35 protein-coding genes and 1 pseudogene are annotated in these 41,459 nt (G+C 36.5%); 22 read left to right on the top strand and 14 right to left on the bottom strand.

The window, feature by feature from the left end; genetic code table 11:
• The 7 genes from J3U37_RS11895 to miaB all read right to left on the bottom strand — a co-directional run.
• Positions 1 to 202, bottom strand: a 202-nt coding sequence (locus J3U37_RS11895; protein ID WP_267375072.1) for a hypothetical protein, incomplete at its 3' end; no start/stop codon positions are given.
• A gap of 614 nt (positions 203 to 816) precedes the next feature.
• Complete coding sequence (locus J3U37_RS11890) at positions 817 to 1,992, bottom strand: serine hydrolase (RefSeq protein ID WP_267328839.1); 1,176 nt, start codon at positions 1,990 to 1,992, stop codon at positions 817 to 819.
• Positions 1,993 to 2,006: 14 nt separating this feature from the next.
• Positions 2,007 to 3,113: a peptidoglycan glycosyltransferase MrdB gene (gene mrdB / locus J3U37_RS11885; RefSeq protein ID WP_220218474.1), complete on the bottom strand. Its 1,107-nt coding sequence runs from the start codon at positions 3,111 to 3,113 to the stop codon at positions 2,007 to 2,009.
• Positions 3,114 to 3,115: 2 nt separating this feature from the next.
• The gene (mrdA, locus tag J3U37_RS11880) at positions 3,116 to 5,059 is read right to left on the bottom strand and encodes a penicillin-binding protein 2 (RefSeq protein ID WP_366915718.1); all 1,944 of its coding nucleotides are present in this window, start codon (positions 5,057 to 5,059) and stop codon (positions 3,116 to 3,118) included.
• 18 nt (positions 5,060 to 5,077) lie between these two features.
• On the bottom strand, positions 5,078 to 6,109 hold the full coding sequence (locus J3U37_RS11875) for a PhoH family protein (protein ID WP_267375070.1): 1,032 nt from the start codon (positions 6,107 to 6,109) through the stop codon (positions 5,078 to 5,080).
• A gap of 23 nt (positions 6,110 to 6,132) precedes the next feature.
• On the bottom strand, positions 6,133 to 6,612 hold the full coding sequence (locus J3U37_RS11870; protein WP_220218477.1) for a zinc ribbon domain-containing protein: 480 nt from the start codon (positions 6,610 to 6,612) through the stop codon (positions 6,133 to 6,135).
• A gap of 57 nt (positions 6,613 to 6,669) precedes the next feature.
• On the bottom strand, positions 6,670 to 8,097 hold the full coding sequence (gene miaB / locus J3U37_RS11865) for a tRNA (N6-isopentenyl adenosine(37)-C2)-methylthiotransferase MiaB (RefSeq protein WP_267375068.1): 1,428 nt from the start codon (positions 8,095 to 8,097) through the stop codon (positions 6,670 to 6,672).
• A gap of 513 nt (positions 8,098 to 8,610) precedes the next feature.
• Between miaB and J3U37_RS11860 the strand changes: the two genes are divergently transcribed.
• Positions 8,611 to 9,846, top strand: a complete 1,236-nt coding sequence (locus J3U37_RS11860) for an N-acetylmuramoyl-L-alanine amidase (RefSeq protein WP_267375066.1) — start codon at positions 8,611 to 8,613, stop codon at positions 9,844 to 9,846.
• A 44-nt stretch (positions 9,847 to 9,890) separates the two neighbouring features.
• Here J3U37_RS11860 and rsmG read toward each other — a convergent pair whose 3' ends face one another.
• Positions 9,891 to 10,490, bottom strand: coding sequence for a 16S rRNA (guanine(527)-N(7))-methyltransferase RsmG (gene rsmG / locus J3U37_RS11855; RefSeq protein WP_267328836.1), 600 nt, complete (start codon positions 10,488 to 10,490; stop codon positions 9,891 to 9,893).
• Positions 10,468 to 12,360: a tRNA uridine-5-carboxymethylaminomethyl(34) synthesis enzyme MnmG gene (mnmG, locus tag J3U37_RS11850; RefSeq protein WP_267336454.1), complete on the bottom strand. Its 1,893-nt coding sequence runs from the start codon at positions 12,358 to 12,360 to the stop codon at positions 10,468 to 10,470. Before mnmG ends, rsmG begins: the two co-directional genes overlap by 23 nt.
• A gap of 876 nt (positions 12,361 to 13,236) precedes the next feature.
• On the opposite strand from mnmG, the gene J3U37_RS11845 reads away from it, so the two are divergent.
• The 3 genes from J3U37_RS11845 to J3U37_RS11835 all read left to right on the top strand — a co-directional run bounded on the left by J3U37_RS11845 (position 13,237) and on the right by J3U37_RS11835 (position 15,135).
• Positions 13,237 to 13,458 carry an EexN family lipoprotein gene (locus J3U37_RS11845; RefSeq protein ID WP_267375064.1) on the top strand — a complete coding sequence of 74 codons (222 nt, stop codon included), beginning with the start codon at positions 13,237 to 13,239 and terminating at the stop codon, positions 13,456 to 13,458.
• 212 nt (positions 13,459 to 13,670) lie between these two features.
• Complete coding sequence (gene hda / locus J3U37_RS11840) at positions 13,671 to 14,354, top strand: DnaA inactivator Hda (protein WP_220219598.1); 684 nt, start codon at positions 13,671 to 13,673, stop codon at positions 14,352 to 14,354.
• Between the two features lies 1 nt (position 14,355).
• On the top strand, positions 14,356 to 15,135 hold the full coding sequence (locus tag J3U37_RS11835) for a Cof-type HAD-IIB family hydrolase (protein WP_220218483.1): 780 nt from the start codon (positions 14,356 to 14,358) through the stop codon (positions 15,133 to 15,135).
• Between the two features lie 69 nt (positions 15,136 to 15,204).
• On the opposite strand, the gene J3U37_RS11830 is transcribed toward J3U37_RS11835, so the two are convergent.
• Positions 15,205 to 16,707: an MFS transporter gene (locus J3U37_RS11830; protein ID WP_220218484.1), complete on the bottom strand. Its 1,503-nt coding sequence runs from the start codon at positions 16,705 to 16,707 to the stop codon at positions 15,205 to 15,207.
• Positions 16,708 to 17,003: 296 nt separating this feature from the next.
• Here J3U37_RS11830 and J3U37_RS11825 point away from each other — a divergent pair, with 296 nt between their 5' ends.
• Genes J3U37_RS11825 through J3U37_RS11810 form a run of 4 tightly spaced genes read left to right on the top strand, consistent with a single transcriptional unit; the run spans position 17,004 to position 23,641 of the window.
• The gene (locus tag J3U37_RS11825; protein ID WP_267375062.1) at positions 17,004 to 18,572 is read left to right on the top strand and encodes an oligogalacturonate-specific porin KdgM family protein; all 1,569 of its coding nucleotides are present in this window, start codon (positions 17,004 to 17,006) and stop codon (positions 18,570 to 18,572) included.
• A gap of 51 nt (positions 18,573 to 18,623) precedes the next feature.
• On the top strand, positions 18,624 to 20,186 hold the full coding sequence (locus tag J3U37_RS11820) for a GDSL-type esterase/lipase family protein (protein WP_267375060.1): 1,563 nt from the start codon (positions 18,624 to 18,626) through the stop codon (positions 20,184 to 20,186).
• 18 nt (positions 20,187 to 20,204) lie between these two features.
• Complete coding sequence (locus J3U37_RS11815; RefSeq protein ID WP_220218487.1) at positions 20,205 to 21,371, top strand: pectate lyase family protein; 1,167 nt, start codon at positions 20,205 to 20,207, stop codon at positions 21,369 to 21,371.
• A gap of 32 nt (positions 21,372 to 21,403) precedes the next feature.
• Positions 21,404 to 23,641, top strand: a complete 2,238-nt coding sequence (locus J3U37_RS11810) for a right-handed parallel beta-helix repeat-containing protein (protein WP_267328831.1) — start codon at positions 21,404 to 21,406, stop codon at positions 23,639 to 23,641.
• A 250-nt stretch (positions 23,642 to 23,891) separates the two neighbouring features.
• Here the strand turns inward: J3U37_RS11810 and J3U37_RS11805 are convergent, their stop codons facing one another.
• On the bottom strand, positions 23,892 to 24,527 hold the full coding sequence (locus J3U37_RS11805) for an RpiB/LacA/LacB family sugar-phosphate isomerase (protein ID WP_220218489.1): 636 nt from the start codon (positions 24,525 to 24,527) through the stop codon (positions 23,892 to 23,894).
• 259 nt (positions 24,528 to 24,786) lie between these two features.
• On the opposite strand from J3U37_RS11805, the gene J3U37_RS11800 reads away from it, so the two are divergent.
• The 4 genes from J3U37_RS11800 to kdgR all read left to right on the top strand — a co-directional run bounded on the left by J3U37_RS11800 (position 24,787) and on the right by kdgR (position 28,127).
• On the top strand, positions 24,787 to 25,959 hold the full coding sequence (locus J3U37_RS11800) for an oligogalacturonate lyase family protein (protein ID WP_267328829.1): 1,173 nt from the start codon (positions 24,787 to 24,789) through the stop codon (positions 25,957 to 25,959).
• 50 nt (positions 25,960 to 26,009) lie between these two features.
• Positions 26,010 to 26,804: a gluconate 5-dehydrogenase gene (locus J3U37_RS11795; RefSeq protein WP_366915719.1), complete on the top strand. Its 795-nt coding sequence runs from the start codon at positions 26,010 to 26,012 to the stop codon at positions 26,802 to 26,804.
• Positions 26,805 to 26,895: 91 nt separating this feature from the next.
• On the top strand, positions 26,896 to 27,216 hold the full coding sequence (locus J3U37_RS11790; protein ID WP_220218492.1) for a cupin domain-containing protein: 321 nt from the start codon (positions 26,896 to 26,898) through the stop codon (positions 27,214 to 27,216).
• 116 nt (positions 27,217 to 27,332) lie between these two features.
• Positions 27,333 to 28,127: a DNA-binding transcriptional regulator KdgR gene (kdgR, locus tag J3U37_RS11785; RefSeq protein ID WP_267375058.1), complete on the top strand. Its 795-nt coding sequence runs from the start codon at positions 27,333 to 27,335 to the stop codon at positions 28,125 to 28,127.
• Between the two features lie 9 nt (positions 28,128 to 28,136).
• On the opposite strand, the gene J3U37_RS11780 is transcribed toward kdgR, so the two are convergent.
• From J3U37_RS11780 to tusB, 3 genes are all read right to left on the bottom strand, one after another.
• A complete protein-coding gene (locus J3U37_RS11780; protein ID WP_267375056.1) occupies positions 28,137 to 29,243 on the bottom strand; it encodes an anhydro-N-acetylmuramic acid kinase in 1,107 nt (368 codons plus the stop codon).
• 3 nt (positions 29,244 to 29,246) lie between these two features.
• Positions 29,247 to 29,810 (bottom strand): Sua5/YciO/YrdC/YwlC family protein, encoded by a 564-nt coding sequence (locus J3U37_RS11775; RefSeq protein WP_267328826.1) that lies wholly within the window; start codon positions 29,808 to 29,810, stop codon positions 29,247 to 29,249.
• A 165-nt stretch (positions 29,811 to 29,975) separates the two neighbouring features.
• The gene (gene tusB, locus J3U37_RS11770; RefSeq protein WP_220218496.1) at positions 29,976 to 30,257 is read right to left on the bottom strand and encodes a sulfurtransferase complex subunit TusB; all 282 of its coding nucleotides are present in this window, start codon (positions 30,255 to 30,257) and stop codon (positions 29,976 to 29,978) included.
• 135 nt (positions 30,258 to 30,392) lie between these two features.
• Here tusB and tsaE point away from each other — a divergent pair, with 135 nt between their 5' ends.
• The 10 genes and pseudogenes from tsaE to purT all read left to right on the top strand — a co-directional run bounded on the left by tsaE (position 30,393) and on the right by purT (position 41,105).
• Complete coding sequence (gene tsaE, locus J3U37_RS11765; RefSeq protein WP_220218497.1) at positions 30,393 to 30,887, top strand: tRNA (adenosine(37)-N6)-threonylcarbamoyltransferase complex ATPase subunit type 1 TsaE; 495 nt, start codon at positions 30,393 to 30,395, stop codon at positions 30,885 to 30,887.
• A 56-nt stretch (positions 30,888 to 30,943) separates the two neighbouring features.
• A pseudogene (locus J3U37_RS11760) lies at positions 30,944 to 31,630 on the top strand (N-acetylmuramoyl-L-alanine amidase); the annotation flags it as partial.
• Positions 31,631 to 31,650: 20 nt separating this feature from the next.
• Positions 31,651 to 33,504, top strand: a complete 1,854-nt coding sequence (gene mutL, locus J3U37_RS11755; RefSeq protein ID WP_267375052.1) for a DNA mismatch repair endonuclease MutL — start codon at positions 31,651 to 31,653, stop codon at positions 33,502 to 33,504.
• On the top strand, positions 33,501 to 34,412 hold the full coding sequence (gene miaA / locus J3U37_RS11750) for a tRNA (adenosine(37)-N6)-dimethylallyltransferase MiaA (RefSeq protein ID WP_267336462.1): 912 nt from the start codon (positions 33,501 to 33,503) through the stop codon (positions 34,410 to 34,412). The genes mutL and miaA overlap by 4 nt, the downstream gene beginning before the upstream one ends.
• 327 nt (positions 34,413 to 34,739) lie before the next feature.
• Positions 34,740 to 34,985, top strand: a complete 246-nt coding sequence (hfq, locus tag J3U37_RS11745; protein WP_220218501.1) for an RNA chaperone Hfq — start codon at positions 34,740 to 34,742, stop codon at positions 34,983 to 34,985.
• A gap of 22 nt (positions 34,986 to 35,007) precedes the next feature.
• Positions 35,008 to 36,303 carry a ribosome rescue GTPase HflX gene (gene hflX, locus J3U37_RS11740; RefSeq protein ID WP_220218502.1) on the top strand — a complete coding sequence of 432 codons (1,296 nt, stop codon included), beginning with the start codon at positions 35,008 to 35,010 and terminating at the stop codon, positions 36,301 to 36,303.
• Between the two features lie 28 nt (positions 36,304 to 36,331).
• Positions 36,332 to 37,543: an FtsH protease activity modulator HflK gene (gene hflK / locus J3U37_RS11735; RefSeq protein ID WP_267336463.1), complete on the top strand. Its 1,212-nt coding sequence runs from the start codon at positions 36,332 to 36,334 to the stop codon at positions 37,541 to 37,543.
• Positions 37,544 to 37,555: 12 nt separating this feature from the next.
• Positions 37,556 to 38,518 carry a protease modulator HflC gene (gene hflC, locus J3U37_RS11730; protein WP_220218504.1) on the top strand — a complete coding sequence of 321 codons (963 nt, stop codon included), beginning with the start codon at positions 37,556 to 37,558 and terminating at the stop codon, positions 38,516 to 38,518.
• 19 nt (positions 38,519 to 38,537) lie between these two features.
• Complete coding sequence (locus J3U37_RS11725; RefSeq protein WP_220218505.1) at positions 38,538 to 39,836, top strand: adenylosuccinate synthase; 1,299 nt, start codon at positions 38,538 to 38,540, stop codon at positions 39,834 to 39,836.
• Positions 39,837 to 39,923: 87 nt separating this feature from the next.
• On the top strand, positions 39,924 to 41,105 hold the full coding sequence (gene purT / locus J3U37_RS11720) for a formate-dependent phosphoribosylglycinamide formyltransferase (protein ID WP_267375050.1): 1,182 nt from the start codon (positions 39,924 to 39,926) through the stop codon (positions 41,103 to 41,105).
• The last annotated feature ends 354 nt before the right edge of the window (positions 41,106 to 41,459 follow it).

Below are 41,459 nucleotides of genomic sequence, written 5' to 3'. Positions count from 1 at the left end.
GCCACGGCTGGTTTAACTGCTCTTCACCATTAACCTTTAATACTGAAACAGGTGCATTTAACCCGTCAACCGTTAAGGTATAACGGTTATGACTGACAGCTAAGCCTGTCAGTTCATGGAGTCCATGGAGTAACTGTTTACCAAATTGCTGTACCTGTTTGACGGGGTCGTTTGGAATCTGGTTGGCTGGGTCCTTTGCCATGATGTGTCCTTTTTATTATTTTTTAATCCATATATTTTTATAATATTAATAAGTCATTACGCTTTTAATCGTTTAAATCTATTCATTTTCCTGACGGTTATCAGAAATTAACAAGTGATAGTTTGATAATAACAAACCGAAAAACGTTATCGGTTGTGAATAGATATTACAGTGTGTTTAAAGGAAGGCGTGTAATGTTTAAGTCGTATCAAAATTCGATTATAAATAGGTTTTCTACATGTCCATTTGTCGAAAACTACGATCACCCAACTGCGCTTTAACTTCCTTGATCGCTATCCTAATTGAATCACGTTTTTAAATTAACGATATTAGTTATCGGTATAGATTAAATAACATAATATAAAAATTACATGATATTATGATTTTTTGCAAGTTTTTTGAAACAAATCAAATAAAATCAATAAATTAATTTTAAAAAGTAAATTTATTGAAACTGATAGAATACCAACCAATTAGTATTAAAGTCGTTTAAAATTTATCGAAGATTAAAATGAAATAAGTAATGTTAGATAAACAAAGATGTGATCTAAATGATTGCAACCGGAAAAAAATCGTTCTGCAAGCTTAACTTGCAGAACGCTAATGAGACAATCTTAATTAAATAATTTATGCCCCTGTAAGCAAATCCAATCCCACATACTGCCAAAGAATCCTGTTTCTTCAACATTTTGTAATGCAACTAATGGTTGCTCATTGATGACTTTACCATCTAATAAAAATTGCATTTTGCCTACAGCTGTTCCTTTTTTAATTGGCGCATAAATATAATCGTCAATTTTGTATTGAACTTGAACATCTGCAGCACGGCCTTTTGGTACAGTTATAAATGCACCATTAATAGCCCCTAGTTGAATTTTGTTCTCATCACCATACCATATTGATTCAGTGGTAAGTGGTGTACCTTCCTTGACTGGATTTGCGGTTTCGAAGAAGCGAAAGCCCCAAACCAGTAGTTTTTTACTCTCTTGTTCACGACCTTTAAAAGTGCGCCCACCTAATACAACTGAAATTAATCGGGTATTTCCGTCGACAGCGGAAGCAACTAAATTATAACCCGCAGCATTGGTATGACCTGTTTTAATACCGTCAACATTTAACGTCGTATCCCAAAGTAAACCATTTCGGTTCATTTGTGGTTTTGATAATGTATAAGTAAACTCTTTTTCTTTATAAATAGCGTATTCTTGCGGCAAGTCACGGATAAGTGCTTGACCGAGTAATGCCATATCTTTAGCGGTAGTATATTGCCCCGGTGCATCTAATCCATGCACAGTTTCGAAGTGAGTATGGGTTAAACCAATTTTTTGCGCATAATCATTCATTAAGTTTACAAATGCACCTTGGCTTCCAGCAACATGTTCAGCCATTGCAATACAGGCATCATTACCTGATTGGATGATAATACCTTTGTTGAGATCGGAAACCGAAACGGTTTTACCCACTTCGAGAAACATGAGTGATGAGCCTTTTAATATGGGATTTCCGGTTGCCCAGGCATCTTTACTAACCACAACCATGTCATCATTTTTAATTCGACCAGAATGCAACGCTTGACCAACGACATAACTGGTCATCATTTTGGTTAAGCTAGCCGGATCGCGCTGTTGTTCAGCATTATGTTGCGCAAGAATTTCGCCTGATTTGGCGTCAATTAAAATATAAGCTTCAGCATCTAATTCGGGAATAGCTGGAATAGGGATATCAGCTGATGCTGAAGTACAAATAGCAAGTGCTAACCAAGCAAAAGATAATTTAAATTTCTTTTTCATGTAATTAAATTCCGTTAAATATTTTTAGATAACATATATCGATGTGTATGAATAGACATCATAATGCCAAAACTTGCCATTAAAACGACTAAAGATGAGCCACCATAACTTATTAGTGGTAATGGTACACCAACTACTGGTAAGATTCCACTGACCATACCAATATTAATAAACACATAAACAAAGAAGACTAAAATTAAACCACCTGATAATATTCTGCCAAAAGTGGTTTGTGCTTGTGCAGAAATAACAAGTCCACGTATAATTAAACACAAAAATAGCACTAATAAAACCACAGTTCCGATAAAACCAAACTCTTCAGCAATCACCGAAAAAATAAAGTCAGTATGTCTTTCTGGCAGGAACTCTAATTGCGATTGAGTGCCATGAAGCCAACCTTTACCCCATATACCACCTGATCCAATAGCGGTTTTAGATTGAATTATATGATAGCCAGTACCATTTGGATCGCGTTCAGGATTAAACAGGGTTAATACCCGTTCTCGCTGATAGTCATGCATTAAGAAAAACCACATAATCGGTAAAAATGCCGCAATTAAAATCAACGCAACAAGAATAAATCGCCAGTCAATGCCTGCCAAAAAAATAATGAAGATACCCGACATGACAATTAAAATTGCGGTACCTAAATCCGGTTGCATAGCAACTAATAATGTTGGTACACCAATGATTGCAAGGGTTTGCAACGTTGTTTTAAGTGGTGGAGGGCAACCATCTCGATGAATAAATTTAGCCACCATTAATGGTACGGCAATTTTAGCAATCTCAGAGGGCTGAAAACGTATTACGCCTAAATCTAACCAACGTTGTGCGCCTTTACTGGTGTAACCAAATATATCAACTAACAAAAGAACAATAATACAAACTACATATAAATATGGTGCCCATTTTTCATAGGATCTCGGTGAAAATTGCGCAAAGAAAATCATAACAATAAAACCAAGTAGTATTTGTATTACACGCTTTTCCATCATATCGATGCTTTGACCACTAGCACTCCAAAGAATATAAAGACTGTATGCAAGTAATAAACTAATAAATAGAAAAAAAAGTGGATCTATGTGTATCTTTTGCCAAAAAGATTTTTTGATATTATTCATAGTTAATCTTCATTTCCTTGTCCTGAATTTGATGAAGCATCATCTGACTCGCTAGAATTATCACCAAGCAGATAATAATCAAGTATTTTTCGAGCCACGGCGCCGCCGTTAGAGCTACCGCCTCCGCCATTTTCCAGCACAATTGCTAGAGCTATTTTTGGCTTATCATACGGAGCATAAGCGACAAATAAAGCATGATCTCGTAAATGTTCGGGTATTCTATGGGCATTATAAGTTTCGTTTTCTTTCAAACCATAAACTTGCGCTGTACCTGATTTACCTGCAGCTTGATACTGTGCCCCGGCATAAACTTTGCGGGCTGTACCATGCGAGCCAAACATTACTCTATGCATACCTTCTTTGGCTAGTTGCCAATAGTTAGCTTTCACATCAATTAAATCATTAGGTTGCTCAAATGATTGCGGATCTATATCTGGCTTGTTTTCGTTTGAATTGATAATGTCACTTTTTTTATATAATAAAAAGTGAGGAGTATAAGTTTTACCATTATTAATCAAAATGGTTAAGGCTTTTGCCATTTGCATTGGGGTAGCAGTCCAATACCCTTGCCCGATACCAACCGGAATGGTATCACCTTGCAGCCAAGATTTTTTGTGGCGTTTTATTTTCCATTCACGACTTGGCATAACAGCACGAGTTTCTTCATTTGAAGAGATATCTATGCCTGTGCGTTCGCCATAACCAAATTTAGTCATCCAGTCGTTTAAACGATCAATGCCCAAATCATAAGCAACTTGATAAAAATAAGTATCTACTGACTCTTCAATCGCTTTTAACACATCAACACGGCCATGTCCCCATTTTAACCAATCTCGATAACGTTTTTCTGTTCCGGGTAATTGCCACCAACCGGGATCGTTAACCACCGTTTTTGGTGTAACAACACCTTCGCTTAGCGCAGCAATAGAGATAAAAGGCTTCACTGTGGAAGCTGGTGGATAAGCACCTAATAAAGCACGATTAAATAATGGTTTATTCGGATCATTAAGTAAGTCATTATATTTAGCGCTTGATATGCCACCGACAAAATCATTTGAATCATAACTAGGACTAGACACCATAGCCAATACTTCACCATTATTAGGATCGATAGCCACAACGGCCGCTTTACGCCCAGCTAGGATCTGTTCAATAAAGAGTTGTAACTTAAGATTGATCGATAAATAGATATCTTCACCTGCTTGTGGTGGATGTTGTTCAAGCATACGGACAATACGTCCCCGACTATTTACTTCGACTTTTTCATAACCTGCCGTGCCATGCAATACATCTTCATAGTAACGTTCAATCCCCATTTTTCCGATATTGAGGGTAGCGACATAATTACTGGTTTTATTCTCCTCTTCAAGACGTTTTTTATCTTGGCTATTGATTTTCGAAATATAACCGAGAATATGCGTAAGTGAAGCGCCATATGGATAATACCGATGTTGTATTTTCACTATTGAAACAAATGGAAAACGATGCTGATCAACAACAAAACGAGCGATTTGATCGTTAGTCAGATTCTCTTTTAGAGGCACTGGCCGATGTGCTCGATAGTTACGACGCTCTTTATAGAAGTTTTCAATGTCTTCATCGGTTAAATCAACAATTTTTTTTAATTGCTCAAACTGCTCTTTTAAATTTTTGGTTTTATCAGGAATAATATTAAGTTGATAAGTAATATTATTGATAGCTAATGGAGTACCATTACGGTCGTAAATCATGCCACGGCTTGGTGGAATAGGAATGATTTCGATACGATTATTATTCGATTTGGTACTGTAATAACTAAAATTTGAAATCTGCAAATCAGCTAAATTGCCAAGTAAAACAGACAACAATAAAATAATTACAACAAATGCAAATAGCGCCCTACGCAAAAATAAATTAGTTTCTGCCGAATGATCACGAATATTGCCTTTCTTTTTTTTACTTGAGATAGAGATAATATTGCTCCTCTATATACTATTGTCTTGTGGATGTTGCTTTTTATTATGGTGTTGTTCTTCCCATTTATCGTAAGCATTCACTATTTTAGCCACCACCGGATGACGCACGACATCTTCGCTATTAAAGAAGTTAAAACTGATTTCATCAACTTGGCTTAACACTTCTATTGCATGTCGTAAGCCGGATTTTTGATGACGGGGTAAATCGATTTGGGTAATATCGCCAGTGATGACCGCTTTAGAATTAAAACCAATGCGTGTTAAAAACATTTTCATCTGTTCAATGGTGGTATTTTGGCTTTCATCTAAAATAATAAAAGCGTCGTTAAGTGTACGCCCACGCATATAAGCCAATGGTGCAACTTCAATCACACTTTTTTCAATTAGTTTTTCAACCTTTTCAAAGCCCAGCATTTCAAATAAAGCATCATAAAGCGGGCGTAAGTAAGGATCCACTTTTTGGCTTAAGTCACCGGGTAAAAAGCCCAGTTTTTCGCCCGCTTCTACCGCAGGGCGAGTTAACACAATTCGACGAATTTGTTGTTTTTCAAGCGCATCAACCGCAGCAGCTACCGCCAAATAAGTTTTACCCGTTCCGGCCGGACCAATACCAAAGGAAATATCATAATCTAAAACATGCGCAATATACTGTGCTTGATTTGCCGTTCTCGGTTTAATCACACCACGCTTAGTTTTGATCATGACTAATTTGCCACCATGTTGATCGATATAGGCAGGTAAATGTTCACTAACTTTGTTAAGCGCGCCTGATTCTTTAATCGCTAGATGAATTTGCTCTGGTTCAATATTAACAACTTTAGTTTTTAATTTAGTTTGTTTATAAAGAGACTGCAAAATGTCATTGGCAGCCTCAACACAAATTTTATCGCCTGTGATTGAAAACAAGTTACCACGATGATTAATTTCAATACCAAGTCGACGTTCAAGTTGTTTAACGTTATCATCATGAGGGCCACAAAGACTATTTAACCTTTGATTATCATCTGGTTCAAGCACGGTTTGATGTGTAATAATTTTCAATAATAAGCCCTCTAATTATTATGTTAATTGCTAAGTTTTCCTTCACATAAAGAGCATTTTTCAACGCCTTTTAAAAATTCCATTTTACAATGCTGGCAAGTCACAATATTTCCCGACACAACCTGATCAACCAACCTGGTCGCCTGTTGTTGATCTAAACCTTGCGTTTTTAGTTTATTGATCATCATTGAGATGGGTGTACCGCTTTTTAATTCTTGCTCAACATCATTGCCTATTTCTTCTTCTAAGCTAGGCGGTACATAGTTTAAAACATTTTCATTATATTCTGAATGACAATGATTACATCTAATGTATCTTCCTAATGTTTGAAAACTGAATATTGGAATAAAAAACAACGTAAAATATCTTGCCATTTTAACTTGCGTATATTTTTGTTGTTTTTCATCTGATTTGATGTTTTGCACTGTACAACAATTAGGGCAATTAAATTGCCCTGTTTCTTCATCTACTTCACGACCTCGAGAACCAAATATAATGAACATTTTCTTTCCTTTCCGTTATGAAATAATATTATTTTTATAATTAAATACGTTATTTAATTATGGATGATAAATACCAACGCCTAGATCGTTTTCTTTGCGAGTTCTTGAAATCACAGACATAGGTGATTGACTCACCCTCAGATCCATTTCATCCTCGGTACGCACGACTTTACCTCTTAATGAATTTGGATAAACATCGGTAATTTCAACATCAACAAATTTACCAATCATATTTGGATGACCTTCGAAGTTAACAATACGGTTATTTTCAGTTCTGCCCGTTAATTCCATGAGATCTTTTTTGGATGGTCCTTCGACTAAAATACGTTGCACTGTATTTAGCATACGACGGCTAAATTGCATTGCTTGCTGATTGATCCGTTCTTGCAGGATATAAAGACGTTGTTTTTTCTCTTCCTCAGAAACATTATCTTCCATTTCAGCTGCGGGTGTGCCAGGGCGTGATGAATAAACAAAGCTATAGCTTAAGTCAAAATTGACATCGGCAATTAGTTTCATGGTTTGTTCAAAATCTTCCTGTGTTTCGCCCGGAAAACCGACAATAAAATCGGAACTGATTTGAATATCAGGACGAACTTTACGTAATTTTCGAATAATCGATTTATACTCAATCGCTGTATGAGTTCGTTTCATTAAATTTAAAACACGGTCAGATCCACTTTGCACTGGTAAATGCAAAAAGTTAACCAGTTCCGGCGTGTCACGATAAACATCGATAATATCATCAGTGAATTCAATAGGATGACTGGTCGTGAAGCGAATTCGATCAATACCGTCAATGGCAGCAACTAAACGAAGTAGTTCGGCAAACGAACAAATATCGCCATCAAAAGTAGGACCACGATATGCATTCACATTTTGCCCAAGCAAATTAACTTCACGCACACCTTGTTCTGCTAACTGTGCTATTTCGTAAATTACATCATCACAAGGCCTACTGACCTCTTCGCCACGGGTATAAGGTACAACACAATAAGTACAATATTTATTACACCCTTCCATAATTGACACAAAAGCCGTTGGGCCTTCGCTACGTGGTTCTGGTAAGCGATCAAATTTCTCAATTTCAGGAAAGCTAACATCCACAACATGGTTACCTTTACCACTACGAATTTGCTCAATCATCTCTGGCAAACGGTGAAAAGTTTGTGGCCCAAAAATAATATCGACAAACGGGGCACGTTTACGTATATGGGCACCTTCTTGAGAGGCCACACATCCCCCCACACCGATAATAATATCAGGGTTATGTTGTTTTAAGTTTTTCCAGCGTCCCAATTGGTGAAAAACTTTTTCTTGTGCTTTTTCTCGAATAGAGCAGGTATTTAATAATAAAATATCCGCTTCTTCTGCATTGTCTGTTAATGTTAAACCGTGGGTGGATTCAAGGAGATCGGCCATTTTAGTTGAATCATATTCATTCATCTGGCAGCCCCAAGTTTTGATATGTAATTTTTTGCTCATCAATAACTCAGCTATATTTAATTGTTAAAATGAAAACGGGTTTAAATCCGCGATTTTAGCGTGCTATATTGTAATCCTTTGTGAATGTAGGGTCTATATAAAGATGAGCTTAAATTAGTCTTTTTATCATTGATAAGTAAAAAAATATTTTTTAATTCATTCTAACTAATAATTTCATAGAAGTTTATAGTTAATGAGTAATAAATAAACAAATTGAAACCGTTTTCATTGCGATTTTTTATCACCAATAAATTCCAGCTAAAATCGACCTAAAAACCTAGATTAAAAAAGTCTAAATCGTCTTAATCGTTATTTTAAACGCATAACACCCGGTGATATATGTTTTATTATTGGCATTAATAATATAAAAATGATTATCGACAAAACCTTTTATAACTGAGCAGACTAAATTTTTAATTAAACAACCGATTATGATAATCATTCTTCTTAACATGTTTTTATTTTATGTTATTATCTGCGACTAATTTACCTAACAGATGAAAGTAAGAAGATATGTCAAAAACATTTAGTCCAACAAAACGCCTTTTAGTTAAGGGCATTATTGCGACTTGTTTATTGTCAGTTTCTCGTGTTGGCTTTGCTGCGACAAAGGCACAGATTGTTGCTGTTCGTGTTTGGCCTTCTTCAACTTATACTCGCATCACGTTAGAATCAAATATCAAACTTAACTATAAACGTTCTGCACTACGTAACCCCGACAGAATGGTGATAGACATAGATAAAGTGGATTTAAATACTACACTAAAAAGTATTTCATCAAAAGTTTTAAACCACGATCCTTATATAAAATCAATCAGAGTTTTACAACTTGATCCTAAAACGGTCAGAATAATGATTGTATTAAAGCAAGGTGTAGAGCCAAATACATTCACGTTACCGCCTATTGAAACGTTTAAACATCGTTTAGTGATGGATCTTTATCCGTCTAAATCTGCTTCACCAGAAGATGACGATCCGTTACTGGCATTGCTCGAAGAGTACACCAAAGGCGACTTGACCCAAAAACAATCACAGATCAAAACAACAACGAATAAAAATAAAAATGCCCCAGTTGTTGTTGTGCTAGATCCAGGCCATGGCGGTGAAGATCCCGGCGCTATAGGATATAAAAAGACCCGAGAAAAAGATATTGTTTTACAAATTGCTCGCCGGACTTACAACCTGCTAAAAAAAGAGCCAAATATAAAAGTCTACATGACGCGCAACGAAGATGTCTTTATCCCTTTAAATGTGCGAGTTGCAAAAGCTCGCTCGTTGCATGCAGATCTGTTTATCTCAATCCATGCTGATGCCTTTACCAACCGATCGGTAAAAGGATCGACAGTTTTTGCCTTATCAACCAAAGGTGCCAGTAGTTCAGCAGCTAGCTATTTAGCGCAAACTCAAAATAAAGCTGACCAAATCGGTGGCGTTAGCCGTAGTGGTGATAAGTACTTGGATAATACAATTTTAGACCTGGTACAAAAAACCACACTAAGTAATGGTGTGTTATTGGGTAATGCCATTTTAAATCGTATGAAAGTGGTCAATCAATTACACAAACCATCAATTGAAAAAGCAGGTTTTGCGGTATTAAAAGCCCCCGATATCCCTTCTGTTTTGGTTGAAACAGCTTTTATCAGTAATATAAATGAAGAGAAAAAGCTAAAAACGGCTTCATTCCAAAATCAGATATCAAAAGCCATTTTAAATGGTATTAAAGATTACTTAAAAAAACGTAAGAATTAGTTTTGTCAAAAACTTTCAGAAAATACCTACGTTTTAGTATAAAACTATTGAATGATAACTAAACGCCGTTCAGCATCTAACTCAGGAATCGTTAATTTAATATCTTGTTTCAAAGTAAAACCGGCAGGAATAGCATCGATTTCACTTCCTTTCAGCGCATAAAAAGATCCTTGTTGATTCGGTAGATGTTTACACCAATTAAGCATATCTTGCAAAGAGGCAAAAGCCCGACTAATTACACCGTCAAACTGTTTATCGCAATAGGCTTCAATTCGGCTCTGAACGGGATTAATATTAGCCAGTTTTAGTTCAAATTGTACCTGCTTTAAAAAGCGAATACGCTTGCCTAAACTATCAACTAAATCAAATTGTTTATCAGGATTGATAATGGCCAACGGAATGCCCGGTAAGCCCGGTCCGGTGCCAACATCAATAAAACTGTTACCAACTAAATAAGGTGAAACGACAACGCTGTCCATGATGTGTTTTATCAACATTTCATTAGGATCACGCACAGCGGTTAAATTATAAGCTTTGTTCCACTTATTAAGCATTTGAACATAATCAATTAACTGATCTATTTGCTGATCTGTGATCAAAAGATCCGTTTGATCAATTAGATTAATGAGTTTCTTTTTTAACATAATTTTTCTTTTTTAAATAAACCAATAGCATCGAAATAGCCGCAGGTGTAATACCTGAAATGCGTGAAGCTTGACCAATTGAAACTGGCTTGTGTTGTTTCAACTTAGCCACCACTTCATTCGATAACCCCGATATTTCGGCATAATCGATATGCGCCGGAATTAATGTCTCTTCGTTGCGTTTTTGCCGCTCGATTTCTTCAATTTGCAGCTTAATATAACCATCATATTTAACTTGAATTTCAACTTGTTCAGCCGCTTGCGCATCATTCAGACCTGGTGCAAACAATGACAATGATTTTAATGTTTGATAACTCATTTCAGGACGTTTGAGTAACTCTTCACCATTAGCTTCTTTGGTTAAATTGGCGCTTAATACCGCATTAACTTCATCAATAGTTTCAATATGCGGATGCACCCAAATGTCACGTAATCGAGCTCTTTCTTGCTCAATGGCTTCAAATTTTTCATTAAATCGCTGCCAACGATAATCATCAACCATGCCTAACTTGCGGCCGATCTCGGTTAGACGAATATCAGCATTATCTTCCCGAAGCATTAAACGATATTCAGCTCGTGAAGTAAACATACGATAAGGTTCATTTGTTCCTAAAGTACAAAGATCGTCAACCAGTACCCCTAAATAAGCTTGATCACGAGTTGGATACCATTGATCTTGATCATAAACAAATCTGGCAGCATTTAATCCCGCTAACATCCCTTGCGCCGCAGCCTCTTCATAACCGGTCGTTCCATTGATTTGACCGGCTAAAAATAGCCCTTTGATCACTTTACTTTCAAGTGTAGGCTTAAGATCCCGTGGATCAAAATAATCATATTCGATCGCATAACCCGGTCTGACAATATTGGCATTTTCAAGCCCTTTCATACTACGCACAAAAGCAAGTTGCGTATCAAATGGTAAACTTGTTGAGATCCCATTTGGATAGATCTCGTTGCTGTCTAATCCTTCCGGCTCTAGATAGATCTGATGCGAATTACGATCAGCAAAACGCATTATTTTATCTTCAATAGAAGGACAATATCTTGGACCAACCCCTTCAATAACACCTGTATACATTGGGCTACGATCTAAACTGTTACGAATGATCTCGTGGGTTGTTTCATTGGTACTTGTTATATAACAAGGGATCTGTTTTGGATGCTCACTTGCATTGCCTAAAAATGAAAAAACCGGAACAGGATCATCACCATACTGTGTACCTAATTTTGAAAAATCAATGGTTCTGGCATCAATTCTTGGTGGCGTTCCTGTTTTTAAGCGCCCCATTCTAAAAGGGTATTGGTGTAATGATTTAGATAAGCCGATCGCTGCAGGATCCCCTGTTCGTCCACCACTGTAATTATCTAAGCCAATATGGATCTTACCGTCTAAAAACGTTCCAGTTGTGAGTACAACCGCTTTAGCTTTAAAGCTGACACCCATTTGGGTTTTTACACCGACGATCTGATCGTTTTCGATGATCACATCTTCAACCGATTGTTGGAATAACATTAGGTTTTCTTGGTTTTCAAGGGTTGTGCGGATCACTTTACGGTAAAGCGATCGATCTGCTTGAGCACGTGTTGCCCTAACCGCTGGACCTTTACTGCTGTTTAAGATCCTGAACTGGATCCCAGCTAAATCGATAGCATGTGCCATTAACCCACCCATTGCATCGATCTCTTTAACCAAATGTCCTTTGCCTATTCCGCCGATAGCTGGATTACAGGACATTTGACCTAATGTATTGATATTATGGGTTAAAAGAAGTGTTTTGCGGCCCATTCTTGCTGATGCCATGGCAGCTTCTGTTCCTGCATGACCGCCACCAACAATGATGACATCAAAAAGATCCGGATAAAACATATAAAGCCTCGTTGTTATTTATCTATCGGTGATCGTATTTTTTTGATCGGGTGATCTGATTTAATTTAGCGTTAGGAATTGTACTCATCTTTTCAGTTACGTCAAATGATCTATTTTGATCGCGCTTTAAATTAAATAAGATCTTTTATGTGATCTTTTTTATTTTTACTACTATTAGCGTGGATCCTTTTTGTGGATAACCACGTTTTATTGTAATTTCATAGGATCTTATCGATCGTGAAATTCTGTTAATTGATCGGATCTTTTTCTAGTTAAAGCTGTTGATAATTGTTTTAGTTATCCACAGAAGATTTATTTTTTTAGGTTATTAATACCCTCATCACAGCTTATTAGGGGAATTTGTCACAGAGTTATCCACAAAAATTAAGTTTGATCGCTTGTTTTTTGTCCGGTTTTCTTGCAATTTTTCTTCTTGAATAAGAACAATAATAAATAACATAACTCTATTTGATAGCATTACATATTATAAATGCGTGTATAAAATAAGTTAGTCTGATGGTAAAAGTTTAATTGAAACAGATAATGAAAAAGCAGTGATCAAATCTTCATTTACTCAATAGACGCTTTTCAAAACACCATTAAGATCTCAAGCAATATACAATCAAGCAGATAAATTAGCAGATCCTTTTTGGGGTGGCGTTATGGAAGTAATCTAAATCTAAAATAATGCGAAAAATTCTGTGTGAAATTGATCAAAGCCGATAGGAATCATTACAAGATATTGCAATAAAGAATAAATATGCTAAGTAGCCTATAAAGACAATATCAGATTTACTTTAAGTCGCTGTAAATGATTATCTTTAATAAAGCACAGTAGATGTTAATAAGATTAACTCACAAGTGTAAGGAATTTATATGAAAAAGATACTAATATTAATTACTGCCATGTTTTTATTCGGATGTAATGAGAAGACCTATACTGTAGAAGACTTCAAAAATAACAAAGAACTACTCGATCAATACCGTAAAGAATGTATCAACGGTGAAATTTATGGTGATAGCTTAAATTGTCAAAACTCGCACAAAGCCTTAATTTTACTCAACAGACCAACTAATACCGGAAAATGGACTGATTAATTTAAGATTATGACATTTAAGCGCATAAAAATCACGCATGTGGCTTTTAAAGTTCTATCTGTGATAAGTTTATAGCGTTAATTTGCTCTTTATTTATTATAAACTTATCATCTTGTATTATAATTCTCTCTCCTTTTTATATGAAAGTGATTGATTTTTATAAAAGCAAATTTATACTTATCATGTATGTATTTTTATTGTGAGGTTACTTTATTACTCTTTCACAGTTACCTTTACCTTTTTCATCACCTAATAATGAAACCTTTGATAGTTTTTATGTAGGTGATAATCAATTATTGCTTGAATCATTACAAACCTTATTTGATAAGGAAGGTTTTAGTGTCTTTTATTTATGGTCGGCTAGCGCTGCTGGTCGGACGCATTTATTACATGCAGCAAGTCAAAATAAATTAGCGAGTTATATTCCTTTAAAACAGTATTATCACCTTGTTCCCGAAATTTTACAGGGGTTAGATAATTATGATTTAGTCTGTCTAGATGATATTGATGCTATTGCCGGACATCGTCATTGGGAAGAGGCTATTTTCGATCTATTTAATCGTTTAACCGAAAAAAATATTAGTAAGTTGTTAATTACCGCCAGTGCACCACCAAGACAGATCGCTTTTACGCTACCGGATTTAGTTTCCAGATTGACATGGGGGCAAGTTTATCAATTAAAACAACTTAGTGATGATGATAAACTTAAAGCACTGCAATTAAGAGCACAGTTAAGTGGTTTTGAATTATCAACCGAAGTGGGTTTATTCTTATTAAAACGTGTTAATCGTGATATGCGAACACTATTTTCTTTACTGGAAAAGTTTGAGGTAGCAACGTTAGCTCAACAACGTAAATTAACCATTCCTTTTATTAAACATATTTTGGATTTGTAAAATGAGTAAAAAACCTGAAGCTATCGTTTTTTTTGATTTAGATGGCACATTATTTAACAGTCAAGTTGATGTATTACCTAGCTCTTATCAAGCCATAGAAAAGTTAAAGCAAAATAATATTATACCAATGCTGGCTACGGGCCGTACTCCTTGTGAGGTGGCTAATTTAATGCGAACAACGCATATCAATTCGATTGTTGGTATGAATGGGCAAGTTGTGGTCTATCAAGGGGAAGTTGTTTACACCAATAACATAGATAAAAATGTTATAACCCGTATTTATGAATTTTCACAGCAGCAAATGAATATTCCTTTAGCATTTTATAACTATAAAACGATGAGGGTTTCGGAAAATAGCCAGCCTGCGAACACTTTTTATCACTATTTAAAACAAGAAGTGCCACCAGTTGATGATCAGATCTATTTAAAAGAACCTATTCAAATGCTATTGCTACTTTGTGAGCAGGGCGAAGCTAATTATCGTGATGTTTTCCCGGAGTTAACCTTTATTCGTAATACCCCTTATTGTGTCGATGTCTTTAATCACGGTGGCTCAAAAGGAAATGGTATTAATGAGCTGTTAAAAACTAAAGGATTTACTGATGTGCCGACCTACGCTTTTGGTGATGGTATGAATGACTTTGAAATGTTTTTAACTGTTGATCATCCTATTGCAATGGGTAATGCGGTCGATGATTTGAAAGCGCAAGCTGAATATATTACCGATACCAATGATAATGATGGCATTGCTAAAGCGTTGCAAAAATTTGGGTTAATCTAATCAATAGCTATAAAAAAATCATCTAATATAAACAATTAGATGATTTTTTAGTTGCGTTTTTATTTGTGTTTAATGATGTTTGAAACCAACATTATTATTACCAAAACAGTTGTCGTAATCATATCCGGTTAACTCTTTGACTAATTGTCTTATTTCCGGTGTAGCATCTTGTTTTTTACCACCATTTTTAAGTCTATCAAGTTCTTGAATAATCTGGGCGTGGGTGCCTTTATCCAATTTCATTCGATAAGTGAAGATAATACCTAAAATTGCCATGCCGCATACCCCAAATATCATCACCATATTAATAGCGGTAACGGCGCTTTCTGGTTGTACGGTGTTGACGCCTGAGACAAATCCGGAAAACTTCAAAACAAGCCCAAGAATAAAGACAATGGTTGCACGCATTAATTTACCGGCCATTGTCATCGCCCCTGCATAAATACCTTCACGACGTCTTCCGGTAAGGACTTCGTCGATATCAGCTAAAAACGTATACACACTCCAAGGAATATAGTAAACACCGCCGGTACCTAATCCAAACCAAATTGTAATGCCAATGACGATCCAAGTTACATGTGGCATATTTAGATAATAGATACCAATATAACCAATTACCGATGAGATAACGATCAATATGGCGATAACAAACGGTCTTTTAAATCCACGTTTTACGCACCATGCCATAAAAAATGCGGTTGAAATTAATTGACAGATACTACTTAGACTATTCATTTCTGATACAAATGTTTTCGGTTGTCCTAAGTTAAAAACCACAAAGTAGGTAAATGTTGCAGCAAATAGCCATTCAGCGCCAAAACCAAATAAATACATACCTAAATGATTTCGGAAGGTTTTTAAACGGAATGTTGAAAACACATCAGAAAATAATTTTACAATACTTTCCCAAAGACCGGATGTGGTTTCATCTTCAATTTCATCGGCTGGTTTTTCCCAACTATTGGCATAAAGCATAATAAGCGCAATAGCCATGATAGTTGCATAAGTGATACCGGTAAGTAAGAATGGTAATGGTGAATCTTTGCCTTTAAATAGATAGAAAAAGACCCCCGGGATTGCCGCAGCTAAGAAGTTAGCAACTTTACCAAACATCGCTTTAGAACCTGCCAGATAAGTTCTTTGATCGAAGTTTTTAGTCATCTCTACCGGTAAGGTATTATATGGAATCATAATCATGGTATAGATGAATTCAAATAGAATATAGGTGGTTAAGTAGTACCAAAAATTCATGCCATCAATCCATAATAATGGATAAATAATCATGCAAGGAATGGCTAACAAAATAAAAAATCGACGGCGACCAAAGCGACGTCCTAATTTAGTATGATTAAAATTATCCGTGATAAATCCCATTAAAGGATTTAAGATAACATCTAAATAGGTCGCTATTGAAAATATTAACGTTGCTTGAAAAGCCGAAAGGCCACAGAAGGTTGTATAAAAGTAAAGTAGCCAAGCCGCACTAATCGCCAGCGCTCCACTTCCTATCAAGTTACCACTCCCATACGAAAATCGAGTTAGTGTGGTTATCTTTTTTTGATTGTCAGCCATAAATCTCTTTCCTTTAATAATGAAATGCTGTTTTAAAAATATTATCTAAAGAATACTAAATTTATTGAAATTTACTTTAAATTTTTTTAAGAAATGTGATATGGGTAACAATTTATTTGTTTTTTAAAGATTAATTTATCGTGACAAGTAAAAATAAAATGATAACTATCATATAGTTGAAAAAAATTTATCACTGTTTATCTAAACTGTGATCTTATTAACAGAAAAATAGATCAAAAACATAAAAAATATAAAACAGTATTTCAAAAATAAGAATTAGGGATAAGGTGACAGTGATGCGTCATATAAAATTAAAAAAAATTTCTTTAATGGTGTTTATTTCGACATTTTCGGCATATGCATTTGCCGGCTCAGGCCAAACGACTTTTCAATATGAGCATAATTGGAAATCGATGGATCGAATTCATGCTGATACTTTGAAGTTAATTCATAAAACAGATGATAATTGGCAATTTGAATTTAAGTTTGGTGTAACCGAAGGTGGCGGAAATAAACGCGATACTTTATATGATGATATGTATGGTGGATCTGGTGGGGTCGTTATTCAAAAAGCATTTAATCTTCCTAATGGCTTTGGATCGTTAATTCCGGCATTAGAATTAGGCTTTGGTAAAGATTTAACGCTTTATCAACCAGGTTTAAAGTACAGTTATAAATTTAATAGTGACTGGTCAAGTAGCTTACGTTATCGCTATGAATGGAAAAAAATATCCCAATCAGAGCGCTATAAAACGGCCAAAATTGCCGGTAATCGGATCAAATATCTTGCAAGCAGCAATACCGGAAGGCACCGTTTAGATTGGGCGTTAAACTATTCTGGATTAAAACGACTTAATCTTGCCTATACCTTTAATTATTATATCGGTGATTTTACCAATGACTCTTATAAAGTGGTAAATAACAAGCTGGTTAAAAATAAATATAAAGCTTATAACAACAAAAAAACTGATTATGAGCAAGAATTTAAAATAACGTATAACTACTCAAAACTATTTCGCCCCTATTTTTCGATTTCCGATGTTTCTAAAAATAAAACAACAGATACCAGACAGGCTAAATTCAAAGTTGGCTTCAACTACAATTTTGGGCAATCAAATAGCGCTGCGCCTAATTTTGCTTATAAAACCTTTTTCAAATATATGCATAATTATGGGCTAAATTCCCACTACCATAGCGATAATTTTGGCTTGCATCTCGACTTTGCTAACAAAGGTTATTTAGGCATTGGAATTAGTACTTATAATCAAATGAAAAACAAAATGTTTTTCGAAAATTTAGTCTCCAGTCATTATCAAATGTATGGCGGTTACCATTTCTACCTTGCTGATAATTGGGTGTTGACCCCGAATATGGAAGTAAGATTCTATTCAGGCGGTGGCTATAAAGCGAAAAATAAAGAAAATATTCCACATTATCAATTAGGTGATGTGAGTGACTCACAACGTCCGGGAATGCGATATACACCAGCATTGAAACTAACTTGGTTAGCAACTGACGATCTTTCATTGTATGGTCAGTATCGATTTGAATATCGCAAGGTTTCGCGTAGTAAGCGTGAAGATAGTGTTCAAGGCTATGTTAATAACCGTTCGCGTAATCGTTTTGATATTGGCGCCAATTATGCCTTATCAACTGATTGGAATATTGGATACCGATTTGCTTATTTTAGGGCTAACTATGTATTACAAAATGATAAAAAGCATGACTACCAACAAGAAATAGATATCAATTGGCAAGCCACAAAAGATTGGCAAATTAATTTTGCAGCAGAAGATGTTGCGAAAAAAGTTCACTCTGATGCAAGGGAAACCAAATTGGGATTGGGATTAAGTTACCTATTTTAATTTTGCTTTGAGCGATCCAAATCATAGTAAAACTTATTTTGGGGTGAAAATATGATAAAAAAATCAATTTTAGGCTTTTCAATGCTGGCTTTGCTGGCCGCTGAGACCAATGCCAGCACCTTATTACAAGGTCATGTTTATGTGAATAAACCGGTCGCTAATACTGTAGTGACCATTCGTGATGCCAATAATAAAACCTTGAAAGTGACAACCGATCATCAAGGATTTTATCAACAAGATGTTTCACAATTATCAGCCCCATTGGTGCTATTTGCTAATAACAATTTATTGAATCGAGCTGTGCAAAAGGGCATTTGTGCCGGCAACTGTATTGTTGCAATGGTGAGTTCATTACAACAAGATCAGGTTAACACTGCCAATATTAATCCATTAACCGACTATTTTGTTAGCGAAGTAGCGAAGCAAATTTCGCTTGTTGGTCCTGAGCAACTGATTGAACAAAGCGTTATATCGCCAATAAGTGATGATATTTTAACTAAAGCAGAAGAACAATTACATACGCTTTTTGATCAGGGTTTACGTCAAGCTGGGATCGCCGATCGATTATTTGATCCTGTGAGCACAAATGATCCTGCCCTAAACCGTTTACTCGATCTTATTATTTTCAATCGAGGCTATCACTCGGTCAGTGGCGAGGTGGGCGCAACTGTTTTGTTGGATATGCGTTTTAAACCGATAAGTCAACAATCGGTTTTTGATTATGATCGTGCTGTAAAACAAAAAGAGGAAAATATTAAAGCTAAAAAACGTATTTTTATTGTTGGTGATTCAACCGCATCTAACTATGATCTCAACGTTTATCCAAGAATGGGGTGGGGACAAGTATTTGACCAGCTTCTTGATAAACAAGCCAACATTGTTGTGATAAATAGTGCACAATCGGGGCGCTCCAGCCGTAGTTTTGAGGCAGAAGGTTGGTTTGATCTGATCAAACCGCTCATGCAAAAAGGCGATTATTTGTTTATCGCTTTTGGTCATAACGATGAAAAATGTGATGCAAGCAATGTCAAACGAGGGCAAGCTGATGTCAGTCATTTATGTACTTACCCTAACGATGCTAATAATCATAAGCAGTATCCGGCAGATAAGGTAAGTATGTCTTTTCAAACCTCCCTTGAGCGTTATATAAATTTTGCTAAACAAAAGCAAATGACCCCTGTATTAATGACGCCGGTTACTCGATTTCGTGATGCCAATAATAAAATTGCTTATCAAAATCAAAGCACTTTGCCAGTAAGCCATATGCATTACACCAGTAATAAACCGGGTTTTGCTTATTTTGGTGATTATGCCAATACCATTAAATATACCGCTAACGCTAATCAAGTTGCACTCATTGATTTAGAGACATTGAGTATCGAATTTGCTAACTTACATAAACATGATTGGCAATCTTACTGGTTAGTTATCGATCCGAATAATCCAAACTACCCATACTACAAAACACAGTCAACAGGGGTGATAGATCATCCAGATACGACACATTTTCAAGAAAAAGGCGCATTAGCTATCGCCAAAATTATTGCTAATGCCATAAATAACGATCCTTGGTTACAACAAGGAATCACTTTTGATCAAAGTCAGATAAACTAATAAAAAGGTATTTGTTAAATGAAAAAATTAATCATTGCGCTATTCATTCCTTTGGCAATTAATTCATCTATTGCAGCATGCCATGCATTATCTCCTTCACCTATCAAAATTAGCGAAGCTCGTGATGTTGCACCTAGAGACGGTTTTGGTGGTTATGATTTAGCGACAAATACCGGAACGATTGGTGGTGCTAAAGCAAATGAAAAAATGATCTTTATGGTGAGTAACAAACAAGATCTTTTAGATGCGATTGCGATCAATAAAAATCAGCCTCGTATTATTCAAGTTTCCGGGATCATTGATCTTAGTGAAAATAAGCCGTACCAAAATTTTGACGATCAAAAATCACGATCCTTAATCAAACTACCAAGCAATACAACATTAATCGGTATTGGCAATAATGCTGGATTTATTCATGGTTCGATAGTGCTATCAAACGTTAGTAATGTCATCATCCGTAATTTGAAGATTGAAGCCCCCGTTGATGTTGAGCCGAAATTTGAAGAGGGTGATGGCTGGAACGCCGAATGGGATGGCATTAATATTATCACTTCAAGCTATATCTGGATCGATCATGTCACTTTTACCGACGGCCAATTTACCGACGATAAATATCAAGAAAAAGCAGGTTACAAATATGTACAACACGATGGTTTATTAGACATTAAGCGTGGTAGTGATTTTATTACAGTTTCTTATTGCTTGTTTGAAAACCATGATAAAACCATGTTAATTGGTCACAGTGATAAAAACGCCGAGCAAGATGAAAACAAATTAAATATTACGCTTCATCATAATGTTTTTTCTGATATTGGCCAACGTGCTCCAAGGATTAGATTTGGCAAGGTCCATATGTATAACAATCTCTTTAAAGGCACTGTTGATACATCTAAAACTGCCTATCCTTACCTTTATTCAATCGGTTTAGGTTATAAAGGCAGCGTTCTTTCAGAAAAGAATCAATTTATGATTACTGGCCTGAAAGACAGTTGCAAAATAGTCAAACAGTTTAAAGGCAATAATCTTCAAGATAACCACTCTTTATTCAATCAATCAACGGTTAATTGGTCGTCGTGCGGCTTTGATAATAAGGTAACTTGGTCTGTTCCTTATCAATACACGCTAGATGATGCTAAGTTTTTTGCTAAGCAATACTCACGCTTAGTAGGTAATGGAAAGCTTTAATAATCAGTACAAATAAACTGTTAGGATACATAATGAAAAAAATATTTACTTCGGCACTTTGTCTATCAGCGCTCTATTTTGGCACTGCTGATGCACAACAATGGAAAACAATAGCCTTTGGTCAATCAACAGATTTAAACTTTGCTTCACTTATTAAGCCCGAAAAAGTCGGAACCAATAATGCGTGGATTGCAGGTCAAAGTTCATTTTTAATCCCTAATCAGCCCTATCAATTGCCGGCTGATTTTTATCTTGAAAGTCGAGGCGGTAAAATAGCTAACTCACATGATGGAATGGTGGTTTTTTACACTCAATTACCGGTTAATCAAACCTTTACTTTAGAAAGTGATGTTACCTTAGAACAGATTGGCCCGGAAGTCGACGGTAAAACTCCGGCAGCACAAGAAGCTGTGGGTTTATTTGTGCGTGATACTATTGGCGTTGCCAGAAGTGATCCTCAGCCGGCAGGTTATGAGGAGTTTCCCAATGCTTCAAATGTTATTATGAATGCCTTAATTACCCAAAATAAAAAGAATGATAATTTAGTCAAAGTCACCGCATTGGTGCGTGATGGCGTAAAAAAAGCTTGGGGTAATGAAGGTATATCAATTAATAAAGATGATTATGTTCAAAACGTCAATTATGTTGAGGTTAAAAATATGCATTTAACCCTAACACGAACGGCTGACAAATTTATTTTAGCGATGAAAGACAACGCTTCAGGAGTGGTGAATAAATGGCAAATGAATGACTATCAAGGCTTTATGAATCAACAAGATAACACCAATATTTATGTCGGTTTTTTTGCTTCGAGAAATGCTAAAGTTGAGTTCAAAAATTCGGCATTAACCCTTGGTGATGAGCTGGTCAACTACAGCCAATTACCGGAAAAACCACCGGTTATTGTGGATATTAAGCCAACATTAACCCTCGCTTCACCACTCAAGGTTTATCATAAAAACTACACATTACAATTTTTCCCTAACACGTCAGGGACAGTTTTTGTAAAAGAGATCAATAAAACATTTACTGCTAAAGTGGGTGAATTATTACAAATTACAACCGAATTATCACAAGGGGCTAATACCTTCACGGTCGAATTTAAAGATCAGAATAAAACCAATAGCCAAACCTTTACGGTAAATCTGGATAAATCAACAATTGAAAACTTATCGCATATTGTTGTTTCCCCTACTGGTAAAAGTCACAATCAAGGGACAAAACGCTCGCCAGTTGATCTACAAACAGCTATCAATAGTGTTGAGCCAAATGGTGTGATTTATTTAATGGATGGTTATTATAATGGCGTAACTATTACCCCAACATTGAGTGGTTTACCGGGCAAATTAAAAACCATTGAAGCGATAAATAAACATAAAGCGATATTTATCAATGAAACATTTAATTTAGATGGTTATTACTGGTCAATAAAACAGGTAATTTTTGACGGTAATATTGATGATAAAGATAATCAACCTGCCTATTTAAGAATTGCCGGTAGCCATAATATTATCGATCAAGTTATCACCCGTAATAATAGCGATACCGGATTAGCCATTTCTGCTAAAAGCAAAAATCGACTGTTTTGGCCGTCTTATAACTTAGTACTTAATTCTGATTCCTATAATAATATGGATAAATCCGGTAAAAATGCCGACGGTTTTGCCGCTAAGTTAGGGGTTGGTAAAGGTAATGTGTTTAGAGGGTGTATTGCGCATAACAATACCGACGATGGATTCGATCTGTATAATAAGATTGAAGATGGCCCTAACGAACCGGTTTTAATTGATAGCTCGATAACTTATTCTAACGGTTTTCCATTCTCTAAGCCCAATATAGCTAAAGGTAGTATTGGTAATGGCTTTAAATTAGGTGCCGAAGGGCAGCCAGTAAACCACAGAATTATCAATTCCATTGCGTTAAATAATAATATGGATGGATTTACTGATAATTTTAATACCGGTTCTTATACAATAAGTAACAATATCGCTATCAATAGTGCCAGATATAATTATATCTTACGGGCTAATCCTTATACCTTTTTAAACCCGGTGGTAACATTTGAGCATAACTACTCTATTCGTGATAGCTGGCAATCGGTGATTAAAGATTCATTAGGACCACAAGTTGTTGTTAAAGATTTTCAATCTGTTACGCGTGATGCATTGTGGAAAGATGATATTAAATTCACAATAACACGTGATCAAAACGGAAATATTGTTTTACCTCCCGAATTAAAAACATTAATTGACCAGCACTTAGTTAACTAGTTAACAATCAAGATTAGCGCTAAACCAACAATTGGGTTTAGCGCACAATATCACGGTATACTGATTTTATTTTTACCAACATCAACCCTTATTGCATTTATATTTGCAGCTAATTTTAATTGTCCTGACGGTTTATCTTTGGGATACGTAAGTGAGATAAGTGATTAGATGATAATTGGATTAATACGATATAGATTTGCCATTTCATGCAACGACCGTTACGTTTGAAATGGCAAATAAGCCATGATAATTAAGCTAGTAGGCTTTTAATATAGGCAGTGATTTGAGGATCTTGGCTATTTTCAAATAGGCATTTTTGGAAACGTTCGCCTTTGATTGCATCTTTTAACAGTGATTGATCAATTGATTTTAATGATTCAATTAAGGTTTTACCTGCGGCGTTTTTCATTTCATTTAAAATAATAGCATTCGCATTTTGCGATTCACGGCGCTCCGGTGGGTAACCTAAGCCTTTTTCGCCTTCAAATGCTTTTTCAAAAATATAGCGCGCGTTTAGTTCAGCACCCCAACCAAATCCTTTGGCAAAAGCGAGAGATAAAGCATTGCCATTATTAACTTGAGCAAATAAATAAGCGTCAGTAGGCTCAATACAATAACCACAATTAACGCCAGGAAAAGCATTTAATGCCATTAGTGCGCCTTGCCCGGTACCACAACCGGTAATAACGAAATCAACCGCTTTACTGTTTAATAAAATAGCGCCAATAATACCCAAATGAACATAAGTTAATTTATTGTCATTGTCGCCATCCATGCCGACATTAAAAACGGTATGGCCGTGCTTTTCCGTCGCATTTTTTAATTCATTTAGAATAATTGGATTTTTAGCCGCTTGGCTAAACTCATTCATTAGTGCTATTTTCATGATTTACCTCTAATTTTGTTAAAATAATAACAAATTACATAAAAAACAGATCCTGCGTTTGTTATTAATGTGCTTTATATCGATTATAAACGTGCAAAAAAATATAGCAATTTTTTTAACTAAAATAAAACGATGTTTTAATAAATTTATTGCAATGTGATGAAAGTCACAAAACCATCCCCTTTTTTATATTACTATAGCCCAAAATAATAATTTAAGTCTTTTATACATTTAATTTTTTTAGATTCAGGGAGTTTATATGGCTAAGGGGAATATTGTACAATTATCATTTTCATCCTTTGTAGATGATGATTCAAAAAATGAAATTATCCGACTCACACCGGAAGGTGTGACATGTCATCGTAATTATTTTTACCAAAAATGTTTTACCAATGATGGTCGAAAAATCCTCTTTGCCGGTGAATTTGACTCCAATCGTAACTACTATTTGCTCGATCTTGAAAATCAGACCGCTAAGCAACTTACTGAAGGCGCTGGCGATAATACTTTTGGCGGCTTTTTATCGCCTGATGATAAATTTTTATACTACGTTAAAAATGAGCGTAACTTACAACAAGTAAACCTTGAAACCCTTGAAGAAAAAAATGTTTATACCGTGCCAGAGCAGTGGGTTGGTTATGGTACTTGGGTCGCTAATAGTGATTGTACCGAAATTGTTGGCATTGAAATCGATAAAAAAGATTGGACACCTTTGACTGATTGGACGATTTTCAAAGCGTTTTATGATAAAAACCCACATTGTCGGTTGATCAAAATTGATATTGCAACAGGCGTTGCAACAACGGTAATTGATCAGAATGTTTGGTTAGGTCATCCAATTTTCAGACCTTTCGATGACAATACCGTCGCTTTTTGTCATGAAGGACCGCATGACTTAGTCGATGCCAGAATATGGTTAGTGGATCGTGACGGTAACAATGAGCGTAAAGCTCATGACAATTTACCAGGAGAGAGCTGTACCCACGAGTTTTGGGTACCGGACGGTTCCGGGCTTGCTTACGTTTCATATATGAAAGGGCAGCAAGAGCGTTATATTCGACTTTATAACCCAGTTACCAATGAAGATAAACAAATTATGGAAATGCCCGCCTGCTCACATTTAATGAGTAACTTTGACGGAACACTTTATATTGGTGATGGCACCGGAAGCCCTGTTGATGTCATTGATACAAGTGGCTACAAAATAGAAAATGATCCTTGGCTCTATATTTTAGCGCCTAAAACCCAAACAGCCCATAAACTCGTTAAACACAATAGCTCTTGGCGAGTATTAGACGGTGATCGTCAAGTAACGCATCCGCACCCTTCGTTTTCGCCTGATAATCAATATGTTTTATACTCGTGTGATGCGCAAGATGAACCAGCACTTTATTTAACCAAAGTGCCAACTAACATTTTAAATGAAATGTGATAGACCGTGATTTGTCTGTCATAAATATAACGGAGAATATAACTATGTCGATTTTAAATAAATTTTCACTTAACAATAAAGTTGCGCTTGTTACCGGTGCCTCTTACGGTATTGGTTTTGAAATTGCAAAATCGCTTGCGTCAGCTGGAGCGAAAATTGTATTTAATGATGTTGTACCTGAAAACTTACAGAAAGGAATTGAATCGTATAAAGCTCAAGGCATTGATGCCCACGGTTATTTATTTGATATAACAGATGAAACAGCTGTTGAAAAAGCGATCGCTCAAATTGAACAAGAGCATGGCGTAATTGATATTTTAGTCAATAATGCTGGGATCATTCAACGAAAATCAATGTTAGAAACCAGTGCTGCCGAATACAGAAAAATTATTGATATCGATTTAACCGGTCAATTTATTATGGCTAAAGCCGTTCTTCCGTCAATGATTAAAAAAGGAAGTGGCAAAATCATCAATATCTGTTCAATGATGAGTGAGCTTGGCCGTGAAACCGTTGTCGGTTATGCATCGGCTAAAGGTGGTTTGAAAATGCTTACTAAAAATATCTGTTCTGAATTTGGTAGTGCCAATATTCAATGTAACGGTATTGGACCGGGCTATATTGCTACACCACAAACAGCACCATTACGTGAAAAACAAGCGGACGGATCTCGTCATCCATTTGATCAGTTCATTATCGCTAAAACACCAGCTGGTCGCTGGGGCACACCTGATGATTTAGCCGGGGCAGCGGTCTTTTTAGCGTCGGATGCATCAAATTTTGTCAATGGCCATATTCTTTATGTTGACGGCGGAATTTTAGCCTATATCGGTAAACAACCTTAATTGTATAATATTGCAAAAAATTGACAGAGATAAGAGATAAAAAACAAAGCTTTTTATCTCTTATTTGTTTTAAATATTTAGGAGTGAACTCATGTTTTGTTTTAATTCAGATTGTCAATTAATCGATTTAGGCAATGGTGTTAAACGTAAGATATTGGCGCATGACGGTAATATGATGGCCGTTGAAGTCCATTTTCAAACCGGCGCTATAGGGGCGATGCATCATCATCCTCATGAACAATTAACTTATGTGTTATCCGGTGAATTTGAATTTACCATTGGCGATGAAACTAAAATTGTTCGTGCTGGCGATACTTTATACAAAAAGCCTAATATTGAACATGGTTGCGTTTGTAAACAAGCTGGCGTACTGCTTGATATGTTTACGCCACAAAGATTGGATTTTTTATAAAATAGCTAGTAACGAGTCATAATTAAATATGATATAATTTCGACAGACTAAATTTGAACAAATATATCATTTTATAACTCATTAATAGCTAATTTTAGTAAGGAGATGTGCTTATCATGAACGATAGTTCACCAGAATCCGTTGCTTCAGTATTAAAAGTTTTTGGAATTTTAGAGGCTTTATCTGAGTCAAAAGACATTGCAATATCAGAATTATCGCAAAAAGTAATGATGCCTAAAAGCACAGCTTATCGTTTTTTACAAACTATGAAATCATTAGGTTACGTTAATCAAGAAGAGGATTCTGACAAGTATTCGTTGAATTTAAAACTACTTGATTTAGGTAACCGAGTGCTTTATCACCAAAACTTTTTGACCATTGCTGATTTAGAAATGAGAAAGTTACGGGATAAAACTAAAGAAACTATCCATTTAGCGGTTCGAGAAGGTGATCAAATTATCTATGTTAATAAAGTTGCTTCCGAACAATATAGCCTCTGTTTAACTTCGAAAATTGGTAATCAAGCCACAATTCACGCAAGTGGACTCGGTAAAGTCTTATTAGCTTGGCTCGATGACGAAAGCAAAAAAAGCTTAGTTAATGGTATTGATTTTGTCAGGTATACACCCAAAACCATTACCAGCAAAGAGGCTTTTTTAGCTGAACTCGATGAAGTAAAACGTTGTGGATATGGTAAAGATAATGAAGAATCTGAGCTAGGCTTACGATGCTTTGCGGTGCCGATTTATAATCGTTTAGGCAATATTATTGCGGCATTAAGCCTATCAACCTCAATTTTTCGATGCAACACTGCTGATGAAGAAGCGAAATTAATTAATGAAATCAGACAGTCTGCGGCCAAAATTTCAGAGTTGATTGGTTATAACAAACAATCAAAAAATATTGATTAATTGCTGTTATTATTGATATATCACGCCTAAACATACCGCTTGGCTTGCGCCAGTCACTTCCGGAATATTCGAAGGAATATGATTAATGCGACAATAAGCCAGCCAAGCAAAAGCAATCGCCTCCATGTCATCACTGTTTATACCCACTTGATCGGTTTTCATTACCTGCCATTGGGGTAATAACATCGATAATCTTTGCATAATAACCGGATTTCTTGCTCCCCCGCCACAAACCAATAGTTGGCAAGGTAGCTGTTTATTAATCGGTAATTTTCTAATCTCTTGTGCGATAGATAACGCCGTAAACTCAACTAATGTGGCTTGTATATCTTGAGGTAATAACGCAAATTGAGTCAGTTTTTTATGTAACCAAGGTAGATTAAATAACTCACGCCCGGTACTTTTAGGGGCAGGCATTTTAAAATAGTCTTCATCAAATAATTGGGACAATAACGCTTGATTAACCTTGCCTGTTTTCGCCCATTGCCCGTCTTTGTCATACCTTTTACTCAGATTTTGATATATCCAACTATCGAGTAATACATTACCCGGTCCGGTGTCATAACCAATAACGGCTTGATTGGGGATTAATACTGAAATATTACTGATACCACCAATATTTAAAACCACTCGATTAATCTGTTGGTTTTGCAGCACCGCTTTATGAAAAGCGGGCACGAGTGGCGCACCTTGCCCGCCGTAAGCCATATCTTTACGCCGAAAATCGGCAATTGTTGTGATTCCTGTTTTGGCGGCGATAATATTGGCATCGCCAATTTGCATCGTAAAAGGATATTGTGTGTTTGGTGCATGATAGACAGTTTGACCGTGACAGCCAATCGCCTTAATTTGCTTTCTATCAATATCATTTTTAAGCAAAAACTTATTGATGCTATCGGCATATAACAAACCCAGTTGGTGATCAAGCTCGCCTAAATTTTGCAGTGTTGTGTGCTTTGTTTCACAGAGGTTAAGTAGCCGTTGTTTAATTGATTCCGGCATTGGCTCACAGTCACTGGCTAATGTCACAATCTTATTGGCGGTAATATCCACTAACGCCATATCAACCCCATCCATACTTGTTCCAGACATGACACCGATATATAAGTTTTGCATGGGTTATCCTTGTCGAATAATGTGACCGGTTAAGATATCTCTAATTTCCGAAGGTTGCGATCGATTACCTGTCTCACCTTGTAAAATTGGAAAATCCTCACCAAATTGTTTAGCAACTTCCGCCGCAGTTTTACACGCCTGATAGCCCGATAAATTAGCACTGGTTGATACCAGTGGTTTACCAAATTGCTCACAAAGCTCGCGCACTAAAGGATGCGCAGTTACACGTACGGCAATTGAATCAAATTGACCGGTTAAGAAGTAAGGCGTGCTAAGATTTTTAGGAAAAATCCAAGTGATTGGACCAGGCCAGCTATTCAAGGCTAATTGTTTTTGCTCAGCGGTGATAGCATTAAGATTGATATAAGGAGTCAGTTGTTGAAAATTACTGGCAATTAATATCAGCCCTTTATCAATTGATCGTTGTTTTAATTGTAGCAGTTTGAGTACAGCTGACTGGCAATCAGGATCGCAACCTAGCCCGAACACCGCTTCTGTCGGGTAAGCAATCACTTCCCCATTTTTCAATCGGATTGTTGATTGAGATAAAGATAATAAATTGGCCATTAAAATTTGAAAATTAACGAAAAGAATTGAAAATCATATTAAACCTAGCAAATCAGATTTGCAAATGTGCCAATATTTGCTTGAAGCCTGGGCTGGTTAGGTTAATCAAATGAGATTAAAGGTATAACCTTTAACCATAAGCATTGGTTAAAGGCCATAAATCGATTATTCCCAGTTTAATTGTGGGTGATATTTTGCGGTTAACTCTACAGCTTGTTGCATATTAATGATACTAATTCTTGCGTCGATCAATGCGATTAATCCACGTGCGGCGATGTCACTATCAAGTGCAAAGCAATACGGCGTTTTTTTGACTATTTCATCGAGTAATGGGATATGTTGTCTGGCTAACATCACGCCATTTTGCCAAAATAGCACCGCATCTTGATCAGATATTAGTTGGGTATCAATAATCGATTGGTTAGCTGTTGAAATTGTATGTAACATTATTTTTCACTTTTTATACTTAAACGTATATATTTTCTGAAACTTCTTGACAAGATATCACGTTAATCTTGCATGGTACATCTTTAATAGTTATTAGTATATAATAAGGACTATTTATTGAGCAAAGAATTCGTCATGAAATCGATCATTTTAGCTAACGAGCACGAAACCATTTTGTTTGGTCAGCAACTGGCAAAACAATCGCTACACTATTTATTGAATCATGATAGTGCAATAGTTATCTATCTTATTGGAGACCTTGGCGCAGGAAAAACGACATTTAGTCGTGGTTTTTTACAACAATTAGGTCATATCGGTAATGTTAAAAGTCCAACCTATACTTTAGTTGAACCTTATGAGTTTGACGGGTTTAGTGTTTATCATTTCGATCTATATCGGCTTAGTGATCCTGAAGAGTTGGAGTTTATGGGGATTCGTGAATATTTTGCTGCAAAATCTATTTGCTTAATTGAGTGGCCCAATCAAGCTCAAGGTATTTTACCTAACGCCGATATCGAAATTCATTTGGATTATTTGGCGCTTGAACGTAGTGTTTGTTTAGAAGCAAAAACAGATACCGGCCAAGCTATTATCAATCAATTAAACGATGAACTAGTGAAAAAACAATGAAAAAACTACTCACTTTTTTAATGCTTTTACTTCTTTGCAGTTCAGCTTATGCCGCCAAAGTAATTATTGCTGTTGATGCAGGACATGGTGGTAAAGATTCGGGTGCAGTAGGTAAAAACAAATTGTATGAAAAGACAGTCACCCTGTCTATTGCTAAAAAATTGACTAATTTATTAAATAAAGATCCTCAATTTAATGGGGTGCTCACTCGAACTAATGATAATTTTATTTCTGTTGCAGAGCGTTCAGAAATTGCCCGCAATAATAAGGCCAATTTATTGATTTCGATTCATGCTGATGCGGCACCAAACCGAAAAGCGACCGGTGCTTCAGTTTGGGTATTATCGACCAAACGGGCTGATACGGAGCTTGGTCGCTGGTTAGAGCAAGATGAAAAACAGTCTCAGCTATTAGGTGGCGCCGGTGATGCCTTGAGCGAAGATCACAATCCCCATTTGAGTCAAGCCGTGATTGATTTACAATTTTCCTACTCTCAACGTGTAGGATATGAGCTGGCAACGCAAGTGATAAAAGAGATGAATCGCGTTATTAAATTACATAAACATAAGCCCGAACATGCAAGTTTAGGGGTATTACGTTCGCCTGATATTCCGTCAATCTTAGTTGAAGTGGGCTTTATTTCTAATCAAGGCGAAGAGAGCTTACTTGCAAATAATGCACATCAAGAGAAAATTGCCAAAGCAATTTATCGAGGTGTTAAAAACTATGTAAAACAAAATCCGAAATTTGGAGAGCAACATTAATGGCAATTCATATTCTATCACCTCAATTAGCTAATCAAATCGCAGCAGGTGAAGTGGTAGAACGACCGGCATCGGTTATTAAAGAGTTAGTTGAAAATAGCCTTGATGCCGGCAGTACACAAATCGATATTGATTTAGAACAAGGTGGCTGTAAGCTAATTCGTATTCGTGATAATGGTTGTGGGATAGCCAAAGATGAACTGGCTTTAGCCCTAGCGCGTCATGCAACCAGTAAAATTACTACGCTTGATGATTTAGATTCGATAATGAGTCTTGGCTTTCGTGGCGAAGCGCTAGCCAGTATTAGCTCTGTTGCCAGATTAACGCTAACTTCTCGTACGGCTGAACAATCAGAAGCATGGCAAGTTTATGCTGAAGGCCGGGATATGCAGCCAACAATCAAGCCTGCCGCTCATCCTGTGGGGTCAACAGTTGAAGTGCTTGACCTATTTTACAATACGCCGGCAAGGCGCCGTTTTCTTAAAACTGAGAAAACCGAATTTATGCATATTGAGGAGTTTGTCCGACGAATTGCGCTAGCTCGGCCAGATGTGACTTTTAATTTACAGCACAATGGTAAGCTCGTTAAACAGTATCGTACTCAAGAGTTAGCAAAAAGGGTTGAAATGGTTTGTGGTCGAGCGTTTATGCAAAAAGCGGTCAAATTGGATTGGCAACATGATGATTTAATTATTCAAGGCTGGGTAACCAGTAGCGAAGTGAGTGATCTGCAATATTTTTATGTTAATGGTCGAGTCATTAAAGATAAACTCTTAAATCATGCTTTACGACAAGCTTATGTCAGTCGTACTAATGAACAACAAAGTTATGTCGTATTTTTACAAATTGACCCTAAACAAGTCGATGTTAATGTTCATCCCGCTAAGCATGAAGTGCGTTTTCACGAAGCGAGACTTGTGCATGATTTTGTTTATCAAGCTATCGTTATGGCGTTAGAGTCTGATTTGCCTTCTATAGCCACAGACCAACCCGCTATTATGCCAAATCGATCTGCTGCCGGTGAAAACATCTTTAATCACCCTAAATCGCCGCAATCTTATCAAACCGCCAATCCGCTACCGAAAAAACAGGCTAATCATATTAAAGAAAATACAGCTTATGGGCAGTTAGTAAAGGTTGAGCCGCAACTGGAATTGGTTGCAGCATCTGAAGCGATTGAATCGTCACAAGAAACTATTACTGAACCACAAAAAGCGGTGATAGATGCGTTATTTCCGAAACGAAATACGCCATTACAAACGTTACATCAACAGCTTGATAGTGCCTCATTAGTCCAATTTGGTCGGGTGTTAACGGTCATTCAACCTGATATCGCCTTATTGGAAAAGTATGAAGATAATCAGCAAAAGTTTATGTTAATGAATCTACCAATTGCACAACAAAAAGTAACTGCAATCAAATTATTAACTCAAGAATCGGAAAAATTACTTATTCCACTGACTATTTTAGTTAATCATAAAGAACAGCAAGTGTTAGCCACTTATCAACCACAATTGCAGTTTTTAGGCTTTGATTTTTATGTTGATAAAGCTAAACTCCATTTACAAAGCGTGCCTAAAATGTTGCGAACAATGAATTGGCAACAGCTCTTACCTAGTTTAATCGCTTATCTGACATCGTCAGATAAAGACAACGAGAAGGGTATTGATCCAACGCAAATAGCAGCATGGTTAGCAAGCCAATGCGATGATAATCGTACGGCGAGTTGGAGCGTTGCCAAAGTGATACAATTATTAGCGCAATTAGAGCAGATTGATGCTCAGTTATTACAACAAACGACATTTTTACATCCCGTTGATCTCCAATCATTTACTCAATCAATGTTATCATGAACAAACCAAAAATTATTTCGTTAATGGGGCCAACCGCTTCGGGCAAAACCGCCTTTGCAATGGCTCTTGCTGATAAATACCCAATTGATATCATCAGTGTTGATTCAGCACTGATTTATCGAGGAATGGATATCGGTACCGCTAAACCCACTCAAGATGAACAAAAACAGTATCCACATAAGCTGATTGATATTTGTGATCCGGCGCAGAGCTATTCGGCTGCCAATTTTCGCCATGATGCGATAGTTGAAATTGAAAATTCACTAAAAAATGGCCGAATTCCATTATTAGTTGGTGGCACCATGCTCTATTTCAAAGCATTAATCGAAGGTTTATCACCGCTTCCGGCGGCAGATAGTGAAATTCGTCAGCAAATAGAAGAAAAAGCCAATCGATTAGGTTGGCAAGCCATTCATGAGGATTTAAAAAAGGTTGATCCGGTTTCAGCAAAGCGGATCCACCCAAATGACCCTCAGCGACTAAATCGTGCTCTAGAAGTCTATTTGATTACCGGTAAAAGCTTAACTGAGCTAACTGAGCAAAGTGGCGAAGCGTTGCCATATGACATCAAGCAATTTGCTATCATGCCACAAGATAGAGCAGAACTACATCAACGTATTGAACAGCGCTTTTTACAGATGCTAGATCAGGGATTTGAAGACGAAGTGAAAACATTGATGCAGCGATCGGATCTGCACTTGAATCTTCCCTCGATTCGTTGTGTTGGTTATCGGCAGATGTGGGAATATTTAACCGGCGATGTTAGCTATGATGAGATGGTATTTAAAGGTATTTGTGCAACTCGCCAATTAGCTAAAAGACAGATCACTTGGCTTCGCGGGTGGCAACAGCCAATTACTTGGCTAAACAGTGATAATAGCGAAACAATGCTTAATCAGATTTTTTAATCATTAAAAACTTGTCCGCTTCATTAATTGATAAATTATTTTGCATAACGTTACATTTAATGACAAATTTTTTTCAGTCTGTAAAGAAGTTTTAGGATATTACGACGTTTAAGCATAATTTTTCGTTTGTTTTGTGTTAATTTGTTAAAATTTTAGTTATTTGTGCATAAATTGCAGATGAGCGGTTTAAGAGTAGCCTTTTTTATGTTATTTTGATAATACTAAATAAGTGTTTTTTTGTTACTTACTAATAAAAAAATATTTTAACTAAAGTATAACTATCACACATACATATTTTATTTTATTATCATTTTAAAGGATAAACTCATGTCAAAAGGGCAGTCATTACAAGATCCTTACTTAAATTTGCTTCGTCGCGAACACATTCCTGTATCAATCTATTTAGTTAATGGTATTAAATTACAAGGACAAATAGAATCATTTGATCAATTTGTAATTTTATTAAAAAATACAGTGAGCCAAATGGTTTATAAACATGCTATCTCAACAGTCGTTCCTTCAAGACCTATTTCAGGATTGGTAACCCAGTCTGAAGAGGAAAGCGAAAGCTGATTATTTTCAGTGGAGAATTTGATTGTTTGAGCGATATAAAGGCGGTGAATCTGCCTTATTAGTCCATGTATTCTTCCCCCAAGAAAGCGATATCGAGGATCTAAAAGAGTTTGAAGTTTTAGTTTCTTCAGCTCAAATAGACATTCTCGATATCGTGACAACTTCAAGAAAATCACCACAAGCCAAATATTTTATCGGCGAGGGTAAAGCCCTAGAAATCGCTGAAAAAGTTAAACAACTTGAAGCATCGGTTATTTTAGTCAATCATACACTAACACCCACTCAAGAACGTAACCTTGAAAAACTGTGCGAATGCCGTGTAGTTGATCGAACAGGATTGATTCTCGATATTTTTGCTCAGCGAGCCAGAACGCATGAAGGTAAACTGCAAGTAGAGTTAGCCCAATTACAATACCTTTCCACTCGTTTAGTTCGAGGATGGACACATTTAGAACGTCAAAAAGGTGGGATAGGATTGCGTGGTCCCGGTGAAACTCAGTTAGAAACGGATAGACGCTTAATCCGGCATCGAATTCAATTAATTTTATCCCGACTTGCCAAAGTTGAAAAACAGCGTAATCAAAATCGCCAATCAAGAAACAAAGCCGATCTGCCTACCGTTTCATTAGTCGGTTATACCAATGCCGGTAAATCAACACTCTTTAATCAGTTAACAAATGCTGATGTCTATGCCGCAGACCAATTATTTGCAACACTCGATCCAACATTAAGGCGTATTATGGTCGATGATGTTGGCGAAGTTGTGTTAGCCGATACCGTGGGATTTATTCGTCACTTGCCGCATGATCTTATCGCAGCTTTTAAAGCTACTTTACTTGAAACGCAAGAAGCGGCACTTTTGCTACATGTTGTTGATGCAGCCGATCCTAATTTACTGGATAATATTCATGCTGTTGATGAAGTGCTGTTAGAAATTCAAGCACATGAAATCCCAACGTTATTAGTGATGAATAAAATCGATCTCATGGACGACAAACAGCCCTGTATTGATCGTGATGAAAATGGAATGCCAATTCGTGTTTGGATTTCTGCGCAAAATGGTTTAGGATTAGATCTCTTATTTATTGCATTAAAAGAAAGGCTTGCTAGACAGATTCAAGTTTGTCAATTAAGCTTACCAACTCATTTAGCCAGACTTAGAAGTCGTTTTTATCAGTTAAATGCAGTGGAACATGAATTCATTAATAAAGATGGTAGTTTTCATCTTGATGTGAGGATGCCTTTAATTGAATGGAATCGCCTCTGTAAACAAGAACCAGATCTGCTATACTTAACCAATACGCAAAATAACAACTAAACTAATTGTTAAATGGAGCATCTAAAATATGGCGTGGAATCAGCCCGGTAATAACGGACAAGATAACGACCCATGGGGAAATAACAACAAAAAACCGTCCAAATCATCAGGCGGTTTATTGGATATCATTAATAACCTTCTAAAAAAGGGTAACTCAGGAAACAATAATGGTGGGTCACAAGGCACTAAGTTGCCAATAAATGCCTCAAAAATTATTGGTATTATTGTTGTCACCCTTATCCTCATTTTGGCAGGAAGTGGGTTTTATACTATTAATCAAAGCCAGCGTGGTGTGATAACTCGCTTTGGTCAAGTTCAGCCAGAAATTATTCAACCCGGATTAAATTGGCGAATACCTTTAGTTGATAATTTGTATGTTGTTGATACGCAAGGTACACAAAATTTCAATGTTAAAGGCTATATTGTGACCACCGGTGAAAATCTGGTTTATGTTGAGATGAATGTTCAGTATCGTATCAACGATCCGATAAAATATTTATTTAATGTAACAAATGTTAAAGATAGTCTTCACCAAGCGGCAGATAGTGCACTTAGAACGGCAGTAGGAAGCTCTAATATCGATGCAATTATTTCAGATGGCCGTGCGGCTCTTGAAAGCAGCACTAAAGATGAGCTAGTTAATGTTATTACGCAGTATGATATGGGGATTAATATCGTTGATTTAAATTTCCAGGTTGCAGGTCCTCCTGATCAAGTTCAAGATGCTTATGATGATGCGATTCGTGCTCAAGGCGATAGTGAGCGTGAAATCAAAAAAGCTGAAGCCGATAAAGTTCAATTAATCCAGCAAGCAGAAGGTCACTCAGCAAGAATTATAGCTGATGCAGATGCCTATAAAGTCAAAGTTGAACTCGAAGCAGCGGGTGATGTAGCACGCTTCGAAAAATTACTACCACAATATAAAGCGGCGCCGGAAATAACCAAAGAGCGTTTATATATCGAGACAATGGAAAAAATATTGAGTAAAACCAATAAAGTCATTGTTAATGATAAAAGTGGAAATTTAATGGTATTACCTTTAGAACAATTAATGAAAAATAAAGGTCAACCAGCGACTAATTCAATTGATTCAAATAGCGAATACAATTTTAATACACCAAGTTCTTCTGAACCAATAATCACTGTACCAGAAGCTAAGAGTGAATCACAACAAAGCGTTAACCCGAACAATCAGCCAACTGATAGAACAATGCGGGAACCGCGGTTTATTGGACGTTAAGGAGAAATATAAATGCGTAAATTATTGATTCCTCTTGTTTTGATTTTAATTGGTGTACTTGTCTCAAGTGTCTACGTGATTGAAGAAGGAACTCGTGGTGTGGTTTTACGATTCAATAAAATTATTGAGTTATCAACACCGGGACTACATTTTAAAATTCCGGGTATGGATAGCGTTAAAGTTATTGATGCAAAAATTCAAACAACCAATAGTTCAAATAATAATCGAGAACAACGATTTTTTAATGTTCAGAAAAAAGAGTTGATTGTAGACTATTTTGTGCAATGGAAAATTGTGGATTTTAACCGTTATTATGAAACAATTGCCGGCGGTAATAATGTCGAAGATTTATTATTAGCTCGTTTAAACGGACGGTTAAGAGCTGAGATCGGTAAACTCAGTAATGAAGACATTATCAACGATTCTAATGCAGATACTAAATCACGTAACTCATTAATGATTCGTGTGAAAGATGCTTTAAATGGTACTCATCATGAAACAGTTGATAATACACCGATCGATAAACTTGTAAATGATGCTAAGAAAGATCCGGAAGGTTCTAAAACCAGCTTACGAGCATTTGGTGTTGAAGTGATTGATGTGCGAATTAAAAAGATCAATTTCCCGGATGCGGTTTCTGGTTCTATCTATGCAAGAATGCGAGCTGAACGTGAAGTTATTGCACGTGATAAACGTTTTGAAGGTGTCAAAAAAGCTGAAGAAACACGAGCAAGTGCGACTTTACAAGCCACTAAAATATTATCTGAAGCAGAACGCCAATCACGTGCTACCCGCGGTGAGGGCGACGCCAATGCAGCTAAACTTTATGCCGATGCATTTAGTAAAGATAAAGAATTTTTTAGCTTTATTCGTAGCTTAAAAGCTTATGAACAAAGCTTTGTTGGCAATGATGTTATGGTCATTAGCCCGGATAGTGAATTTTTCCAATATATGAAATTAAAATCTGATAAATAACTGAATGAGTAAATAGTCTATGAGTAATAATGTTGTTGTGCTAGGTACACAATGGGGTGATGAAGGCAAAGGTAAAGTTGTTGATTTACTCACAGAAAAAGCAAAATATGTAGTTCGTTATCAAGGTGGGCATAATGCAGGCCATACCTTAGTGATTAACGGTGAAAAAACGGTATTACATCTAATTCCTTCGGGCATTTTACATAATAATGTCATCAGCATTATTGCTAACGGGGTTGTGCTTTGCCCGGATGCATTAATGAAAGAGATGAAGGAACTGGAAAATAGCGGCATACCTGTTAAAGAAAGATTATTGATATCTGAATCATGTCCATTAATTTTGCCTTACCATATTGCACTCGATCAAGCCCGTGAAAAAGCGCGCGGCAGTAAAGCAATCGGTACAACCGGTCGTGGTATTGGTCCTGCATATGAAGATAAAGTTGCTCGTCGTGGACTTCGAGTTGGGGATTTACGTGATCGCCAAGCTTTTGCTGAAAAATTAAAAGAGGTAATGGAGTATCATAACTTCCAACTAGTTAACTACTACAAAGCCGAAGCAGTAGACTACCAAAAAGTGCTGGATGATACACTCGCTATCGCTGACATTTTAATTGCGATGATAGCTGATATACCAACGCTATTAGAAGAGGCACGCAAAAAAGGCGAAAGAATCATGTTTGAAGGTGCACAAGGCACTTTACTTGATATTGATCATGGTACTTATCCTTTTGTTACCTCTTCAAACACAACAGCGGGTGGTGTAGCGACCGGATCAGGATTTGGTCCTCGTTACGTTGGCTATGTATTAGGTATTGTTAAAGCTTATTCTACTCGTGTTGGCGCTGGTCCTTTCCCGACAGAGTTATTTGATGATGTGGGTGAGTATCTTTGCAAACAAGGTAATGAGTTTGGGGCAACAACAGGCCGCCGTCGTCGTACCGGTTGGCTTGATGCGGTTGCAGTTCGTAAAGCTGTGCAACTCAATTCGGTTTCCGGATTTTGCTTAACTAAACTTGATGTGTTAGACGGCCTTAAAGAAGTTAAAATCTGTGTTGGTTATCAATTACCAAATGGTGATGTAATTAAAAATGCACCAGCAGCAGCGGAAGACTGGAGCCTGGTAAAACCTGTTTATGAAACTATGCAGGGTTGGAGCGAATCAACTTTTGGTGTGAAAAATTTTGATGCATTACCGTCCGCCGCAAAAAACTATATCAAACGGATAGAAGAATTAACTGATACCCCTATTGATATTATTTCAACAGGTCCGGATCGTAGCGAAACCATGATTCTACGTGATCCTTATCAAGCGTAATTGTAAATAAAAAATCGGGAGCATTTTCCCGATTTTTTATTTTTAGGATATTAAAACTAAAAATAGTTAACTGAGTATGAGGACATTATGGCTAAATTAGGGACGCCGTTATCACCCACTTCAACCAAAGTTATGCTGTGTGGCGCAGGTGAATTGGCTAAAGAAGTGGTGATAGAACTACAAAGGTTTGGTTGTGAAGTTATTGCTGTTGATCGCTATGCGAATGCGCCAGCAATGCAAGTTGCTCATCGTTATCATATTATTAATATGCTAGATGGTAATGAATTGAGAAAAATTATTGAACAGGAAAAACCCGATTTTATTGTTCCAGAAATCGAAGCCATTGCAACGCAAACTTTAGTTGAATTAGAGCAAGAAGGATTTACCGTTATTCCCACTGCAAAAGCAGTCGCGTTAACCATGAATAGAGAAGGAATTCGTCGCCTTGCTGCTGAGCAACTAAATCTACCAACTTCACCTTATCGGTTTGCTTCAACCGAAAAAGAATTTAAAGATGCGGTAAAAGAGATTGGTTACCCCTGCTTAGTTAAACCAGTGATGAGCTCTTCCGGTAAAGGGCAAACATTATTACGTAGTGAAGCTGATCTTCTATTAGCTTGGAAATATGCACAAGAAGGTGGTCGAGCTGGTGGCGGTAAAGTCATCATAGAAGGTTTTATCGACTTTGATTACGAAATTACCTTATTAACAGTTAGGCATATCAATGGTGTCTCTTATTGTGAACCGATTGGGCATCGTCAGGAAAAAGGCGATTATCGTGAATCTTGGCAGCCTCAACAAATGACTTGTAACGCTTTAGAGCAAGCAAAAGATATTGCAACTAAAATAACACAAGCATTAGGCGGGCACGGTTTATTTGGTGTCGAACTGTTTGTTAAAGGTGATAAAGTTTGGTTTAGTGAAGTATCGCCTCGTCCTCATGATACCGGAATGGTAACCTTAATTTCGCAAAATTTATCTGAATTTGCCTTACATGCCAGAGCTATATTAGGCTTACCTATCCCACTTATTGAACAATATCATGCTAGTGCATCTGTGGTGATAATGGTTGAAGGTGAATCAAAACAGGTATCGTTCACAAATTTAGATAACGCATTAAGTCAACCAAATACTGATTTACGTTTATTTGGCAAGCCACAAGTTGAAGGTTGCCGAAGAATGGGGGTTGCACTTGCTAGCGCTGAAACAGTGGAAGAAGCAATAAATAAAGCCGATGCTATTGTAAAACAGTTAAAAATAACCCTATAGGGCATTACTTTGTGTAAAAAGCAATCACTTAATTCAAAAAAAGCAAATTTTGCAAAATAGGGGTTGACGTAAACATGTGAAGTGAGTAACATACGCAACCCTTGAGACAGCAAACTAAAACAACAAAATGTTTGGTTAAATTTAAAGCTGTCAGCTCTTTAAAAATAAGAAACAGACAATCTGTGTGGGCACTTGCGAGACGAAAAATTAAAAGTCTACGGACTTAAAAAATTAAGTCTTGATAAGTGACACTGAAGATTCATTTGAATTATGTCAGAGACAGTTATTGAGCATCAAACTTTAAATTGAAGAGTTTGATCATGGCTCAGATTGAACGCTGGCGGCAGGCTTAAC

Source organism: Gilliamella sp. B3172, from assembly GCF_026536465.1.
GTDB lineage: Bacteria > Pseudomonadota > Gammaproteobacteria > Enterobacterales > Orbaceae > Gilliamella.
The sequence above is the reverse complement of the archived record's forward strand: the minus strand, read 5'-3'. Positions and strand labels throughout refer to the sequence as shown.

Coding starts and splice junctions, on each gene's coding strand:
- J3U37_RS11890 (WP_267328839.1), bottom strand. CDS start 1,992: ATGAAAAAGAAATTTAAATTATCTTTTGCTTGGTTAGCACTTGCTATT.
- mrdB (WP_220218474.1), bottom strand. CDS start 3,113: ATGAATAATATCAAAAAATCTTTTTGGCAAAAGATACACATAGATCCA.
- J3U37_RS11870 (WP_220218477.1), bottom strand. CDS start 6,612: ATGTTCATTATATTTGGTTCTCGAGGTCGTGAAGTAGATGAAGAAACA.
- miaB (WP_267375068.1), bottom strand. CDS start 8,097: ATGAGCAAAAAATTACATATCAAAACTTGGGGCTGCCAGATGAATGAA.
- J3U37_RS11860 (WP_267375066.1), top strand. CDS start 8,611: ATGTCAAAAACATTTAGTCCAACAAAACGCCTTTTAGTTAAGGGCATT.
- rsmG (WP_267328836.1), bottom strand. CDS start 10,490: ATGTTAAAAAAGAAACTCATTAATCTAATTGATCAAACGGATCTTTTG.
- mnmG (WP_267336454.1), bottom strand. CDS start 12,360: ATGTTTTATCCGGATCTTTTTGATGTCATCATTGTTGGTGGCGGTCAT.
- J3U37_RS11845 (WP_267375064.1), top strand. CDS start 13,237: ATGAAAAAGATACTAATATTAATTACTGCCATGTTTTTATTCGGATGT.
- J3U37_RS11835 (WP_220218483.1), top strand. CDS start 14,356: ATGAGTAAAAAACCTGAAGCTATCGTTTTTTTTGATTTAGATGGCACA.
- J3U37_RS11830 (WP_220218484.1), bottom strand. CDS start 16,707: ATGGCTGACAATCAAAAAAAGATAACCACACTAACTCGATTTTCGTAT.
- J3U37_RS11825 (WP_267375062.1), top strand. CDS start 17,004: ATGCGTCATATAAAATTAAAAAAAATTTCTTTAATGGTGTTTATTTCG.
- J3U37_RS11820 (WP_267375060.1), top strand. CDS start 18,624: ATGATAAAAAAATCAATTTTAGGCTTTTCAATGCTGGCTTTGCTGGCC.
- J3U37_RS11815 (WP_220218487.1), top strand. CDS start 20,205: ATGAAAAAATTAATCATTGCGCTATTCATTCCTTTGGCAATTAATTCA.
- J3U37_RS11810 (WP_267328831.1), top strand. CDS start 21,404: ATGAAAAAAATATTTACTTCGGCACTTTGTCTATCAGCGCTCTATTTT.
- J3U37_RS11805 (WP_220218489.1), bottom strand. CDS start 24,527: ATGAAAATAGCACTAATGAATGAGTTTAGCCAAGCGGCTAAAAATCCA.
- J3U37_RS11800 (WP_267328829.1), top strand. CDS start 24,787: ATGGCTAAGGGGAATATTGTACAATTATCATTTTCATCCTTTGTAGAT.
- J3U37_RS11790 (WP_220218492.1), top strand. CDS start 26,896: ATGTTTTGTTTTAATTCAGATTGTCAATTAATCGATTTAGGCAATGGT.
- kdgR (WP_267375058.1), top strand. CDS start 27,333: ATGAACGATAGTTCACCAGAATCCGTTGCTTCAGTATTAAAAGTTTTT.
- J3U37_RS11780 (WP_267375056.1), bottom strand. CDS start 29,243: ATGCAAAACTTATATATCGGTGTCATGTCTGGAACAAGTATGGATGGG.
- J3U37_RS11775 (WP_267328826.1), bottom strand. CDS start 29,810: ATGGCCAATTTATTATCTTTATCTCAATCAACAATCCGATTGAAAAAT.
- tusB (WP_220218496.1), bottom strand. CDS start 30,257: ATGTTACATACAATTTCAACAGCTAACCAATCGATTATTGATACCCAA.
- tsaE (WP_220218497.1), top strand. CDS start 30,393: ATGAAATCGATCATTTTAGCTAACGAGCACGAAACCATTTTGTTTGGT.
- mutL (WP_267375052.1), top strand. CDS start 31,651: ATGGCAATTCATATTCTATCACCTCAATTAGCTAATCAAATCGCAGCA.
- miaA (WP_267336462.1), top strand. CDS start 33,501: ATGAACAAACCAAAAATTATTTCGTTAATGGGGCCAACCGCTTCGGGC.
- hfq (WP_220218501.1), top strand. CDS start 34,740: ATGTCAAAAGGGCAGTCATTACAAGATCCTTACTTAAATTTGCTTCGT.
- hflK (WP_267336463.1), top strand. CDS start 36,332: ATGGCGTGGAATCAGCCCGGTAATAACGGACAAGATAACGACCCATGG.
- hflC (WP_220218504.1), top strand. CDS start 37,556: ATGCGTAAATTATTGATTCCTCTTGTTTTGATTTTAATTGGTGTACTT.
- J3U37_RS11725 (WP_220218505.1), top strand. CDS start 38,538: ATGAGTAATAATGTTGTTGTGCTAGGTACACAATGGGGTGATGAAGGC.
- purT (WP_267375050.1), top strand. CDS start 39,924: ATGGCTAAATTAGGGACGCCGTTATCACCCACTTCAACCAAAGTTATG.